Genomic DNA, 54,849 nt, shown 5'->3' on the forward strand with positions numbered 1-54,849 from the left:
TGCCCGAGGCGCCGGACCTCGCGGACCGCAACCTCTTCCTCAGCGGCATGGCGGCCGACAACTACGTCGCCTTCTATCCCAACTCGGCGGTGCTCGCGAACATGCCGAAGTGGCCCGCCGTGTTCTTCGCCAAGGGCCTGTGGGACCGCGCAGAAAGCCTCGAGGGCACGGTCGCGGCCTACGACCGCGTGCGCGGGCTCAAGGACATCGTCGTCTCGCGCGGCCCGCACTCGATGGAGACCTGGCCGAAGCAGGAGCTCGACCGCGTGCGCGGCCGCATGGTCGCCTTCGCGACGGCGGCGGTGCAGGGGCGCACGGCGCTGCCGCAAGCGCAGCAATGGACCGACCTCAAGGGCCTCGTCGCGACCACGCCGGATGTGTGGGAGATGTCGTCGAAGCCGCGCTAGCAGCGGTTCATTCGGCCCGGCGCCGCGCGCCGATGCGGCGCGAATCGGCGAGTACGTTGGCCTGGTCGACCAGCAGCGCCGACTGCTCGTAGGTCGAGCTCGCGATCGTGGCATAGAGGATGTCGGCGATCACCAGCTGCGCGATGCGGCCGGTGAGCGAGTCGGCCGAGAAGGCGGTGCGCTTGGCCGCGTAGGCGAGCACGGCATCGCAGTGTTCCGCGAGCGGCGACTGCGGCGCATGCGTGAGCCCGATGGTGCCAGCGCCGCCGAGCCGCGCGCGCCGCACCGCGGCCACCACCGGCTCGGTGCGCCCGGTGTGGCTCACGCCGATCGCCACGTCGTCCGCCGAGAGCGTGGAGGACGAGATCGCCATGATGTCGACATCCGAATGCGCGGTGATCGGAATGCCCAGGCGCAGCAGCTTGTGGCGAATGTCGAGCGCCACGGCCGCGCTGCCGCCCACGCCGTAGACATCGACGCGACGCGCCTTCGCGATCGCATTGGCCGCGCGCTGCAGCGCCCGCAGGTCGAGCGTGGTGCAGGTGTCGTTGAGGCTCGCGACCGTGCCCGCGATCACCTTGTCGCGGATCTCCTCGGAGGCATCGGTGGACTTCAGCTGCCCCACCGCGCGCTGATGGGCCACGGCCTGGTCGCGCGCGAACAGCACGCGGAATTCGGAGAAACCGAGGTAGCCGACCGCCTGACACAGGCGCGTGACCGTCGCATCGCTGACGCCGGCCGCCTGCGCGAGTTCGGTGATGGTCATGTGCAGCAGTTGCTCGGGGTGCTGCAGGATGAAGTCGCACAGCTTCTGTCCCGCGGGCGTCAGCGAACCGTAGACGCCCTCGAGCCGCAGCTGCACGTGCGAACGCGGCACGCCGCTCGATGCATTCGCCGTGTCGTCCGGCGCCGGTGCGGGATGATCGGCGGTGCCGTTCTCGTGGTCCTGCGCGGGGGCGCGCGGGGGTCTCCTTCGGTCGTTCATCGCTGCATCGTAAGACCTCGGTGCCAAGGGATTTCCCTGAGCGTTTTCGGGCACGCCGAAGCCCCCTGAAAACGCCCGCGTGCCCTCGGAAAATGGGTTTCTTCCGAAGCCGATTCCTGAAAAGAATTTACTTCTTTGTGCTTCACTTTCGCTGTGCTTTACTCCACGCCCATTCTTGGAGACAGAGACACAGACATGGAAATCGGATTCGTTGGACTCGGCAGGATGGGTGGCGCGATGGTTCATCGCCTGCATGCGGCAGGCCACCAGGTCCTGGCCCACGACGGCCAGGCCGCCGCGCAGGATGCGGCACGCTCCAAGGGGATCGCGGTCGCGGCCGACCTGCCCGCGCTGGTCGCGCAACTGAAGGCACCGCGCGTGGTGTGGCTGATGACGCCACCGGGCCAGGGCACCTGCGCGCTGATCGAGACGCTCGGCGCGATGCTCGCAGAGGGCGACACCATCGTCGACGGCGGCAACTCCGACTTCCGCGACACGCGCCGCCTCGCGGCCGCGCTGCGCGAGCGCGGCGTGACGCTGGTCGACGCGGGCGTGAGCGGCGGCACGCAGGGCGCGCGCGACGGCTGCGGATTGCTGGTCGGCGCGGAGCCCGCGCTTTTCGAGCGGCTGGTGCCCGTCTTCGAGGCGCTGGCCGCGCCGGGCGCCTATGCACGCGTCGGCGGCAGCGGCGTGGGCCACTTCGCGAAGGCGGTGCACAACGGCGTGGAGTACGCGCTGATGCAGGCCTATGGCGAAGGCTACGAGCTGCTGATGGCCTCCGACATGCAGGTCGACATCAATGCCACGCTGCACGCCTACCAGGGCGGCTGCTCGATCCGCTCGCACCTGCTCGAGAAGCTGTGCCATGCGCTCGACGCCGATCCCGCGCTGCCCGGCATCAAGGGCCACGTGGCCGACTCGGGCATGGGCCGCTGGACACTCGAGGAGGCGATCCGCCTGCGCGTGCCCACGCCGACGATCTCGGCCGCGCTGCAGGCTCGCTTCCGCTCGCAGCAGGAGGACTCGCCCACGATGAAGAGCATCGCGGCGCTGCGCCGCGAGATCGGCGGCCATGCGGTCGTGAAGGCGGCCGCATGAACGGGCTGTCGTCCGCCGCCGCGCTGCGCGCGCGCTATGCCGCGGTGATCGAGGAACACCGGCAGGTGCTCGATGCGCTCGACGATGCGCAGCTCGGCGCGCTGGCCTCGGCCGTGCTCGGCGCCAGCCGCGTCTTCTTCAGCGGCCAGGGCCGCTCGGGCAACATGGTGCGCGCGCTCGCCATCCGGCTGATGCACATCGGCGTGCAGGTGCACGTGGCCGGCGAGCCGACCGCGCCCGCGATCGGCGCGGGCGACCTGCTGGTGGCGGTGTCGGCCTCGGCCAGGACCAAGGCCACGCTCGAGCACATCGCCGTCGCGCGCAAGGCCGGTGCCACCGTGGCGCTCGTCACCACGGTGCGCCAGCCGCCAGAGGGCGCCGACACCGTACTGTGCCTGCCCGTGCGCCACGGCGTCGGCACAGTGCAGCATGCGGGCTCGCTGTTCGAGCAGGCCATCCTGCTGCTGGGCGACGCGCTGGCCTGGCACGTGCAGCAGCGGCTCGGCGTGGCCGACGCGCAGCTCGATGCGCGCCACGCCAACCTGCAGTGAACGGCGGCACGACATGGCAGGCGTGACACTGAAGAACGTCGTCAAGCGATTCGGGAACACCCAGGTCGTCGACGACCTCTCGCTGCGCATCGAGGAGAAGGAATTCGCCGTGCTGGTGGGCTCCTCGGGCTGCGGCAAGACCACGGCGCTGCGCATGATCGCGGGCCTGGAGAGCGTGACCTCGGGCGACATCTACATCGGCGACACGCGCGTGAACGACATGCCGCCGAAGGACCGCGACATCGCGATGGTGTTCCAGAGCTATGCGCTCTATCCGCACCTGAACATCCGCGACAACATCAGCTTCGGCCTGAAGATCCGGCAGATGCCGAAGAAGGAGATCGACCAGCGCGTGGAAGAGGCGGCCGACGTGCTCGGCCTGGGCGAGATGCTCGAGCGCAAGCCGAAGGAGCTCTCGGGCGGCCAACGGCAGCGCGTCGCGCTGGGCCGCGCCATCGTGCGCAAGCCCCGGCTCTTCCTGTTCGACGAGCCGCTGTCGAACCTCGACGCCAAGCTGCGCGTGGCCATGCGCGCGGAGATCAGCAAGCTGCATCGCCGCCTGGGCACCACGATCATCTACGTCACGCACGATCAGGTCGAGGCCATGACGATGGCCGACCGCATCTTCATCATGAACAAGGGCGTGCTGCAGCAGAGCGGCACGCCGATGGAGGTGTATTCGCGCCCGGCCAACCGGCTGGTGGCGGGCTTCATCGGCTCGCCGGCGATGAACTTCCTCGAGGCGAAGCTGCAGCCAACCGACGGCCGCCTGTACGTCGAGGCACCGGGCCTGCGGCTCGCGCTGCCCGATCGCCTGGCGCAGCCGCTGCAGGCGCACGCGGGGCGCGACGTCGTCTTCGGCCTGCGGCCCGAGGACATCTCGCTCGCGCGCGCCGACGCGCCCTTCGACCCGGCCACGGGCTTCGAGGCCCAGGCCGAGGTCGTGGAGACGCTGGGCTCGGAGATCTTCGCCTACCTGCGCTGCGGCGCGCACTCGATCGTCGCGCGCATGGAGACGCCCGACACGCCGCTGCGCGTGGGCGATGTGCTGCGGCTCAAGGTGAAGATGGAGAAATCGCACCTGTTCGACCCGGCCACCGCGCTCGCGATCGGCTGACGCACCCGAGCGCCCTTGCAAAGAAGGCGCCCCTTTCAACTGGAGACACCATGAACAAGACCCTCAAGACCACATTGCTCGCCGCGCTCGCGCTCGGCATCGGCGGCCCGGCCCTGGCGCAGACCAAGGAGATCCGCGTGCTGCTCGCCAACCATCCCTACGGCGAGCTGCTCAAGGCCGCGATCCCCGAGTTCGAGAAGCAGAGCGGCATCAAGGTCAATGCCGAGAGCCTGCAGGAGAGCCAGCTCTCGACCAAGCTCACGACCGAGTTCGCAACCAAGTCCTCGTCGGTCGACGTGTTCATGACGCGGCCGCTGCAGGAAGGCAAGCTGTTCGCGAAGAACAACTGGTTCGAGCCGCTCGCGGGCTACGACTTCGCCGACTACCCGGCCACCGCGATGAGCGTGTCGACCTACGGCGGCAAGCCGAGCATCGTCCCGCTGGTGACCGAATGGCAGGTGCTGTTCTATCGCAAGGACCTGCTGGCCGCCGCGGGCCTCAAGGTGCCGACCAACTTCGACGAGCTCGCCGCCGCTGCCCAGAAGCTGAACTCCGACAGCGTGGCCGGCCTCGCGGCGCGCGGGCAAGGGCGCGGCCGCCGTCACGCAGCTGTCGAGCTACGTCTACAACCACGGCGGCCAGTACCTCGACAAGGGCGTGGCGGCCTTCGATTCCAAGGGCGCGGTCGATGCGATCCGCTACTACGGCAAGGTGGTCGGCAGCTACGGTCCGAAGGGCGTGACCTCGATGTCGTGGGAGAACATCATGCCGCTGTTCCAGGCCGGCCGCGTCGCGATGTGGACCGATGCCTCGGTGTTCTACGGCCAGCTCGTCGATCCCGCGAAGACCTCCATCGGCGCCGACAAGATAGGCATCGCCGAACTTCCCGGCCGGACCGGTCACCAACTCGCCGTTCTACGTGACGGCCTGGGGCATGTCGATCGCGAGCCAGTCGAAGAAGAAGGACCTCGCGAAGACCTTCCTCGACTGGGCCACCGGCAAGGACCTGGCGACGCGCGCCATGCTCGCCAACATCACCATGGCGCGCTCCTCGGTGTGGGAGGACAAGGCGGTGCTCGCCAAGGTCAACCCGGGCCTGGTCGAGACTCGCACCTTCGCGGCGAAGAACGGCTACCCGGCCGACAAGCCCTTCATGAGCGCCGTGGGCGAGGCGCGCGACCTGATCGGCGAGGTCATCATCGAGTCGATCAACTCGAAGGGCACCTCGACCAAAATCGAGGCGATGGCCAAGGACCGCGCGGCCAAGGTGAACGACCTGCTGCGCGACACCGGCGAGTACGGCAAGTGAGCGGGGCCACCGGGGCGGCGGCGCCCCGGCATCGCCGATCGAACCCAGTCTCGATGGAGGCCGCATGATCCACTCCACCCGCGCCGAGCGCCACCTGCACTGGATCTTTCCGCTGCCGGCGGTGCTCTTCGTCGCGTTGCTGATGGTGTTCCCGGTGCTCTACACCACCTGGCTGAGCTTCACCAACTGGACGCTCACCTCGGGCATGCCGCCTTCCTTCTCGGGCGTGAACAGCTACGTGCGCGTGCTCACCGAGCCGCGCTTCCTGCATGCGCTGTGGCGCACCGTCGCCTTCACCGTGCTCGCGGTGGGCATCGAGGGCGTGCTCGGCGTGGCGGCGGCGCTGCTGCTCAACCGCGCCTTCATCGGCCGCGCGCTCGCCAAGCTGTTGCTGCTGCTGCCGCTGGTCGCCACGCCGGTCGCGGTGGGCATCGTGTTCAACCTGTTCTACGACCCGACCATCGGCCTGGCCAACTACGTGTTGCAGGCGCTCGGCCTGCCCACGGGCTCGTGGGTATCGCATGCCGACACCGTGCTCATCTCGCTGGTGCTGGTCGACGTCTGGCAATGGACGCCGATGATCACGCTGATCGTGCTCGCGGGCCTGGCCTCGCTGTCCGACGAACCGGTGGAGGCGGCGCGCATCGACGGCGCCAGCGAGTGGCAGATCATCCGGCTCGTGACCCTGCCGATGGTGATGCCGGTGATCCTCACCGCGCTGATCCTGCGGCTGATCGACGCGCTGAAGACATTCGACATCATCTTCGCGATGACCGGCGGCGGCCCCGGCTATGCCTCCGAGACACTGAACATCATGGGCTTCAAGTACAGCTTCGAATACTTCCGCATGGGCCAGGCGGCCGTGGTCCTGGTGGTGCTGTTCCTCGTGGTCTTCGCCTGCAGCCTCGCGATCACGCGGCTGCGCAAGCTGAGCGAGAACACATGAGCACACCGTCGAACCGTTCCTTGCTGCCGCGCGTGCTGTTCTACCTGGCGGTGATCGCCATGGTGCTGATCGTGCTGTTCCCCTTCGCCTGGATGCTGGCCTCCTCGTTCAAGACGCAGGTGGACATCGTGGCCTGGCCGCCCAAGCTGGTGTTCAGCCCGACCCTGCAGAACTACCGCAAGGTGTTCGGCGAGCAGGACTTCGTCAAGTACTTCATCAACTCCACCACGGTGGCGCTGCTGGCCGTCGGGTTCTCGCTGCTGCTGGGGTTGCCGGCCGCCTATTCGATCGCGCGCTTCACGCAGCGCCGGCTCGCGATGTTCATCCTGCTGGCACGTCTGATGCCGGGCATCTCGTTCCTGATGCCCTGGTACATCATCTTCTCGCGCCTGAACCTCATGGACAGCTACACCGCGCTGGTGCTGAGCCACATGCTGATCGCGCTGCCGATCGTGGTGTGGATCATGGCGAGCTACTTCGAGGCGCTGCCGCGCGACCTGGAGGAATCGGCGATGGTGGACGGCGCCTCGCGCCAGAACGCCTTCTTCAAGATCATCCTGCCGCTGTCGGGGCCGGGCGTGATCACCGCCACCACGCTGGCCTTCATCTTCTCGTGGAACAACTTCATGTTCTCGCAGGTGCTCAGCATGGAGAAGACCAAGACCCTGCCGAGCGCCGTGTTCAATTTCCTCTCGTACGCCGAGATCGACTGGGGCGGCGTGATGGCGGCCTCGGTCGCGATCATGGCGCCGGCGCTGGTTCTCACGATGATCTTCCAGCGCTATGTGGTGAAGGGGCTGACCATGGGCGCCGTGAAGGGCTGAGCTGCATCGCCCGATGAGAAGCACCTCCGCCGTCCTGTCGATCGACATCGGCACTTCCTCCACGCGCGCCGCGCTGTTCGACCTCGCGGGCATGCCCCATGGGCCGGCCTCGCAGCGTGCCAACCTGCTGCGCACCGATGCCACCGGCATGGCCGAGATCGATCCCGAGGCGCTGGCGCGCGGCGTGATCGAAGCCATCGACCAGGTGCTGAAGGCCTCGCCCGACACGCGCATCCTCGGCGTGGGCATCAGCTGCTTCTGGCACAGCCTGCTCGGCCTCGATGCGCACGGCGCGCCGACCACCGCGGTGCTGAGCTGGGCCGATCGCCGCGCGGGCGCCATCGCGGCCGGCCAGCGCGAGCCCGGCCATCGCGCCGCCGCGCTGCGCCCCGACACCGGCTGCCCCGTGCATTCGAGCTACTGGACCGCCAAGCTGCCGTGGCTGCGGCAGTCGCGCCCCGTGGCCTGGGCCGCCACCGCGCATTGGGTGTCGGCGGCCGACCACCTGCTGGCGCGCCTCTTCGGCGATCTCGGCACCTCGGTCTCGATGGCCTCGGGCACCGGCCTGTTCGACCTGTGGTCGCTCGGCTGGCATCCCGAGGCCCTCGCGGTCGCGGACGTGCCCGTGTCGATGCTGCCGCCGGTGACCGACCAGCCGCGCACCCAGCTCGTGCCCGAGTTCGCGCAGCGCTGGCCGCGGCTGCAGGGCGTGCCCTGGTTCCCCGTCACCGGCGACGGCGCCTGCTCGAACATCGGTGTCGGCGGCATCGACCGCGACACCCTGGTGCTGATGCTCGGCACCAGCGGCTCGATGCGCGTGGTGTGGGACGCGCACGAGGCGCGCCTCGACGATCCGGGCCTCTGGTGCTATCGCGTCGATGCGCGCCGGCTCGCGGGCGGCATGGCTATGTCAGAGGGCGGCGCCTCGGCCGCTTGGACACGCGGCCTGTTCGAAGGCGCCACGCCGGACCTCGATGCCCAGGTGGCCGCGATGGCCCCCGATTCGCACGGCCTTGCGGTGCTGCCCTATGTGCTGGGCGCGCGCAGCCCCGACTGGATCGACGGCCGCACCGCCTGCATCGCGGGCATCACGGCCGCCACCAGCGGAGCCCAGATCCATCGCGCCATGCTCGAGAGCGTCGGCCTGCGCTTCGCGGGCCTGAAGCAGCAGCTCGAAGCGCGCATGCGGCCCGCGCGGCGCATCGTCGTCACGGGCGGCGCACTCTCGCGCTCGGCCACCTGGCGCCAGATCGTCGCCGACTGCATCGGGCAGGACGTGCAGGTGTCGGCAATCGACGAGGCCTCGCTGCGCGGGGCCGCGCTGCTGGCGCTGGAAGGCCTTGGTGTCGGCGGGCTGGCGGATTTCGGTTTCGAATTCACCGAGCATGTGCGCTTCGATGCGGGGGCGCACCAGGCCTATCTCGGGGCGCTGGAGCGGCAGCTTCGCTTCGATGCGGCGATGAAGGGCGCGGGGTTCTAGTTCGTTCGCTCGGTGTTCGTCGTCGCCCGGGCGACGAACAGCATCGGTATCAGGCCCTGTGCGCCGGATGCCATCCCACCGCCGCGGCCAGACGACGCCCCGACTCCCCTCAGCGGCGCCAGCCACCGCTCGGGATCGAGCGGCACCTGATCGTCGCCGACCAGCCGGCCGCCGCGCTTGCGCCATCTGCCCGCGACCATCACCGAATCGATGTTGGCCAGGCTGGTCTGCATGAGCGCGGCAGCGACGGGATCGTGCAGGGGCTGCATGTCGGGGCGCCTCGCGTCGATCAACACCAGGTCGGCCTGCTTGCCGGGCGTCACGGTGCCGATGCGGTCGAGCTGGCCCAGCATGCGCGCACCCTCGACCGTCGCCCACCGCAGGGCGTCGATCGTCCGGAGGGTGGAGGTCGGCGGAATGACGGGATCGGTGCCTCGCGCCGCCTGGCGAAACGCCTGGTTGTCGAGCGAGCGCTGGTGGACCAGCGCGATGCGCGCCGCCGTGAACATCTCGCCCGACAGGCCCGACTCCAGGTCCACGCCGATGGAGGCGGCAACGCCCCGGTCGCGCAGGCGGCCGACGATCGGATGGCCGTGGCCCTGCGTCATCTCGTTCTCGGGCGTGACCGAGAACGAGACGCCGGCGCCGACGAAGCGGTCGAGCTGCGCATCGGTGAGATCGTTGCCGTGCACGATGTTGATGCGCGGGCCCAGCAGGCCCTCTTGCTCGAGCACCTCCCAGCCCCCTGGGGCGCGTGCCGGACCGCCTCCCTGGTGCATCGAGGCCGTCAGGTCCAGCTCGCGCGCCAGCCTGAAGTCCGCGCGCGCGACATCGAGCGTCGAGTAATGCGGACCGAGCACGGCCATGCCCAGGCTCAGCCGCCGGCCCGTGCCGAAGCGCGGTTGCGCCAGCAGTCGCTCCACTTCCCTGCGCGGATGGGCGACCTCCCAGAAGGCCGCCTGGCCGGGCTTCGGATCGGGCTTCGGACTGCCATGGAAGAAGGCCGCGCGGATGCCGCTGCGCTCCAGCGCGTCGACCGCGGCATCCGTGTGCTCGGGCGTCGGATTGTTGTGGCACCAGTCGACCAGCGTCGTGGTGCCGCAGTCGAGCTGGTTGAGGGCGCCGGCCAGGGTGCCGACGTGGATATCGTCGGGAGTGAACCGCGTCGCCAGGCCCGCGTGCATCCAGCGGAAGTATTCGAGCAGCGTCCAGTTGCTGGCCACGCCGCGCAGCGCCGTCTGCCAGGTGTGCATGTGCGCGTTGATGAAGCCCGGCATCACGATGAAGCCGCGCGCATCGATAACTTCGACGTCGCCCTGGCTCGGCGCTTCGCAGGCCCCGCTCGACAGCGATGCGATGCGCTCGCCGTCGATGGCGAGTCGGGCGTTGTCGACGATGCCCAGGGCATCGTCCATCGAGACCACCGTGGCGCCGGCGATCAGGATTCGGTGAGAAGCGGAAGTCATGAATCGGATGGGCCGAAGGTGGAGGCACCGATGCGCTCGGCCGCCATCTCGGCCAGCAGGATCGTGGGAAGGTTGGTATTGGCACTGGGAACGACCGGCATCGCCGAGGCATCGGCGACGAACAGGTTCTTCATGCCGTGCACGCGAAACGCCGGGTCGACCACCGCCATCGGATCGGCCGCGCGGCCCATCGCACAGGTGCCCGCCGGATGTCCCATGGGACTGATCGACGAGAGGATCTGCGCATCCGCGATCGCCCTTCCACCCGCGCGATGCACCGCGGGCGGGCCGCTGTTGAACGCTCGCCCGAAGATCCGGCGGCGAAGCATGGCCGGCGAATTGGCGGCCGCCTGCGCCGCGAGCGCCAGCGCCTTGCCGGCCACGCCGGGCCGGTTGAACTGCTTGATGGCCAGCGCGCCCGGCAGCAGGAAGGCCTCGTGGTACTCGGCGAGCACCGCCGGGTCGCGAAGCAGGCGCTCCGCCTGGCGCGCGGCCGCGACCATCCGCGGCGCGTCCGCGGGGTCCGAGAGGAAGCGGAAGTTGACGTCCGGCGCATCGCGTCCATCGGCGCTTCGCAGCCGCACCGATCCGCGGGACTTCGGCGCATACAGGGCGCTTCCCACCAGCGCGAAATCGGGACCGTAAGACCTGCCGCTCACGCGCCCGATGATGAAGTTGAACAGGTCGCTGGGCGGGCAGTCCGGCATCCGCGACGACGACCGGATACCGGCCAGCGCGAAGCGCCGCAGGTCCGTGGCCACGCGCTTGCCGCGCGGCAGCGTGAGCGCAAAGAACATGTACGGATGGTTCTGCAGATTGCGCCCCACGCCGGCGCGGTCGAGAACCGGTCGAATCCCGAGCGCGGCGAGTTCGTCCGCCGGGCCGATGCCGGAACGCAGCAGCAATGTCGGCGAATGGATGGCGCCGGCACATACGATCACGCGATCGGCGCTCAGTCGAATCGTCGTGCCGTTCTGGATCGCATCCACGCCGACGACGGTGTCCGCCTGCGTGCGCAGCCGGGTCGCGACGGTGTTCGGCAGGATCCGCAGGTTCGCTCGCGCGCGGACTTCGGGCGTGAGGACACTGCCGGCGGTCGTCACGCGCGCCTCGGCATCGATGGCATTCGGCATCGCGAAGAAGCCGTCGCTGGGTTGCTCGTTGATGTCCGGCACGAAAGGCAGCCCGTCGCGTCCGGCCGCCTGTTCCATCGCCCGGACGAAGTCCGGCCATTGCTCCTTCGGCGTGCGCGAAACGGCATGCCAGCCCGCCCGCTGGTCCTGGCGGTCGCGGTCGTTCTCGATGCCCTGGAAACGAGGCAGCACGCCATCCCACGAGAAGTCGCCGCCGCCCGCTTCGGCCCAGCGTGCGTAGTCGGAGGGCACGCCGCGCAGCGCATAGAGACCGTTGATGCTGGAGCCGCCGCCCATCACACGCGCCTGCGGATAGGGCGCCGGCGCGCCGCCGTCCGAGGCGGTTGCCGTCAGCCCGCTCCAGAAGTAGTGCGGGTTGAGCGTGGCCGCGGGAAAGGGATCGCGGATGTCCGCCGGCTCGTTGCCGGGGACGACGTCGTCGCCTGCCTCGATGAGCAGCACGCGGCAGGCGGGGTCTTCGGAGAGCCGGGCCGCGATCACGGCGCCAGCGGTGCCTCCGCCGACGATCAGGTAGTCGTTCTGCATGTCATCCATCGTTGGCTGGGAGCGGCCCGTGCTATTCGGCGACGACACCGGCGGCCCGAATCAGGTCGGTCATCCACGGGAAGTCGCTGCGCAGTTGCGCACCGAAGGCCTGCGGCGTGGAACCGACGGCCTCCATGCTGAGGTCGCGCAGGGTGCGGCGAACCTCCGGCGTGGCCAGGGCGTCGACCAGCGCCTGCTGCAGCTTGTGCACGACGGCATCGGGTGTGCGCGCGGGGGCCGCCACGCCGATCCAGGGCGACATGCGCACCAGCGCATCCGCCATGCCCTGCTCGGCGAAGGTGGGAACGTCCGGCGCCAGCGGATCGCGCCGCTCGCCCGTGACCGCCACCAGCCTGACCTGTCCCTTCTGCGCATAGCCCGCGGCCACGGCGGTGCCGAGGAAGGCGATGTCGATGCTGCCGCCCAGCAGGTCCTGCAGCGCGGGCGAGGCGCCGCGGTAGGGCACGTGCACCAGCGGCGCGCCGGCGCGCCGGGCGAGCGCCTCGCCGATCAGGTGCGGATAGGTGGCCGGTCCCCAGGATCCGTAGCTGAGCTTGCCGGGGTTCGCCTGGATCGCCCTGAGCACACCCGGCAGGCCTGGCAGGCCCGCGGCATCCCGCATGTCCGGCCGCACCATCATCGCCACGCCGTACCTCGCGAGCAGCGACACCGGCGCGAAATCGCGCAACGGGTCGTAGGGCATCTTCTTCACGATGCCCGTCACGTTGATGAAGACATCGGAATTGGAGAAGAGCAGCGTGTAGCCGTCCGCGGGTGCACGGGCGACTTCGGCACTGCCGATGATGCCGCTGGCGCCTGGCTTGTTGTCGACGACGACCGGCTGGCCGAGCGACTCGCCGAGCGTCTGCGCGATGCGGCGACCGAGGGCATCGGTCGGCCCGCCCGCCGGAAACGGAATCACGAGCCGGATCGGCTTGACGGGAAAGGCGGCCTCCTGGGCATGGGCCGAGGAAAGAAGCGAGCTCAGGGCCGCCCAGGCCGACACGCAAAGGACGATCTTCCCGATCGCCCTGGATCGAATGTTCATGGTGTCTCCGATGGCGGTTCAGGCGCGCGAGGTGTCGGCGCCCGACAGGACCAGTCCGGTCGCGGGCCGCGAGCGGCCCGGCCAGTCGTCCTCGATGAAGGTCACGCGCAACGCGATGCGCCAGCGGCCGTCGGCGCCTCGCTGCATCCGGTCGACGTACTTGCCCATGCCCCAGACATAGGACTTGTCGCTGGCGGCGGCGTCGAAGCGGAACATGTAGCTCACCACGTCCGCCGTGTCGCCTTGCAGCTTCACCGTGCTGTTGAGCACCAGGTGCTTGTGGTACTTGTCGGGCGCATGGGTGTGGGTGGTCGCGAACTCCCGCGTTCCCGCGGCGCCCTCCCATCGGTTGACGGTGCCGTCGGGGCGGCGTGTCTCGCGCACCGCGTCCTGCGTGAAGCAGTCCACCAGGCGTTCGACGTCGCCATAGTCGAGTGCCTGCCCGTACTCGTTCAGGGTTTCGAGGATCGCGCTGCGATCTTCCAGCGCTTGTACGCGGGCTGCGAGCACCGCCATTTCGTTCAGGGACATTCTTGATTCCAAGGAAAGTAATCAGGGGTTGCGCACCACGCCCTTGGCGATGACGAAGCAGCCATAGGGACGGTTGTCGGTGGTGTGCACGGTGGCGAAGGCCGTGGCGGCCAGTTCGAGGAACTCCGCGCGCGACAGCGGCTTCATGGCGACCGGGCGGCACTCGGCCGCCTCGAGAACCTGCTGCACATCGCGATGCACGGCCAGCACCTCGTCCCGCTCGCCATCCGCGACCATGTGGTGGACCGGCGCTTCCGCCAGGTCGTCGACGGGCATCAGTTGCGCGATGGCCCGGGCCGCCTCCACCAGCGACACGCCGGGCAGGGGCACGGTGCGCGCATGCCGCGCATGCCACGCATAGGCGGGGTAGTTCGCGTTCGCCAGCACCAGACGATCGCCATGACCCATCGCGGCGAGGATCCAGAGCAGGTCGGGCGTGAGTGCCGGCGGCAGGGTCTTGAGCATTCCGCAACCTCTCAGTCCGCGATCTCGATGCGAAAGCCCTGCGTCCAGCGCGCGCGAATGGGCTGCTCGGGAACGAGCGAGAACCGGCGCTGGATGTTCTCCTTCGAGCGCTGCAGAGAGGTACGAACCGCGGGCCAGTCGATCCCGACCAGCTGGCCGCGGCGCTTGGCGAAGCAGCCGTCGACCATCACGGTGTCGACCAGGCTCGCATGCCCGTAGCTCACGATCGCCGCGTAGGGATCCCACATCGGCGCCTGCCCGATGCCGTCCGTGCGCATCAGCAGCAGGTCCGCTTTCTTGCCCGGCACGAGACTGCCCGTGATCTCGCCGAGCCCGATCGCCTCGGCGGCTCGCACGGTGGCGATCTCCAGCACCTTCTTCTGATGGACCTTGCGGGTCATCCGCAGCGGATTCCTCAGCGACCGCTCCAGGCGCCAGGTGTTGAGCAGCGCGCGCATCTGGCCGAACATGTCGCCGCCGAAGTCGATGGTGGCATCGATGCCGAGGCTCGACCGGCCGCCCATCGACGTGAAGCGTTCGACCACGGGCCAGGCGCCGTAGGTCATCTCGATCTCGATGGCGGAGCTGATCGACGCGCCGCCGTCGATGACCATGCGCAGCACCTCGTCGGGCAGATGGTTGCCATGGACGAACAGCAGGTCCGGGCCGATCTCTCCGGCCTCGTGCAACGCGCGCACCACGTCGAGCGGTTCATTGGCGCTCATGCCCACGTGGATGCTGATGCGCGCCGGTGCCAGCGTGCGCGCCCAGCGCAGTTCGTCGAGCATCGAACCGGCTTCGGAGAGCGTCTCGAACTCGCGCGAGGCGATGCCGAAGCGAACCCGCGCCGAGTCGTCGGAGAAGTACTTCTGCCGCACCCGCGCCGCGTTGCGCCGGTGCCATTCGTTCAGCGGCCCGTTGACCTCGCCGAGCAGTTCGGGAAGCCGCTGCGCCGGCTCGCCGGGCCGGAAGGCCAGGTTGCGGTAGGTGCCGTAGCAGTAGATGCCGCGGATGCCCGAGCTCAGGAAGCCCTCCGCCAACGCATCGGAATGGGCCTCCGACAGCTGCAGGTGCGAATGGTCGACCAGCGTCGTGATCCCGGAATCCAGTGCCTCCAGTGCGCCGACCCGGTTTGCGAGCTCGGCATCCTCGGGGTCGTAGCTGATGCAGTACATGCCCCGGATGTAGGTCATGTAGTCCAGCAGGTTCCAGTCCGTGCGCACGCCGTGCAGCGGCGTCTGCCACGTGTGCCGGTGCGTGTCGACGAAGCCCGGGCACATCACCATGCCGCTCGCATCGACGATCTCGGCGTCATCGACCGCCAGCGACGGCCCGATCGCGGCGATGCGATCGTCTTCGACCAGAAGATCGCCAGGAGCCAGGTCCTCGATCGCGTCGTCCATCGTGAGGATGGTCGCGCCCCTGAACAGCGTTCGTTTCGCTCTCATCGCGCCCGCGCCTGCTACTTCACGGCGCGCAGATGGGCCTTCTGCACGACGTCTTTCCACTTGGCCATGTCCTTCGCCACCATGCCGCCCAGCGCTGCGGCCGTGCCGCCCACCGGGATGTAGCCATTGGCCTTCAGCACCGCCAGCAACTCGGGCGAGGAGAGCGACCTGTTGATGGCGCCGTTGAGCTTGTCGATGGCATCGGCCGGCGTGCCCGCGGGCGCGAAGATCGCGAACCAGCTGTTGCCCTCGAGGTTGTTCACGCCCTGCGACGCGAAGGTCGCGGCGTCGGGCACGAAGGCCCATCGTTCGTTGCCCGTGACGGCGATCGGCCGCAGCTTTCCCGATTCCACGAAGGGCTTGAGCCCGGCGGCATCGAAGGTCATGTCGACCTGGCCGGCAGCCACCGCCGTCGCCGCGGGCGGCGTTCCCTGGAACGGAACATGGAGCAGGTCGAGCCGGGCCTGAAGCTTGAACAGTTCGGCCATCAGGTGGTAGCCGCTGCCTTCGCCCGCGCTGGCATAGGACATCTGGCGCCCCGACCGGCGGATGTAGTCGCGCAGTTCCTTGATGTCGTGGATCGGCAGGGAGCTGCTGACGGCGAGCATCGCCGGCGAGTCGGCCACGTAGGCCACGGGAGAGAAATCCTTGATCGGGTCGTACTGCAGGGAGGGCTCCCAGGCCGCGGCCACGCTGAAGTTGGCGACGGTGCCCAGGTAGATGGTGTAGCCGTCGGCGGGCGCTTTCGCCGCGATGGCGGTGCCGATCTTCCCGGCCGCGCCCGCCCGGTTGTCGATGATGACCGGCTGCCCGAGCTGCTTGCCCAGCTCGACGCCGAGCGCACGGCCCAGCACGTCGGTGCTTCCGCCCGCGGGCCAGGGAATGACGAGGCGGATGGGCTTGCTCGGATAAGGCTGCGCGCCCGCGCTCGGCGAGAACATGCCCGATATCGCCCAGAAGGCGGCCGCGCCGAGCGCGGCGGAGAAGTGGCGTCGTGTGTCTTGTCTCATGGTTCGGCTCCTTGCCGTTGTCGTGGAGCGAATCCTAGGCAGCGGGTTTCGTTCAGTAAAATTAATTCTTTGCGTCCTGTGAGTAGATAAATTGATCAACGTCTCCACCCGCGTGCTGCGTGCGCTGATCGCGCTGGACGAGCTCCGGCACTTCTCGCAGGCAGCGGAGCGATGCAACGTGACGCAGTCCGCGTTCAGCCAGATGATTTCGAAGCTCGAAGCCGAAGTCGGCCTGCGGCTGGTGGACCGCGACAGGCGCCGGGTCAGCCTGACGGGCGACGGCGAACGACTCGTCGCCTCGGCGCGGCGGATCGTCGCGGAGCTCGACGAGATCGGTGCCGACCTGCGAGACCACGCCGGCATGAACAAGGGCCGGGTCGCGGTCGCCACCTCACCGCCCTTCGCGGCCCATTGGCTGCCGCCGCTGATCGCGCGGTTCCGCGCCCGCTATCCGGGCATCCGCGTCGACCTGTTCGACCACCTGCCGCCGAAGTGCATGGAACTGGTACGCGAGCGGCAGGCCGATTTCGCGATCCTCAGCGCACCGGGACCGCTCGCGGGCCTTCAGTACCGTGTGCTGATGCAGGAGTCCTTCGTGCTCGCCTGCCCGGCGGACCATCGGCTCGCCTCGCGAAAGCGGGTCGACCTGCGGGACCTGGAAGGTGCGTCCCTGATCCGCTACGCCCGCTCGGGCAGCATCGGACAGCATCTGGAACACGCGATGCGCGGCATCGCCGTCGAGGAGGTGATGGAAGTGGAGCACCTGCCGACCGTCGCGGGCCTCGTCGCGGCGGGTCTCGGCATCAGCGTCGTGCCCAGCATCGCCGTCCCGTTCTTCGATGCGAGCAAGGTCGCGCTGGTGCCCGTGCTTTCGCCAGGCCTCGAGCGTCCCATCCATCTCGTGTGGCAGACCTCGCGCCTTCCCGGCCCTGCCGCGAAGGCGTTCATCGATCTGCTGGAGACTTCCTTGCCGCGCAAGAAGAAGTCGGCATGACGAGCGCGACGGCGCGGTCGGGGCGATTGCCCTAGCTCGTCGCGCAGCGATAGCTGCCCGCCGCGTTCAGGTCGCCGGACCCGTTGTACTTCGGCCAGCTCGGATAGATGCAAAGCGGCCGCGTGCGTCCGGCCGTCGCGGGGTTGGCGTCGGTTGCCACCAGTTCCCCCGGCGCCTGGTCATGCTCCACCCAGCCCTCGAGCGCGTCCAGCACCGGAATGCCGCCGGTCGCATTGAAGTGCCCGGTACCGTGGCCGTATCCCGGCACCTGGTAGAAGCGCAGGAAGGCATCGACCTGGGGCCGGCCGAGCTTCAGCAGCAGCGCGTTGTAGTAGTCGACCGAGCCCTGGAAGGTGATGAGCGGATCGGAGGTGCCGTGCACCAGCAGCCACTTGCCGCCACGCGCGACGAAGGGCTCGATGTTCGTGCTCGTGGCGTCCATGACCGCGGACAGCTCCTGGATGCGCGGCAGGTAGCTTCCCGGCGACGCGCCATCGAGGCCGATCGACAGGCCCAGGGGATCCATCAGCACCGCATTGCGGATGAAGGCGTCGGGCAAGGCCCCCAGGGCGCCCAGCACCAGCGGATTCGGAGGCACCGGAAAGGTCGCGGTCGCGCCGAGCACCGAGGCGTAGTCCGTGGACGTCAGGAAGCCGGGGTTGCCGGTCGCGCCGTTCTTGAACGCATAGGAGAACTCGGTGCGCGATTGCAGCGTCTCGACCGTCTTGATCTGGGCATCGGACAGGCAATCGTCTCCCGCATCCGCGCCGCCCTTGCAACGCAGGCTCTGCGGCTTGAACGTGCATGCGGCGAGGTTGCCGACGATCCCGTCGGCGGCGCCATCGAGCGCGTCGCAGGCCGCGAGTTCGGCCGCGCGCAGCGCCTGCAGCTTCTTCGGATCGAGGAAGCCGACGCCGCCATTGCCCCACAGCGCGCGCGTTGCGACCTGGATGGTCATCATCTGCGGCATGTAGGCATAGGCCGGGAAGTAGGTGACCACGCCGTCGTAGTCGGCAGGCCACTTCTGCATCACCTGCATGCCTTCGTGGCCGCCCTTCGAACCGCCCATGAAATAGGTCTTGGCCGGCGCCTTCCCGTAGCGCAGGCCGATCAGCTTCATCGCCGCGTCTCGCGTCTTCTTCAAGGCATCGCCGGCGTAGTTGCCGAGCATTTCGCTGTTCGATGCGAAGGCGGTGTAGAAGGGATCGGTGGGAGGTGCCTGATGCCCCGAGTCGCCGGCGAAGATGGCGTACCCGCGCTGCAGCGGGCTGGCGCCCGATGTCAGCGGCGTGGTCACGAGATCCGGAACCACGCCGTCGAATCCGCCGCCACCGAAGTGCATCGCATGGCCGTTCCAGTTCGTAGGGAGCGCGAGGGCGAACACGATGTCCTGCGCCCCTTCGGAGACGGACGCGATGCGGCCCTTGACCATGCAATGCTCGCCCGTCTGCCCGCGCTCGGCACGAGGGCCGCTTCGGTGACCGTTGCGCCCTGGGTCGGCAGTCCGATCGCGGCGCCGTCCACCTTGGCACCCCGAAGTGCGGCGCATGCCGTGCCCGCCGAAGGCGGCGACGATGGCGGCTGTGTCGTGGCGACCGCCGACGGATCGATCTGGATGGCGCCACCGCCTCCTCCACCGCCGCCGCACGCTTGAAGAAGCAGGACAGCCAGTAATGGCAAGACGCGTCTTTTTCTTGAATCCCCGCATGGATCTTTGTCTCCGTTGAAGTTGTTGATGCGACCTTGGCACTAGCCGCAACCTGTGCCTTCCACTTGCAAGGCAGTTGCGAAAAGTCCGCGGATGCTACGTGGCGAGTTCGCGCGTAGCGATTGCGAAAGGCCGCATCCGGATGGCAAAAACAATCATGTGGCGCGCAGCGCAAGCCGACGAGATCGGCGCAGGGAGGTGCCGCCCTGCGCATGAGCGGCAACTTCGCCTCGCGAGGCGATGAAGAACAAGGAGCCTGCTAGGCCCCTCGCGCGGCCTTGCCCGCGGCCTTCGGCACGAACAGCATCTTCTCGACCTGCGCCAGCAGCCGCTTCGCGAAATCGGCATCGAGCTCGGCATGCTCGAAGAGCAGGCGATACCAGACCGGCCCGAACAGCAGGTCGAGCACGATGTCGTGGTCGACGTCGGCCGCGATCTCGCCGCGCTCCTGGGCTTTGCGCAGCAGGCGCAGGCCCGATTCGCGGCGCGGCAGCACCACCTTGTCGCGCAGCAAGGTGGCGGTGGCCTGGTCGTACTGCGCCTCGGCCACGAGCGAACTGAGGATCGTGCGCCATTCCCGGTCCTGCACGCGCTCGACCGTCGACACCAGGTAGCGGCGCAACTCGCTCTTGAGCGAGGCAGCGTCCTCGACGATGGCCGTGTCGGGCAGGCCCTCCATGTAGAGCTCGATCAGCAGCGCGCCCTTGCTCGGCCAGCGGCGGTAGATCGAGGTCTTCGACACGCCGGCCAGCGCCGCGACCTGCTCCATCGCGAAGCGTGCATAGCCGTGCACGCGCAGCACCTCGCGCGCGGCTTCGAGGATGGCGTCGTGCGTCTGCTGCCGGCGGCGCCGGCCGCGCGGCCCCTGCTCCACGGGCTCGGAACTCTGGTCGGGGGTGTCCTGCATGGTCATGGCGCGATTCTGACATTCCGATGCCTGTTGACATACGGTACGTACCGTTCTAAAGTTTTAGATACGGTGCGTACCGTTTACTGGAGTCAATCATGCCGCCTCGGGCCTTCCGCCGCTTCGCCGGCCTTCTCGCCCTCGTGCTCTGCTGTTCCGCGCATGCCGTTGCGTTCAAGTGGGCGTCCCAGGACGACGCCGCGACCATGGACCCGGATGCCTTCAACCACGGGCCGACCATGACCGTGCTCGGCCACATCTACGAGGGGCTGGTGCGGCGCGACCGCGAGCAGCGCATCGAGCCCGCGCTCGCGCAGTCGTGGACCCAGCCGGCGCCGACCGTCTGGCGCTTCCGCCTGCGCGAGGGCGTGCGCTTCCACGACGGCAGCCTGCTGACGGCGGATGACGTGGTGTTCTCGCTCAAGCGCGCGATGACGCCCGAATCGGACATGAAGGTGTTCGCCGCCTCGATCGCCGACGTGAAGGCGGTGGACGCCACGACCGTCGATGTCGTGACCGAATTCCCCAACGCGGCGCTGCTGCAGTCGCTGCCCGAGCTCAAGGTGATGTCCAAGGCCTGGGCCGAGAAGAACGGCGCGCTGCGCCCGGCCGACATGCGGCAAAAGAGCGAGAACTTCGCGACCCGCAACGCCAACGGCACCGGCCCCTTCAAGCTCTCGGTGCGCGAACCCGACGTGCGCACGGTGCTGGTGGCGCACACGGGCTGGTGGGACAAGCCCGCCAGCAACATCACCGAGGCGACGATGGTGAAGATCTCGTCGGCCGCCACCCGCGTGGCGGCGCTGCTGTCGGGCGAGCTCGACTTCGCCTACCCGATCCCGCTGCAGGACATCCCGCGCGTCGAGGCCTCGACCGGCTACAAGGTGCTGCAGGGTCCCGAGATCCGCAACCTGTTCCTCTCGATGGACCAGGCCAGCCCCGAACTGCGCTACGCGAGCGTCAAGGGCAGGAATCCCTTCGCCGACCGCCGCGTGCGGCTGGCGATCTACCAGGCGATCGACATCGAGGCGATCGGCAAGCGCATCCTGCGCGACTCGGCGGTGCCCACCGGCATCCTCGTGCCGCGCGGGGTGAACTCGGTCGACGCCGCCATGGTGGCGCGACCCTTCCCCTACGACCTCGCGGCCGCGAAGAAGCTGCTCGCCGAGGCCGGCTATCCGACGGGCTTCGAGGTCACGCTCGACTGCACCAACGACCGCTACGTCAACGACGAGCAGGTCTGCACCGCGATCGCCGGCATGCTCTCGCGCATCGGCGTGAAGGTGGCGGTCAACGCACTGCCGGGGGCGCGCTTCTTCACCAAGGTGGGCGCGGGTGACTCGAGCTTCAATTTCTTCGGCTACACGCCCGTCAACCTCGACGCCTACAACACCCTCAACGTGATGATGGCGACGCGCGACGGCAAGGCCGGCCAGTGGAACGTCGGGCGCTACAGCAATCCCGAGGTCGACCGGCTGATCGGCCAGGTGCTGACCGAAATGGACCCGCAGGCGCGCACGCGGCTGGTCACGCAGGCGATGACCCTGCACCGCAACGACGTGGGCCACATCCCGCTCTACCAGCAGGGCCTGGCCTGGGGCATGCGCAAGAACGTCGACGCGGCACTGCAGAGCGACAACCGCGTCAACCTGCGCTTCATCAGCGTCCGGTAGGCCCGATGCTCGCGTTCTTCATTCGCCGGCTGCTCGCGGCCATCGGGGTGCTGGCCACCGTCGCGTTCATTGCCTTCGGGCTGTTCAAGCACGTGGGCGACCCGGTCACGCAGATGCTGGGGCCCGATGCCAGCGATGCCGACCGCGCGCGCGTGCGCCAGGAGCTGCGGCTGGACGACCCCTTCGTGCTGCAGTTCGCGCGCTTCTCGGCGCGCCTCGCGCAAGGCGACCTCGGCGTGTCGCTGCGCCAGGGCCGGCCGGTGCGCGAACTGCTGGCCGAGCGCCTGCCGGCCACGCTCGAGCTCAGCCTGGTCGCCGCCTTCGTCTCGGTGGTGGCCGGCCTGTTCCTGGGCGTCGCGTGCGCGGTACGCCCGCGCAGCTGGTTCGCGCGCAGCACCATGGCGCTGTCGCTGATCGGTGCCTCGCTGCCCACCTTCCTGATCGGCATCCTGCTGATCCTGGTCTTCTCCGTCACGCTCGGCCTGCTGCCCTCCTACGGCCGCGGCGAGGTGGTGGCCATCGGCTGGTGGAAGAGCGGGCTGCTCACGCGCGACGGCTGGCTGCACCTCGCGATGCCGGCCGTCACGCTCGCGCTGTTCCAGCTCGCCCTGATCGTGCGGCTCGCGCGCGCCGAGATGATGGAGGTGCTGCGCGCCGACTACATCCGCTTCGCCCGCGCGCGCGGCATCCGCGAGCGCGCGATCCTCTACCGCCATGCGCTGCGCAATGCGCTGGTGCCGGTCGTGACGATCGTGGGGCTGCAGCTCGGCGCGGTCATCGCCTTCGCCGTGGTCACCGAAACCGTCTTCCAGTGGCCCGGCCTCGGCGCCCTGTTTCGTCGATGCGATCGGCTTCGCCGACACGCCCGTCATCGCCGCGTACCTGTGCTTCGTCGCGGCCATGTACGTGTGCATCAACCTGGTCGTGGACATCCTCTATGTCGCGATCGATCCCCGTCTAGAGACAGCCTGAAAGCGGCCCGCATGAATCCCACGCCTCCCCTGGCGCGCACCGTCGAAGCGGTGCGCGCGTTCCACGACGACCTGACGCGGCTGCGGCAGGACCTCCACGCGCATCCCGAACTCGGCTTCGAGGAGGAACGCACGGCCGCGCGCATCGCCACCTTCCTCCAGGCGCTCGGCATCGAGGTGCACCGCCACGTGGGCCGCACCGGCGTGGTCGGCGTGCTGCACGGCCGTTCCACGGCCAGCGGGCGCAGCATCGGCCTGCGGGCCGACATGGACGCACTGCCGATCCAGGAACTCGGCGATCCGGCCTATCGCTCGTGCATCCCGGGCCGCATGCACGGCTGCGGGCACGACGGGCACTGCGCGATCCTGCTGGGCGCCGCGAAGTACCTGGCGCAGACCCGCGACTTCGACGGCACCGTCTACTTCTTCTTCCAGCCGGGCGAGGAAGGCCATGCCGGCGCGCGCGAGATGATCCGCGACGGCCTGTTCGAGCGCTTCCCCGCGCAGCAGGTGTTCGCGCTGCACAACTGGCCCTCACTGCCCGCGGGCACCATCGCGCTGAACCCCGGGCCGATGATGGCGGCGATCGACCGCTTCTCGATCCGCGTGCAGGGCCGCGGCGGGCACGGCGCCCATCCGCAGCAGGCCATCGATCCGATCCTCGTGGCCTCCGGGATCGTCTCGGCGGTGCACACCATCGTGAGCCGCAACGTCAATCCGGTCGATGCGGCGGTCATCAGCTTCCAGTCCTTCCAGTCGGGCGCGCCCGAGGCCCTGTCGGTCATTCCGGACCACGCGCAGCTGCACGGCATGGTCAAGTGGTTCAAGCCCCAGGTGCAGGCCGTGCTGCGCGAACGCCTGATCGAGACCGCGCAGCGCGTGGGACTGGCCTTCGGCGCCCAGGCCGAGGTGCACTACGAGGAGCTCTACCCACCGACCGTCAACCACCCCGAGGCCGCCGAAGCGCTCGCGCGCGTCGCCTGCCGGGTGGTCGGCGAGGCCCACGTGGTCCGCGACATGGAGCCCAGCATGGGATCGGAGGATTTCGCCTTCATGCTGCAGCAACGGCCGGGCGCCTACTTCCGGCTCGGCCAGGGCATGACCGACGGCCGCTTCCTGCATCACCCGCGCTACGACTTCAACGACGCCACCATCCCGGTCGGCAGCGGCGTGTTCGCGGCACTCGCCGAGGACCTGCTCGCGCCATGAGACAGCTCTGGACCCGATGGCTCGACAGCGATGTCGGCCACAGCTTTCGCAGCTCGCCGGTCGCCATGGCGGCGGCGCTGGTCGCACTCGCCTGCCTGCTGGCGGCCGTCTTCGCGGGCTGGGTGTCGCCGCACGATCCCTTCGACCTGACCCGGCTCGAGCTGCTCGATGCGCGGCTGCCGCCGGCATGGGCACCGGAAGGCAGTGCCAACTACCCGCTGGGCACCGACGACCAGGGACGCGACATGCTCTCGGCCGTGATCCATGGCCTGCGCATCTCGCTGGTCGTGGGCCTGGCCTCGGTCGCGGTCTCCGCCGTGGTCGGCGTCGCGCTCGGCTTGCTGGCCGGCTTCGCGGGCGGCTGGGTCGACGCGCTGCTCATGCGCGTGTGCGACGTCATGCTGTCGTTCCCGCCGATCCTCACCGCGCTGCTGATCGCCGGGGTGGCGCGCTCGCTGCTGCCGAACGCGCACGCCTCGGTGGCCTTCGCCGTGCTGGTGCTCGCGATCTCGCTGAGCGGCTGGGTGCAGTACGCGCGCACCGTGCGCGGCGCGACGCTGTCCGAGCGCCACAAGGAATACGTGCAGGCCGCGCAGGTCACGGGCGTCGCGCCCTTTCGCATCATGCGGCGCCATGTGCTGCCCAACGTGCTCGGGCCGGTGCTGGTGCTCGCGACCATCCAGGTCTCGACCGCCATCGTGACCGAGGCGACCCTGTCCTTCCTCGGCGTCGGCGCGCCGCCCACCTCGCCCTCGCTCGGCACCTTGATCCGCGTGGGCAACAACTACCTGTTCTCGGGCGAATGGTGGATCGCGCTCTTCCCCGGCCTGATGCTGATCGCGGTCGCGCTCAGCGTGAACCTGCTGGGCGACTGGCTGCGCGACGCGCTCAACCCGAGGCTGCGATGAGCACGCCAGGAACGGATTCCATGAACATCCTCGACGTCGAAGACCTGGTGGTCGAATTTCCCGGGCGCCGCGGCACCCTGCGCGCGCTCGACGCGGTCAGCTTCTCCATCGCACCGGGCGAGATCCTCGGCGTGGTCGGCGAATCGGGCGCCGGCAAGTCGCTGACGGGCGCCTCGATCATCGGCCTGCTCGAGCCGCCCGGGCGCATCGCGGGCGGCCGCATCCGGCTGCAGGGCGAGCGCATCGACCAGCTCGATCACGAGGCCATGCGCCACATTCGCGGCCGGCGCATCGGCTCGATCTTCCAGGACCCGCTGACCTCGCTCAATCCGCTGTTCACCGTCGGCCAGCAACTGACCGAGGCCATCCGCACCCATCTGCGGCTCGATCCCCGAAAGGCCCGCGCCCGCGCGATCGCGCTGCTCGACGAGACCGGCATCCCGGCCGCGGCGCAGCGCATCGATCACTTCCCGCACCAGTTCTCGGGCGGCATGCGCCAGCGCGTGGTGATCGCGCTCGCGCTGGCGGCCGAGCCGGTGCTGATCGTGGCCGACGAACCGACCACCGCGCTCGACGTGTCGGTGCAGGCGCAGATCGTCGCGCTGCTGCAGGCGCATCTGCCGCGAGCGCGGCGCCGCCGTGATGCTGATCACCCACGACATGGGCGTGATCGCCGAGGCCTGCGACCGCGTGGCCGTGCTCTATGCGGGCCGCGTGGCCGAGATCGGGCCGGTGCACGACGTGGTGCGGCACGCCGCCCATCCTTACGCAGCCGGGCTGATGGCCTCGATTCCCGACATGGACTCGTCGCCCGACCGGCTCGCGCAGATCGACGGCGCGATGCCGCGCCTGAACCGCATTCCTCCCGGCTGCGCCTTCCATCCGCGCTGCGGCCAGGCCTTCGCGCGCTGCACGCAGGAACGGCCCGAGCTGATCGCCGCGGGCGCGACGCGTGCGGCCTGCTGGCTGCATGCGCGCACCACGGCAAGCCCGCTTTCCTCTCATCCTTCCCTCGCCCGCCCATGACAGCCCTCGTCCAAGCCCACGACCTCGCACGCACCTTCGACGTCTCGCCGCCCTGGCTCAACCGCGTGCTCGAGCGCAAGCCGCGCGTGCTGCTGCATGCAGTGGACGGCGTGAGCTTCTCGATCGAGCGCGGCAAGACGCTCGCGCTGGTCGGCGAATCGGGCTGCGGCAAGAGCACGGTCGCGCGCCTGCTCGTGGGCCTGTACGCGCCCACGCGCGGCGGCTTGCAGTTCGACGGCCAGGACGCGCACGCGGCCTTCAAGACCGCCGAGGGCCGCAAGCTGCGCCGGCGCATCCAGATGATCTTCCAGGACCCCTACGCGAGCCTCAACCCGCGCTGGATCGTCGAGGACATCATCGGCGAGCCGCTGCGCGAGCACGGCATCCTCAGCGACAAGGCCCAGCTGCGCGAGCGCGTGGGCCAGCTGCTGCAGTCGGTGGGCCTGTCGCCGCTGGACATGAGCAAGTACCCGCACCAGTTCTCGGGCGGCCAGCGCCAGCGCATCTCGATCGCGCGCGCGCTGGCCACGCAGCCCGAGTTCCTGGTCTGCGACGAGCCCACCTCGGCGCTCGACGTGAGCGTGCAGGCGCAGGTGCTCAACATCATGAAGGACCTGCAGCGCGAGCAGGGCCTGACCTACCTGTTCATCTCGCACAACCTCGCGGTGGTGCGCCACGTGGCCGACCAGGTGGGCGTGATGTACCTGGGCCGGCTGGTGGAGGTGGCGGACAAGCAGAAGCTGTTCGCGACGCCGCAGCACCCGTACACGCGCATGCTGCTCGACGCGATCCCGCAGATGAAGCACACGGGGCGCGCGCGCACGCCGGTGCAGGGCGAGGTGCCGAACCCGCTCAATCCGCCCGCGGGCTGCGCTTTTCATCCGCGCTGCCCGCATGCCAATGCGCGCTGCTCGGCCGAGCGGCCGAAGCTCCAGAGCATCCGCGGCGTGCAGGTGGCCTGCCATGCGGTGGAAGAGGGCCGTGCCTGAACGGCCCCCGCCCTCAGGCCGTGTCGGCGAGTCGCCGGATCGCCTCGACCGCGCCGGGATTCTCGAGCGCCGAGAGATCGCCCGGCGGCTGTCCCGCGAGCACGCGGCGGATGACCCGGCGCATCGCCTTGCCATTGCGCGTGCGCGGCAGATCGTCGACGCAATGCACGACCGCGGGCCGGAAGGGCTTGCCGAGCGCAGCTTCGATGGCGGCCGCCGCGCGCGCCGCCAGGTCGTCGCCGTCCGGGGATCCATCCCCCGCCGACTGCGGTACCAGCACCAGCACCAGCTTCTGTCCCTTCACCGGATCGGGCAGGCCGACCGCGGCGGCGTCCTTCAGCGGCAGCGCGGCCAGCAGCACGGCCTCGACCTCGGCCGGCCCGAGCCGCTTGCCCGCGATCTTGAGCGTGTCGTCCGAGCGGCCGAGCACGAAGAAGTGGCCTTCGCCATCCTCGTAGACCAGGTCGCCATGCACCCAGCGACCCGGCACCGCCTGCCAGTAGGCCTCGAGGTAGCGTGCGTCGTCGCGCCAGAAGCCCTGCGTCATGCCCACGAAGGGCTGCGCGATCGTCAGTTCGCCGGGCACCCCGACCACGCGCGCGCCCGTGTCGTCGGCCGCGAAGGCCTGCACGCCCGGCGAGGCGCTGTTGAAGCCCGAGGCCTTGATCGGCCGCACCGGCACGTTGGCGAGGATGGCGCCCGACGCCTCGGTCCCGCCCGTGTAGTTGATGAGCGGCAGCGCGCCGCGACCGAAGCGACGAAAGAACCATTCGAAATGCTCGGGGTCGAGCACCTCGCCGGCCGCCATCAGCATGCGCAGGCTGCGCAGGTCACCCCGCGTGGCCGCGTCCGCATGCGCCGCCAGGCTGCGGATCAAGGTGGGCGAGGCGCCGAAATGCGTCACGCCGTGCCGCTCGATCATCGACGCGAAGCGCGACCAGTCGGGGAAATCGGGCGCCCCGTCGTAGCACAGCAGCGTGGCGCCGGCGATCAGCGCGCCGATGACCGTGATCGGCCCGACGATCCAGCCCATGTCCGAAGGCCAGCACCAGGTGTCGCCGGCCCGCAGTTCGAAGTGGAAGGCGCTGTCGTGCGCGATCTTGAGCGGGAAGCCGCCGTGCACATGCACCGTGCCCTTGGGTGCGCCCGTGGTGCCGAGGTGAACACGATCATGAAGGGATCGTTCGGGTCCATCGAGACGAAGTCCGCGATCGGCTCGGCGCCGGCGAGCTCTTCCCATGGGCGGCACTCGCGGGCGCCTTCGATGGCATCGCGCTCGCCGAGCACCACCACCTGCGCGAGCAGGGGCAGTCGCGTCAGCGCCTCGTTGACGGCCGCGGCCGCCGACACTTTGCGGCCGCGCCGCAGGAAGCCTTCGGCCGCGATCAGCATGCGCGCCTGCGCGAGCTCGAGCCGCGAGACGATGGCCTCGGCGCCGAAGCCCGTGAACAGCGGCACGCACACGGCCCCGAGCGCGGCGATGGCGAGAAAGGCGATGGCCGCTTCCGCACCCATCGGCAGCATCAGCCCGATGCGGTCGCCGGGTGCGATGCTCATCGCGCGCAGGCCGCCGGCGAAGCGGCGCACGCGCAGCGCGAGTTCCGCGTGGCTGATCCTTTCGACGCGACCGTCCTCGGCCTCCGCGATCAGCGCGGGCTGCGTCGCGCGCCCGGGATCGCAGGACCAGCGCAATGCGCTGCGCACCCAGTTCAGCCGGCCGCCGTCGAACCAGCGCGGATGCGCGGCATCGGGTGCATCGGTGCGAAAGCGTTGCCAGGGCGCATCCCAGACGATGTCGAGCTGCGCCAGCACGTGTCGCCAGTAGCTCGCCGGATCGTCCACCGAGACCCGGTGCAGTTCGTCATAACCCGCCAGGCCCATGCGATGGGCGAGCGCGGTGAGTGGCGCCGAGGCGATGCGTTCGGCATCGGGCCGCCAGAGCGTGAGATCGGGGAATTCCATGTCGCGTCCTCCGTTCCTGCCGGCTCAGCCGCCGCGCCGGCGCGCGGCACGGAAATCGGGCGCGCGCTTCGCGAGAAAGGCGTCCACGCCCTCGCGCGATTCCGCCGTGCCGTAGTAGAGCGCCAGCGCCTCGAAGCCCAGCGCGCCGATGGCGCGGATGTTCTCGGAGTCCGCATTGAACGAGCGCTTCGCGATCGCGATGGCGGTCGGGCTCTTCGCGAGGATCTCGGCACACCAGCGCTCCACCTCCGCATCGAGTTCGTCGGGCGGAACGACGCGGTTGACCAGGCCCATCGCCAGCGCCTCGTCGGCACCGTAGCGGCGGCACAGGAACCACATCTCGCGCGCCCGCTTCTCGCCGGCCACGCGCGCGAGCAGCGCGGTGCCGAAGCCCGGATCGACCGAGCCCACCTTCGGTCCGACCTGGCCGAAGACCGCGTCGGTGCTCGCGATGGCGAGGTCGCACACCGTGACCAGCACGTTGCCGCCGCCGATCGCATAGCCCTGCACGCGCGCGATCACCGGCTTGGGGATGTCGCGGATCAGGCTCTGCAGCTCGTCCATCGGCAGGCCGATGGTGCCGCGCCCGCCGTAGCCGCCTTGCCCTTCGCCATGGTCGGACTGGTCGCCGCCCGTGCAGAAGGCCTTGTCGCCGGCACCCGCGAGCACGACCGCGCCGATGTCGCGGTTCCAGCCGGCGCGACCGATCGCGTGCAGCAGCTCTTCCACCGTGCGGCCGCGCAGCGCGTTGTAGCGCGCGGGGCGATCGATGGTGATGCGCGCGACTCCGTCGGTCTCCTCGTAGCGGATGTCCTGGTAGTCGAAGGCGTCGTTCACAGCGCGGCCCCCACCACCGACAGCGCGGCATCGAAGGCTTCCAGGCCCTGCGACAGTTCGTCGCGCGTGATCACGAACGGCGGCGACACCATCGCCACGTTGTACCGGCCATAGGCATGGACACCGCGCTTCATCAGCTCGCCGTAGAACAGCTTCATCGGCGCCGAGCCCCCGGGATGGTGCCATTCCACCAGCGGCTCGCGCGTCTCGCGGTCCTTGACCAGCTCGAGGCCGAAATGCGCGCCGAGCCCGCGCACGTCGCCCACCACCGGGTGCCTGCGCTGCAGCTCGCCGAGCCCCTCGCGCAGCCAGCTCTCGATCTCGAGGGCACGCTCGAACAGTCCCTCCTCGAGGTAGACCCGCAGCGCGGCGACGCCGCCCGCGACGGCCAGCACATGGCCCGCATGGGTGTGGCCCACGTCGAACAGCTCGGTGTCGAAGTGGCTCGCCACGCCTTCGCGCACCAGCACCCCGCCCAGCGGCGTGTACGAGGAGCTCGCGCCCTCGGCGAAGGACATGAGGTCGGGCAGCACGCCGAGCCGCGTCGCGGCGAAGGCGGCGCCGGTCCGGCCGAAGCCGGTCATCACCTCGTCGTACACCAGCAGGATGCCGTGGCGATCGCACAGCGCGCGCACGCCCCGCAGGTAGCCCTCGGGATAGATCACCATGCCGCTCGAGCCCGTCATCGGCTCGAGCACGATGGCCGCGACGTTGTGCGCGCCCTCGTGCGACAGCACCTGCTCCAGATGCTGCAGCGCGCGCCGCGATTCCTCGGCCGGCTCGCGCGTGTGGAACGGACTGCGGTAAGGATAGGGAGTGAAGAACTTCACCATGCCCGGCAGGTTCGGCAGCGGGTCGCGCCAGCGGTCCACGCCCGTCAGCGCGCTGCCGCCGATCGTGCTGCCATGGTAGGAGCGGTAGGCCGTCAGCACCTTGGGGCGGCGCGTGACGAGGCGCGCGATCTTCACCGCATCGTCGTTGGCCTCGCCGCCGCCGCTCGCGAAGTGCACGCGCAGCCCTTCGTTCCACGGCGAGATGCGGTTCAGCAACTCGGCGTATTCGGCGCGCACGTCGTTGAAGTAGCTCGAGGCCACCCAGCACAGCCGTTCGGCCTGCTGCTGGATCGCGCGCACCACCTTCGGATGCCCGTGGCCCAGCGGCACCGCCACGTAGCCGCTCGTCATGTCGAGATAGGCCTTGCCGTTCGTGTCGTGGAAATGGCAGCCCTTGGCATGCGTGATCACGGGCGGGTTGAGCCCGCCCTGTACCGACCACGACACCAGCACCTGCCGGTAGGCGGCGGGCAGGCTCGCGTTGGCCTGGCCATGGATCTGAAGGTCCATCGTCTGTCCTCTGTGTTGTTGCGTGAAGAAAAGTTGAAGCGGATCGCTGCGATGAAGCATAGGAATGCGGGTCCACGCGGACAAACCAAAGCTTTGGGGCCTGAGCCGCAAAGCAATTCGCGCTCGGCATGTCCCGCCGAGCGCCCTTCCCCTCCCCTGGACCTGGAGCGATAGCCATGGCACGCCAGCTTCCCCCATGCTGTCGGTGCGCGTGTTCGAGGCCGCCGCGCGCCATGGCAGCTTCGCCAAGGCCGCGTCGGAACTCTTCGTCTCGGCCGGCGCGGTGGCCCATCAGGTGCGGCAGCTCGAGGACTGGCTCGGCCTGCCGCTGTTCCTGCGCACGCCGCGCTCGGTCGAACTCACCGACGCCGGGCAGGCCTACCTGCGCGGCGTCGCGCCGCTGCTCGAGGAACTCGAACGCGTATCGATGCGCTGGCGCCAGCATGCGGAGGGCGCCAGCGAGGTGACGGTCAGCGCCATGCCCTCGTTCGTGACGCGCTGGCTGATGCCGCGGCTCGGCGAGTTCCGCGCCGCGCATCCCGCGGTCGAGGTGCGCGTGCTCGCCGCGGTGGCCCCGGTGGACTTCGCGCGCGATCGCGTCGACGTGGCGATCCGGCTCGGCTCCGGCCCCCTATCCCGGCATGGAGGCGCAGCCGCTGCTACACGAGGCCTTCTATCCCGTCGCGAGCCCGCGCTGGCTGGAACGGCATGGCATGCCCGCGTCGCCGCGCGATCTGCTCGACACGGTGCTGCTGCACGACGAGTTCGAGCCCCGCATTCCCGAGCAGATCAGCTGGGAGGCGTGGTTCGCGGCCCAGGGCGTCGCATCCGGCGCATCGCTGCGACCGGCGGCCGCCTTGCGCTTCTCGCACAGCTATCTCGCGCTCGATGCCGCGGCCGCGGGACAAGGCGTGGCGCTCGCGTCCGACGTGCTGGCGCGCGATGCGCTGCAGCGCGGCGAACTGGCACGGGCCTGGCCCGTCGATCTGCCCGGCCCGTACCGCTACCACCTGCTGTGCCAGCGCGGCACGCAGGACCGGCCCGCGGTCGCGGCGTTCACGCAATGGCTTCGCGCGGCGGCCGATGCTTTCGCGGGCATCGCGCCGTTGGTCAGGCCCTGAGCCAGGGCCTGTCGCTGACCTTGTCAACGCAGCCAGCTCGCCGGCACGGTGATGAGCTGCGGGAACAGCACGAACAGGAACATCAGCGCGGTGAGCGACAGCAGGAAGGGCCACACGCCCCGGATCACCTGGTCGAGGCTCACGCGCGAGGTGCCGGCCACCACGTTGAGCACGGTGCCCACGGGCGGCGTGAGCAGGCCGATGGCGTTGTTCATGATGAACATCACGCCGAAGTACACGGGGTCGATACCGGCCTTGTGGATCACGGGCATCAGGATCGGCGTCATGATCAGCACGGTGGGCATCAGGTCGAGCGCGGTGCCCACGATGATCACCAGCACCATGATCACGAACATCAGCAGGATCTTGTTGTCGACGAAGGGCTCGAGCAGCTCGCCCACCTGCGCCGGGATGTTGGCGATGGTGATGAGCCAGGCCGACACCAGCGCCGAGGCCACGAGGAACAGCACGGTGCTCGAGGTCTTGGCGGCGCTGAGCACCAGCTCGGGCAGGCGCGGCATCTCGAGTTCGCGGTAGACGAAGCGGCCCACCACGAAGGCATAGACCACCGCCACCACGGCGGCCTCGGTGGGCGTGAACACGCCGAACTTCATGCCGCCGATGATCACCAGCGGCAGCACCAGCGCCCACACGCCGTCGAGCAGCGCGCGGCCCAGGCCGCCCGCGCTGAAGCTGCGCACCGCGACGTTCTTCTCCTTCTTCGCGCACAGCCACCAGGTGGCGGTGAGCGTGAGCGCCATCATGATCCCGGGGAACAGGCCGGCGAGGAACAGCTTGGTGATCGAGATCTGCGCCACCACGCCGAACACCACGATGGCGATCGAGGGCGGGATCACCGGCGCGATGATGCCGCCGGCCGCGATCAGGCCGGCCGCGCGCGGCACGTCGTAGCCGGCCTTGCGCATCATCGGGATCAGCAGCGCCGCGACGGCGGCGGTGTCGGCCACGGCCGAACCCGAGATGCTCGCGACCACGGTGGCCGCGATGATGGCCACGTAGCCCAGGCCGCCGCGCACGTGGCCGACCAGCGCGTCGGCCACCTTGACGATGCGCGCCGAAAGGCCGCCCGCGTTCATCAGCTCGCCCGCGAGCATGAAGAAGGGCACTGCCATCAGCGGATAGTTGTTGACGCCCTCGAGCATGTTCTGCGCGAGGATCTGGGTGTCGAAGTTGCCGAGGTGCACCATCAGCGCGACGCCGCAGACGAGCAGCGCGAACGCGATGGGCATGCCGAAGGCCATGGCCCCGAGCAGCGAGGCGATGAATACGAAGATGGTCATGGATGTCCCGTGTTCTTTTAGTTCGCGCTCATTCGCCCGCACTGCCGGTGTCGTTGACCAGTTCCTCGCGCGCCATGCGGCCCGTGAAGAGGCGCCACAGCGAGCCGACCAGCATCAGCGCCATGCCCACGCTGCTGACCAGCAGGCAGGCATAGACCAGGCCGATCGGCACGCCGGTGACCGGTGCGCGGTCGTCCATGCCGATCACCACCAGCTTCCAGCTGCCATGCGCGAGCAGCAGGCAGCAGGCCAGCGCGCCGAGATCGGCCACGCCGCGGCAGAAACGCTGGCCGCGCTCGCCGAGCCGCGCCACCACGGTCGACATGCCCAGGTGCGCGTTGTCCTTCATCACCAGCAGCGCGCCGACCAGCGTGAGCCACATGAAGACGAAGCGCGAGGCTTCCTCCGAGAACACGATGCCGGAGTTGAAGGCGTAGCGCAGAACGACGTTGCCGAACACGAGCGCGACCATCACGGCCATCATCGCGATCATCAACACGTTGGCGCCGCGCTCGAAGAGGCGGGAAAGCATGGGGAGTCTCCTGTTGTAGTCGGTTCTTGCACCCGGCCGCTTCAGCGACCCGGGCCGGCCGGGTCGATACGGTAGAAGCGCAGGGCGTTGCCGCGCCAGACCGCGTCGCGCGCCGCGTCGTCGAGGCCGTCCAGCCCCTCGGCCACCGCGCGCACCACCTCGGCCATGGGCGCGCGCAGGCCCGACACCGGCAGGTTGCTCGCGAACATGCAGCGCCCGGCGCCGAAGATCTCGACCGTCTCGCGCACCACGCGTGCGTTGCTGTCGGCGCTCCAGGGCGCATCGGGCAGGCCGAACTCCGAGAGCTTGACCATCACCTCGGGCAGCGCCGCGAGCGCCTGCATGCCGCGCCGCCAGTGCGCGAGGCCGGCCTCGCTGCGGTCCCAGGGCAGGCCCGCATGCTCGATCGCCACGCGCAGCCCCGGAAAGCGTGCGACCGCCTCCGCCGCTTCCTCCAGGTGCCAGTAGGGCACGCGCACGTCCCACAGCAGGCCGTTGTCGCGCAAGAGGCCCAGGCCCGCGCACCAGCGTTCGTCCTGCAGGGTGCCGGGCTCGCCGCGCACGCTGTGGTCGGGGCCGCGCGAGATGCGCGGCTTGCAGCGCACGCCGCGCACCAGCGGCCATTCGGCCTGCGCGCGCATCTGCGCTTCGGCATCGCTCGCGAGGAATTCGACGTTGGCCACCACGGCATTCGGAAAGCCGTGTTTCGCATGGACCGCATGCAGCCAGCGCGTCTCGGCCAGCGACTCGGCGCGCGAGCGCTCGGCCTCCACATGCACCGTGGCCACCACCGGCAGGCCCTCGGTGGCGGCGCGGTAGTCGGCCACGCCGAAGTCGCGCCGCAGCACCGCGTAGTCGCCGAGGAAGAAGGCCGCGGCGTCGTAGCCGTCCTGCAGCCAGGGGAAGTGCCCCTCGCCCAGGTGCCACAGGTGGTGGTGCGCGTCGACGATGGCGGCGGGAAGCACGGCGCTCACGGCTGCGCGTCCATCGCCTTGAGCACCGCGTCGCCGTTCTTCTCGACGTATATCCTGCGGGTCTCCTCGCGCACCACCTGGCGGATGCTCGCGACGTCGGGCGTCTCGTTGATCTGCATGCCCTTGGCGCGCAGCTGGGCGATCGCATCCTTCTCGCCGTCGTTGTTGAGCTTGCGCTGGAAGTTCGCGGCCGCCGCGGCCTCCTCGAGCATCGCCTTCTGGAACTCGGGCTTGAGCGCATCGAAGCGCGCCTTGTTCATGATCACCACCAGCGGCGTGTAGGCATGGCGCGTGAGCGAGAGGTACTTCTGCACCTCGTACATCTTCGACGACAGCATCAGCGTGGGCGGGTTTTCCTGCCCGTCGACCGCGCCCGACTCGAGCGCGCCGAACACCTCGGCGAAGGGCATCGGCTGCGGGTTCGCTCCCAGCAGCTGGAAGGCCTTGAGGTGCGAGGGATTGGGCGTGGTACGGATCTTCAGGCCCTTGATGTCGGCCGCGCCGTTGATCGGCCGCTTGTTGTTGCCCAGGCTTCGAAAGCCGATCTCCCAGAAGGCCAGGCCCTTGATCTGGTGCGTGCCGAGTTCGTCGAGCAGCGAGCGGCCGACCGGGCCGTCGAGCGTGCGGTAGGCCTGCTGCGCATCGGCGAACTGGTAGGGCAGGTCGAGCGCGTTGAGCTTGGGCGCGAGGCCGGTCACGAAGGGGTTGCCGGTGGCGCCGATGTCGATGGTGCCGCTGCGCACGCCGGTCACCAGCGTCACGTCGTTGCCGAGCTGGCTGTTGGCGAAGACCTGGATCTCCACCGCGCCGCCGGTGCGCTCCTTCACGCGCTTCGCGAACTCGAGCGCGGCCTTGTGCTGCGAATCGCTCTCGGGCACGGTGTGGCTGAAGCGCAGCTTGACCGGCCCCTGCGCGGCGGCGCCGCCGGCACCGAAGCTGAGCAGCGCGGCCAGCAGCGCGCCGGCCAGGGACCTGAAATTCCTGTGCATGTTGTCGTCTCCTGTCGTTGAAATTCGGGGAAGGCGCGCGCCTTCCGGGGCCGCCGCTCAGACCGTGACCTTGGCTTCCTTGACCACCTTGGCCCACTTGTCCTTCTCGGTGCCGATGAACTCGGCGAACTTCGCGGCGCTGCCGCCGCCGTCCTCGGCGCCGTAGCTCGCGAGCTTCTCCGCCACGTCGGGCAGGGCGAGCACGCGGTTGAAGTCCTCGTTCATGCGCTGCACCATCGCGGCGTTCATCTGCGCCGGCCCGACCAGGCCGTACCAGGTGCTGGCGTCGAAGCCCGGGTAGCCGAGCTCGGCCACGGTGGGCACTTCGGGATGCGCCTTCGAGCGCCGCGGCCGCGTCTGCGCGATCGCCACCAGCTTGCCGCTGGCCACGTGCGGCGTGGCCGAGGTCATGGTCTCGAAGCTGTAGTCGATCTGGCCACCGATCAGGTCGGTGAGCATCGGGCCCGAGCCGCGGTAGGGCACGTGCAGCGCATCGACGCCCGCGCGCAGCTTGAAGAGCTCGATCGCCAGGTGCTGCGAGGCGCCCGCGCCCGAGGAGCCGAAGGTCACGGTGCCCGGCTTGTCGCGGCACAGCGCCACCAGGTCCTTGACCGTGCGCGCGGGCTTCGAGGGGTTGCAGATCAGCAGGTTCGGCGTGACGCCCACCAGCACCAGCGGCGTGAAGTCGCGCTCCACCACGTAGCCGAGCGTGGGGTAGAGCGCGGGCGCGATCGCATGGTTGCTGATGTTGGTCATCAAGAGCGTGGTGCCGTTGTTCGGCTGCTTGGCGACGTACTCGGCGGCGATCACGCCGCCCGCGCCGGCCTTGTTCTCGACCGTGACCGGCACGCCCCACAGCGTGGCGAGCTTCTGCGCCATCACGCGCGCCATCACGTCGGTGCCGCCGCCCGGCGGAAAGCCCACGACGATGCGCACGGGCGTGGTGGGCAGCGGCCCGGTCTGCGCACGCACGGTGGCGAAGGGCAGGACCGCGCTGGCGGCCAGTGTCGATGCGATGAAGCGGCGGCGTTGCATGGCGTTGTCTCCTTCAGTTCTTTTCGAGGCTTACATCGACTCGGCCAGCAGGGCCTGGTAGTCGGCCACGCTGGCTTCGCGCGGATTGGTCTTGTGGCAGTGGTCCTTGAGGGCGCCCTCGATCACGCGCGGGAACAGGTCGGGCGCGACGTCGAGCGCGGCCAGGCCCGTGGGCAGTCCGAGGCGCGCGCTCATGGCCGCGACGGCCGGCGCCACCTCGTCGCCGCTGCCCAGCCCCATGGCCTGCGCCATGCGCGCGAGGCGCTCGTCCTTGCGCATCGACTCGGCCTGCGCGTTGAAGCGGATCACGGCCGGCAGCAGGATCGCGTTGAGCGTGCCGTGGTGCAGGCGCGGCGCGATGCCGCCGAGCGAATGGCTCAGGCTGTGCACGCAGCCCAGACCCTTCTGGAACGCGAGCGCGCCCTGCATCGAGGCGCTCATCATGTTCAGGCGCGCCGCGCGGTCGCCGGGCGTGGCGGTGGCGCGTTCGATGTGGCGCCAGGCGCGCCGCAGGCCGTCGAGCGCGATGCCGTCGGCCGGCGGGTTGAAGGCCGGCGCCATGAAGGTCTCCATGCAGTGCGCGATCGCATCCATGCCGGTGGCGGCGGTCAGCACCGGCGGCAGGCCCAGCGTGAGTTCGGGATCGCACAGCGCGACGCGCGGCACCAGGTGCGGCGAGAGCACGCCGACCTTGCGGCCGTCGTCGAGGATCAGCACCGCGCCGCGGCCGACCTCGCTGCCGGTGCCGGCCGTGGTGGGCACGGCGATCACCGGCGCGGTGGCCGCGGTGATGCGGGCCACGCCGCCCTCGATGGCCGCGAAGGACTTCAGCGGCCCCTCGTGCGTGGCGCACACGGCCACGCCCTTGGCGAGGTCGATCGGCGAGCCGCCGCCGACCGCGACGATGCCGTCGCAGCGGTGCTCGGCATAGAGCGCCACGGCCGCGCGCATCGCGCGCTCGGTGGGGTTGGAGGGCGTGCCGTCGAACACGACGAATTCGCGGCCCGCGCCGAGCTGCGCCGTCACGCGCTCGAGCACGCCCGCGGCGCGCACGCCGGCGTCGGTCACGACCAGCGGACGGCGGATGCCGAGGCGGTCGCACTCCTGCGCCAGCAGCTGCACGGCGCCGAAGTCGATCTGGATCTGGGTGATGTAGTGGATGAGCGCCATGCGCGGGTTCCTTGTCTCGGCGGTGGTCCGGGTGCCGGTGTCTCGCTCGAAGCGGCACCGGTCGTCGTGGGCCGCGAGTCTAGGAACGCGTGCCGGGAGCGGCAACGTGGATTTACTTGAAGTCCGGGCGAGAAAAATTCACAAGCCGCGGGCCCTGCGGGGCGCGAGTTTTTCTTGAAGACCGCCCCAGTTTTTTTCGTTTGGCCGCGCGCGGACCGCTCCCTAGACTTCGGCCCGTTCGCAACCCGCCCCCTACGAAAGAGACAAGCCGACATGACCTCGCTCATCCTGGTCGAGCGCGACGACCGCATCGCGACCGTGACCCTCAACAAGCCCGACAAGATGAACGCCATGGACCAGGTCATGTGGCAGGGCCTGGCCGATGCCTTCGCCGAGCTCTCGGCCGACGACGAGCTGCGCTGCGTGGTGCTGCGGGGCGCCGGCGGCAAGGCCTTCTCGGCCGGCGCCGACATCGAGGAGTTCCAGCGCAGCCGCGCCAACGCGGCGCAGGCCGCGGCCTATGCCGAGGTCACGCACCGCGCCATGCATGCGATCGCCACCAGCAAGCACCCCACGCTCGCGGTGATCGAGGGTGCCTGCGTGGGCGGCGGGCTCGAGATCGCCACCGTCTGCGACATGCGCATCTGCGGCAGCTCGAGCCGCTTCGGCGTGCCGGTCAACAAGCTCGGCCTGGTGATGTCGTACGGCGAGCTCGGCGGGCTGGTCGACCTGGTCGGCGGCGCGACCGCGCTCGAGATCGTGCTCGAGGGCCGCGTGTTCGATGCCAAGGAGGCCTTCGAGAAGCGCCTGGTGAACCGCGTGGTCGACGACGCCGCGGTGCTCGAACAGGGCTACGCGACCGCGCGGCGCATCGCCAATGGCGCGCCGCTGGTGGCGCGCTGGCACAAGAAGTTCGTGCGCCGGCTCGCGCAGCCCGCGCCGCTGTCGGCCGAGGAGAACGCCGAGGCCTACGCCTGCTTCGACACCGAGGACTTCCGCATCGGCTTCCAGGCCTTCCTGGCCAAGAGCAAGCCGGTCTTCACGGGCCGCTGAGCCCGCCACCCTCTTTTCAGATCCGGAGCCCCCGCGTGACCCTTCCCCTTTCCCGCATCAAGGTCCTCGACGTCAGCCAGATCATGGCCGGCCCCTTCTGCTGCATGCTGCTCGGCGACATGGGCGCGGACGTCATCAAGGTCGAGACGCCCGGCATCGGCGACCAGACCCGCCGCTCGATGGGCTTTCGCCTCAAGGGCGCCGACAGCGGCGGCTTCCTCGCGCTCAACCGCAACAAGCGCAGCATCGAGATCGACCTCAAGAACCCGGCCGGCCTCGAGGCCTTCTACGCCCTCGTGAAGGAGGCCGACGTGCTGGTCGAGAACAACCGCCCCGGCGTGGCCGCGCGGCTGAAGATCGACTACGAGACGCTGCGCCAGCTCAACCCGCGGCTGGTGTACGCGAGCATCTCGGGCTTCGGCCAGACCGGTCCCTGGGCCAAGCGTCCGGGCCTGGACCTGATCGCGCAGGCCATGACCGGCGTGATGAGCGTGATGGGCCACCCGGGCGAGCCGCCGGTGAAGTCGGCGATACCGCTGGCCGACCTGGGCGCGGGCCTGTTCGCGGCCTACGGCATCCTCAGCGCGGTGATCGGCCGCGGCCTCACGGGCGAGGGCCAGTTCGTCGATGCCTCGCTGTTCGAGACCGCGCTGGGCCTGTCGGTGTGGGAATCGGCCGAATACTGGGGCACGGGCCAGGTGCCCACGCCGATCGGCAGCGCCAACCGCATGAGCGCGCCCTACCAGGCGGTGCGCGCCTCCGACCGCCCCTTCGTCATCGGCGCGGCCAACCCCAAGCTCTGGACCGCGCTGTGCGGCGTGATCGGGCGCGAGGACCTGGTGCGCGACGCGCGCTTCACCGACAACGTGCTGCGCATCCGCAACCGCGTGGTGCTGATCGAGGAGCTGGAGCGCGAGTTCGCGCGCCGCACCGCCACCGAGTGGGTCGATGCGCTGCTGGCCGCGGGCGTGCCGGCCGCGCCGATCTACGACTACGCCGAAGCACTTGCGAGCGAACAGGCGGTGGCGCGCAACATGGTGCTGAAGATCCAGCACCCGGTGGAGGGCGAGACACGCGCTTTGGGCTTTCCGGTCAAACTCGGCGGCACGCCCCAGCAGGTGCGGCATCCGGCGCCGCTGCTGGGCCAGCACACCGAGCAGGTGCTCGGCGAGATCGGCATGACGGCCGAGGACATCGCGGCGCTGCGACGCAGCGGCGCTTTCGGCGTGGCGCATGCCGCGGCCGACGCGACGGCGGACTGAGACACACACAGAAAACAACGAGACGGAGACAAGACCATGCAGGAAAGCACCATCGACCTCTCGCGCCGCCGCTGGCTCGGCGCCATCCCCGCGCTCTCGGGGGCGCTGCTGCTCGCGCCCGGCTTCGCACGGGCGCAGGGCGGCGCCTATCCGCACAAGCCGATCGAACTGGTCGTGCCCTGGCAGGCCGGCGGCGGCGCCGACGTGGTGGGCCGGGCCTTCGGCGCGGCGGTCGCCAGGTACCTGCCGCAGCCGGTGGTCGTGATCAACAAGCCCGGCGCGAGCGGCGTGCTCGGGCTGGGCGACGTGGTCAACGCCAGGCCCGACGGCTACCGCATCGTGCTGTCGTCGACCGAGCTGACCTTTCTCAACCACCTGGGCCTGGCGAAGTTCTCGTACAAGGACCTGCGCCCGATCGCGCGGCTCAATGCCGACCCGGCCGCGGTGGTGGTGCGCGCCGACGCGCCCTACGCCACGCTCGAGCAGTTCCTCGAGGCCGCGCGCAAGGGCGACGCGAACATCCGCGTGGGCAATGCGGGCCATGGCTCGACCTGGCACATGGCGGCCGCCGCGCTGGCCGAGAAGACCGGCGCGAAGTTCAACCACATCCCCTATGCCGGCGGCGCGCCCGCGGTGCTGGCGCTGCTCGGCGGCCACATCGACGCGGTGACCGTGAGCACGGCCGAGGTGTCGAGCTACGTGGCCGCGGGCAAGCTCAAGGCGCTGGCCGTGATGGCCGACCGGCGCGTGGCCGACGGCTTCGAGAAGATCCCGACGCTCAAGGAACGCAACATCGACCTGTCGATCGGCATCTGGCGCGGCCTGTCGGCGCCGCGCGGCACGCCCGACGACGTGATCGCGGTGCTCAAGGGCGCGGTCGCGAAGGCCGTGAAGGAACCTGCCTGGCTCGACGCGCTGGCCAAGCTGCACTTCAGCACCGACACCTATGCCGACGACGCCGCGCTCGAGGCGGTGATGGCCAGGGAGAGCGAGTTCTTCAAGGCGCTGGCGGGCAAGATCAACCTGTCGAGCTGAGGCCGGGCACTCGGCCGAGAATCGCGCGATGGCTTTCGAATTCAGCGAACCCTTCGTCGACGCGCACCAGCACTTCTGGAAGCTCGATGCGCATCCCTACCCCTGGCTGCAGGGCGAGACGGTGCCGAACTTCCGCTACGGCGACTACTCGGCGCTCAAGCGCAACTACCTGCCGGCCGATCTCGCGCGCGACACGCGCGGCTTCGCGCCGGCGCGCACGGTGCACATCGAGGCCGAATGGGAGCGCGCCGACCCGGTGGCCGAGACCCGCTGGCTCACCGGCCTCGCGGCCACCGAAGGCCGGCCCTCGGCGATCGTCGCGCATGCGGCGCTCGATCGTGGCGACGTGGCCGAGGTGCTCGCGGCGCAGGCCGCGTTCGCGCTGGTGCGCGGCATCCGCCACAAGCCGGTGACCGCCCCGACGGCCGCCGAGGCCGCGCGCGGCATGGCGGGCTCGATGGACGATGCGCGCTGGCGCGCAGGCTATGCGCTGCTCGAAACGCATGGGCTCTCGTTCGACCTGCAGGCCCCCTGGTGGAACCTCGACCAGGCCGCGCAGCTCGCGCGCGACTTTCCGCGCACGCTGCTGATCCTCAACCACAGCGGCCTGCCCGCGGACCGCGGCGCCGAGGGCCTCGCGGGCTGGCGCCGCGCGCTCGAGCGTCTGGCCGATGCGCCCAACACAGCGATCAAGATCTCGGGCCTGGGCCAGCGCGGCCTGCCATGGACCGAGGAGGCCAACGTGCCGCTGATGCGCGACGCGATCGCGATCTTCGGCGCGTCGCGCTGCATGTTCGCGAGCAACTTCCCGGTCGACAGCCTGGTGGCCAGCTACGAGACCCTCCTGCGCGGCTTCCTCGCGGCCATCGCCGGGCACTCCGACACGGAACGCCGGCAGCTGCTGCACGACAACGCCGTGCGGCTCTACAGGCTCTGAGCCGCGGCCTCGTCCTTCGCGCGCTCTTCGTGCACCCATGACACGAAGGCCGCGATGCGCGCATCGGCGGCGCGGTCCTGTGGATAGACCATGAAGTAGGAGAACTCCACCGGCAGCGTGACGTCGAAGGGCCGCACCAGCAGGCCGTCGGCCAGGTCCTTCATCACCCAGTTCTTCTTCACCAGCGCCACGCCGAGCCCGTCGACCGCCGCGGCGATCACCAGGTGGCTGGGCCAGAACGAGGGGCCGCGCGTCACGTCCACGTCGCTCACGCCCGCATGCTCGAGCCACATGCCCCAGTCGGGATTGCTCACGTCGCTGTAGGTGCTGTTGTCGTGCAGCAGCACGTGGTGCTTGAGGTCGGCCGGCGTGCGCAGTGGATGCTCGCCCTGCATCAGCGCGGGGCTGCAGACCGGGAACACCTCGACCGGCAGGCACAGCTCGGAGTGCAGGCCCGGATAGATGCCGCGGCCGTAGCGCACCGCCATGTCGAAGTCCTCGCGCGTGAAGTCGACCATGTGCTTGGAGGTCGAGATCTCGAGGTCGATGTCCGGGTAGGCCTGCATGAAGCGGCGCATGCGCGGGATCAGCCACTTGACCGCGAAGGTCGGCGGCAGGTTGATCTTGAGCGAGGGCGTGCCCTGCGACTGGCGCAGCTGCTGCGTCGCGTACATCACCTGCTTGAAGGCTTCCTGGATGCCCGGCAGGTAGGCCTTGCCGGCGGCGGTGAGCGCGAGCGACTTGGTGTCGCGCACGAACAGCGCGATGCCGAGGTTCTCCTCGAGCGTCTTGATCTGGTGACTCACGGCCGAGGGCGTGACGAAGAGCTCGTCGGCCGCGCGCGTGAAGCTCAGGTGCCGCGCCGCGACCTCGAAGGCACGCAGCGGATTGAGCGGGGGAATGGGGCGCGACATGGTGAACGGATTCCTTCGGGAGCGGGCACGGGGCGGGGGCGCGGGGCCTTCAATATTTTCTACGCAATGCTTCGAGAAAAACTCGTTTGCCGCGCCGCGCCGCGATTCCTAGACTGCCCTTCGCGCCGACGCACAGCCAGTCGGGACAACGTCAATTGACGCTCAACGCTTTCGGACCAACCCCCATGAACCCAGAACTGCGCGCTGGCGCCCTCACCCGCCGCGAACTCGTGATCGACCGCCCGCGCACCGTCGACTTCCTCGGCGAGGACCTGCGCATCTATGCCACGCCCGAGCTGGTGCGCGACGTCGAGCAGACCTGCCTCGACTTCCTGCTCGATCACGTGGGCGCGGGCGAATCCTCGGTCGGCACCGCGATCGCGCTGAAGCACGTGGGCGCCACGCTGCTGGGCCAGCCGGTGCGCATCGAGGCGCGCGTACGCGCGGTCGACGGCCGCGGCGTGGACTTCGAGTTCACGGTGCACGAAGGCGACAAGGAGGTCGCGAGCGGCACCCACAGCCGCTTCGTCGTCGATGTCGCGCGGCTGCGCGCCAAGGTGCACGCGGCCGTCGCCCAGGGCGCGAACGCCTCGTGAACGCCTGATCTTCCGCGGGCAATTGCCCGCGCCCCGTGCCGGACAGCGGCGCGCCAGCACTTTCGGTGCGGGCGTGCGGCCGTTCCTCACCCGTGCGGCGAACAAAGCCGAATCCGCAACCTGGTTGCATCTTCAAAAAGAAACGAGACAGACCGATGTTCAAGACCCTCGCCTCCGCCCTCCTCGCACTCGCCACCGCCTGTGCCTCGCTCGCCTTCAGCGCTTCGGCCGGCGCGCAGGACCTGACCGGCAAGGTCACGCGCACGCCCACCGGCTACCTGATGGTGCTGCGCAACGGTGACGACGTGCTCGCGCACCTCGAGCGCCTCGCCGTGGTCGAGCAGATACCGAGCGCCAGCATCGTGGGCATCGGCTTCATGCGCGAGGCCACCTTCGGCTTCTACGACTTCGCGAAGAAGGTCTTCAACCCGAAGACCTTCAAGGACGTGGAGCTCGCCAACCTCACGGGCTCGATCGCCTGGAAGGAGGGCAAGCCCTCGATCCATGCGCACGGCATCGTGACCGACGGCACATTCATCGGCGCGGGCGGCCACCTGCTGGGCCTGACGGTGGGGACGGGCTCGTGCGAGATCACGGTGATCCTGCATCCGCAGCGGCTCGAGCGCTTCGTCGATCCTGCCATCGGGGCGAATGTGCTGGGGTTGCATCCGGGCGCAAAGTAAACGCGAAACAGGCGCGCGATGGCAGGGGCTGGCGGGAGCCGAGGACGCGGCGCCGTCACACGGCCTCCCGGTGCCCACACGAAGCCGCCAACGGAACGTGGAGGCGAGGCGTGCAACGCTGGAAACCAGGTTTCCACGCGCATGTGAGCGCCCGACCTCGCCAGCGGCGAATCCCTCGCCCCCTCTTCGACAGGTGTTCGGCATGCCGAACACCCGCGATCAGGTCGATCGGGGGTACGGCGCCAGTAGGCGACGCGCACCCGCCCTGTCCGAGCGTTCGCTCAAGCGAACTTCCCTTTCTCGGGCAAGCGGCGATGCGCGGCGAGGCAAGCCAGCACGCTCGAGATCACGAAGACGAGCGCGAGCGTCTCGAACACGCTCGGCAGCCTGCGCTCCCATGCGAGGCCATAGACGAGCGCGAAAACGGTCTCAAAAAGAATCATCTGCCCGACCACCGTGAGGGGAGCAGGCGACTCATCCGGTTCCACAGGGCATTGCCTGCGATGGAAGCAACCAGGGCCAGAGTCAGCGACACCAAGGCGAATCGCACCCACTGATGCGCGTCGTGGTGCGTCGTCGCCAGGAGCAGGGCCAGTGGCAGTAGAACCAGACTCTGCGCGCCTGTGACGATCCCCGTCAACAGGCTCCAGTCGTGTCCAGAGACACCGTGCACCCGCTTCAGGGCGCGCGCATTGCCCACCGCAAACGCTGTCCAGGACGCCAGCGCCCCCACGGCACACACAAGCCCGAGCCCGCCTGACCCGGACGCCGCCGCGTTCGAAGTAGCCAAAGCCTCCCAACCGATACAAAGCGTGCCGGCGCCACTCAGCAGGAGCGAAGGCACGAGCGCCTTGAAAGGCGCCGCGCCGGTGTCGCGACTACCGATGACGGTCACGGCCACCGGAAGGAACCCGATCACCAGCGAGGTCATGGCGATGCCTCCCATCTGCACCGCGCCCGACAACAAGATGTAGTAAACGATGTTCCCAGTCAGGGCGAGCCAGGACAAGGTGAACCAGTGCGATCGCGACAAGTTCGTCGTCACCTGCCGCCAGCGCGGCGCAAGCATCAGCGCGGCGAGGACGCCATAGCACAAGTATCGACCGATGCTCAATTGCAGCGGATCGAAGTCCTTGACCAAGGCCGGTGCCAGAAAAACCAGACCCCACAGTGCGCCGGCACCCGCGCCGCAGGCCACCCCCAGGAGGGGGTGGGAGGGGGCCGCGCCGACAGGCCGTGCGTTGGAGATGGAGGTCATCCGCGCACTTTATATTCGCCGCCCTGATTAAATCACCCGAAAATCACCACCCGGACGCACTTTTCACTCGACATGGCACCCAAGCCCTCGGCCACCGAATTCGCGCTCGACCGCCAGGACCGCGAGATCCTGCGCATCCTGCAACGTGACAACAAGACACCGCAGCGGGTGATCGCCGAGGAGGTCCATCTGTCCGCGGCAGCCGTGCAGCGGCGCATCGCGGCGATGGAAGCGGCGGGCGTGATCATGAAAAACGTGGCGATCGTCGATCCGGAGGCGGTGTCGGCCACCATCACGTCCATCGTCGAGGTACAACTCGTCGACGAGCGAGCGTCGACGGTGGATCGCGCCAAAGCGCTTTTTCGGGACACGCCCGAAGTGCAACAATGCTTCTACGTGACGGGTGGCGTCAGCTGTGTGCTCATCATCGTCGCACCCAACATGCGCAGTTACGAAGGTCTCACGCGGCGCTTGTTTGCGCAGAACGAGGCCGTCAAGAGTTTTCGCTCGCTCGTGGCGCTCGATCGCGTGAAGACCGACACATCGATCGTGATTCCCTGAGCAAAGAGAGACCGCATGCGATCGCATTGGCCCGCGGCCGCCAGCGAATCACGAGGGCGGCCGCACCGGCCGGACAGCTAGCCCAGCTCCGCCAGAAGGGCGCGGGCACGGGCCAAGCACCCATCTTGCCCGCGGGACGCGGGCACGTCGGCGCCACCAGCTGCAACGATCTCCTGCAGCAGCGTGCGCATGCGCGGCGCCGCACACATCAGACGCACGACTTGCTCGAAGGTGAGGAGCCGGCCATCAGGCCCCGCGGCCAGGGCGGGACGGTGAACTTCCCCAAGATTGCGCCCCTGCGCATCGAAAACCAGGGCCCAGTGACGATCGACGCTGAGCGCGTAGCGCCACACGATCGAAGCCTGTGGTTCGCGCGGACCGCCGGCACCAGACGCGCCGCCTGCGGCGGCGGGCACGAATGGTGTACGAGGATCGGAGCTGTCCATGGTGAGTCGGCCTTTCTGTGAGGTGACGGGCCGGCTCCCGCGGAGCCGCCTCGACGCCATGACGGCGAGGACCGCGCGGGCGCCAGGGCCCGCCCGCAAGCCGCAGCCCGCAGCAAAGCGCAGGGACCGGGTGAGGACGGGGGCGCAGCCGCACCCTGGCGCCCGCAAGGCCCGCAGCCAGGCGTCGGAAAGAGGCGGTCCCGGGAACGGCCTGACACCCGGCAGCGACCCGAGGGCGGCGCCGGACACCTCTGTGAGCACACCCCAGACCGTCCTTCCAAAGACGCAAGAGGCAGCGCCCCTCGCACGAAAGAAGGAAAGAATGAATGAACAAGAGAAGGGAAGAAGCACAAACAAATGCCGGCAGCCCAGCTGCCGGCACAGACCGACCGCTCAGGCCTCGATCCGGCCCGCCAGGCGCGCCGCGACTGCATAGGCACTGAGCGGGCGCGTCGCCTGGAATCCCACGTCCTGCTCGATCGGCAGGCGCAACGGCCCCCTCAGGCAAGCCAGCGTGTCAAGACTCACGCATCCCAACTCGGGATAGCCCTGACCCAAATCGCACAAGCCGAAGGCGATCGTCGGATCGTCGGGATCGATCTCGCTCAGCAACCACGTCGCGCCGGCATCCGGCGTGAAGAGCTTGACCACCGGTGACGGATCGAAGAGTTCGTCGCGCGCCTCAAATTCGCGCGATGCGCGGCCATTCGCGACAAGTCGCCGAACCTGTTCGTCGCTCAAAAAGAAGTACGAGAAAGTCATGTGACGCTCCAAGAAAAGGGCGGGATTGCCCAGGACCGTCACGGTCACGCCGAAGCGCAGCGGTCAAGGCTCGAAGACGGCCGCAGGCCGCCAGCGCGCAGAGCGCGCGCAGGCCTTGACAGCGAGAACGGCGTGGCACGCTCACGGTCATGCGAGCCAGCCCCGCCACATCACCACGCCTCTCAAGCACGAGGCGAAGCGAGTCGTGCGCTCCACACAACAAGACCCGCGGGCCCAAAGCCCGCGCTGACCAGTAACCCGCGCACAGCGCGCTGGCCACCGCCCAAAAAAAAAGCGCCACCGCGATACGCCCCCCCACGCCATGTCGTGCCCTGCCAGCACGAGGCGAAGCGAGTCGTGCGCTCCACACAACAACACCCGCGGGCCCAGAGCCCGCGCTGACCAGTAACCCGCGCACAGCGCGCTGGCCACCGCCCAAAAAAAACGCGCCACCGCGACACGCCCTCCCCCACGCCATGTCGTGCCCTGCCAGCACGAGGCGAAGCGAGTCGTGCGCTCCACACAACAACACCCGCGGGCCCAAGCCCGCGCTGACCAGCGACCCGCGCACAGCGCGCTGGCCACCCCCTTAAAAAAACCAGCCACCGCCGCTGCGCACGACGCTGGTGGAAGCGGATTGCTGCAGCGACATGCCATCGCTCGTTGTTCGCGAGGTCATGCATCCGCGCGGTCCGTCATGCGTCAGAACACGAGCTCAGGCAAAAAAGCCTGCCGCCCGCACATTCACGGGCGGCAGGCTCAGGCGCGCTCTGCGCGGGCTGGATGCTCGGTATCAATCCAGCCGGCTAGGCCTCATGGTCCGGTTGGTCACGACCAGCGTCCGAGACCGGATCGCCATCCGGCCCAGCCCGGTTCAGGGCTTCTTCTCCCCCATCGTTCTTCTCTTGCTCGGCTTGCGCGTCCTCGCAGGCGCGCGACGTACCGGCAACCAGCGGCCGCAACGGAACAGGCAGCCAACGCGTGCCTTCGAGCTTGGCTGCGCAATAGTCCGCGGCCTCGGACTTCTTCATGGCGGCGACTTCCTTGGTGCAGTCGATGCCACTGGCTTCCCTGACCGCCTCTACCGCCTTGGCCTTGCTCACGTTGTGCAGGTAGTTCGCAGCACTTGGCGTCCACCAGTCGGCCATGTCCAGGCCGAGCGCCTCGGCGATTGCATCGCTCTGGTTGCGCCGGCGTTCACGGCCCTGGATCGCATCGATGCTGCGCGCCGTGCAATAGGCCAGCAGCTGCAGCAAGGTCTGACGCTCCTGCGAAAGCAGCCAACGGAAGGTCGCGGCCGGATCACGAGGCAGGCGCTCGCCCCAATCGCTCGCGGCGCGCTCCAGCAGCGCGGCGGCGGGTGTATGGACGTAGTCGCTCGCATGCTCGGCGAGCGCGAGGTCTCCTGTTGGCCGCACCGTCACCCTCACGATGTCATTGCCCCGGTCATAGAGATCGAACACCGTCTCGACCATGCGGTGCACCAGCGTCGCGAGTGCCACGTCGACGTCCTGCGTGAGCGCGGCCTGCAAGGCGGCGGTGCGATGGGCCGTGAGGTCGCGCATCAGCTTCTCGCTGAAGACGGCGCGTCGTTTGCCGGCCTCGGCCGCCTCACCGCTCTCGCTGCCCCGCTCTGCCTTGCTGACCAACCCGTCGCCGTCTTCGGTGCCAGCGCCGCAGGCTCCATCATGGGCGGGCTCGCGCCGAAGCAGCCCACGATGCACGACGAGCGTTCCGTCGCTGTCGATGCGCAGCATCGCACCACACCGTCCCATCTGCTCGGGCGTCCAGACCCGCAGCGAGGCGCGCGCCGCATCGATCCGGTCGTCGAGGTCACTCAACAGACCCGACAGCCGCACTTCCTCGGCCTCGTAGGCGTCATCGCCATCGCCATCGAACTGCAGTGACTTCGCCTCGTTCTGATCGTAGGCCGCGTCGAGCCGCTCGCGCTCGGTCTCCAGCGCGGCCAACATGCCAGCCTCCGCGTCGCTGGGTGCACGTTCGGACGGCGCCTGCTGCCCATAGGCGCGCAAAGCCAGCCGATCTGCATCGATCAAGCCTTCGACCCACGCCCAGCCCTCGGCGCGCACCTCTTCGGCCGCCGCTTGCAGCTTCTCCGTGGCGAGCTGGCGCAGCAGCCCCGGTGCCTCCAGATAGATGCCCGAGCGGCCGCTATCGTCATTGGCGAACAGGTCGCGCCGGACCTTGCCACCTCGTGCCTCGTAGGTCTCGACGCCCACGAAGCGCGCGAGTTGGCTTTCCGCGGTGGCTGCGCCTTCGGTCAGGAGGCGTCGGATGGTCCAGGCGTCCCGTCGATAAGTGGGCAGGCCGTCCCACACGGCCTCCTGGGCCTTGTGGTTGTCGGTCAGTGCCAGCGCGTGCAGCATGTCCGACGCGATGCTCCCTTCCCGGTACATTGCGAGGAAGCGTGGCGCAAGCCGGGCGAGCTTGAGACGGCGCTCGACGGTCAGCGGTGCCACGCCGAAGCGCACAGCGATCTGGGCCACGCTCTGGCCCGCTTCGACCCGCGCCAGAAAGGCCTCGGCCTCGTCGGCTGGGTGCATCGCTTCGCGCCCCGAGTTCTCCGCCAGCGAAATCTCCACCGCTTGCGCGTTGTCGTACAGCCGGCACTCCACGGGCCTGGCAGCCGACCATCGCCCGTAGCTGGCGAGCTTGTGCAATGCCAGCAGACGTCGCCCCCCGGCGATGACGCCGAACCGACCATCGGCCAGGGCGACCACGGCAAGGCGATGCAACAGGCCCTGCGCATCGATGAGCGCGGCGAGTTCCTCCACGCCACCCGCGCTGCGGACCTTGCGGACATTGGCGTCGTCGAGCACCAGTTGATGCAGCGGCACGTCGATGTCGCGCGCCGGCGCGGCGGCAATGGCACCGGACTCGTTCGCAACCGGTTTCTCGTGGGTGGGATTTTGCGGCGGGGCAGCCTTCGAAGGCTGCGCCTGGGTCGTGTCGCCGGCGTGCTTGGGCCTTTCAACCCGCGGCGTCTTCGTGGCGGCACCATCGCTGGCAGCGGCGGGCGCCACCTTGGCCCGGACGGTGGCGGTGCTCGCAGTGGTGTCCGCAGGGGTCCGTGCAGTCGCTCTGGCAGTCATGTGCGTTTCCTTTCGATCGCTTCAGTGCGTGAATCAGTGAATGAATGGATGGATGGATGCATGGACGAAGCCCTGCCGGATTCCTAGATTCAGAGCCCCTCGTGAAAGGGTTCCGGATCGCATCGGCCGAGCTGCCGAGCCTGGCCGCCGTCTTCCTGAGTTCTTCGCCCGGTGACACAGCGCGCACGCTCGGACGGGAGAGCAAGGGGGAAGCATTCGTAACGCGCAGCGTTATGAACACCCCCTTGCAGGCGCAGCCGGTCGCCCGGCCGCGCGGGTGCACGGTCGCCGAGAAGGTGAAGCACTCAGGAAGACGGCAGCCCCCAGACGCCGGGCCGGGGCGCACCGGAACCGCCGCGCGGCGAGCGCCCCCACCTGCCGCAGACAGGTCTGATCGAGGATCTGGGGCCGCAGGCCCCGCGCCAGGGATGCGCAAGGCGGCTGCAAGCCGTCCCCGCAGGGGATGAGCGCAAAGGCGCGAACCTGGAGCAGCCCGACAGCAGCGAAGCCGCTGGGGCGCCCTGCATGACTTCACCCATGGCGCTGGCGTTCTCGCTGCAACACCGATCGCATCCGGCGCCAGCAACCCGCGAGCGCTTTGTCCACCGAACGCCGGCACAACACGGTACACACGACAACGCGACACACACGCCCAGCGCAGGCGCAAACTAGCCAACCCACATGTCGGCACCTCAAAAGGGAGAAGCAAGAACCCGCCTGCTGTTGGCAGTTGCAGTTGCTGAGCTCGAGCTATTTAAAGATCGACAGCCTGCGCGGTACCTTTTATCGGCTAGGACACCGTCGAACGCAAGGTGCCTGAGCCCGGTCTACCCGCGGAGCGAACTACATGAGTTCTTCCAACGAGGCCGCGACCGAGGACTGTCGGAGCATGTACCGGCTGTACCCTTGAAGCCATCGCGGTCCGGGGCTCTGGACGGTCGGGCAAGGCTTCGCTGACGTTTTGACGTTCAGGCATCTTGCACTTGTCAAAGGCCAGCTGATCCGCGCTATTCGCTATTCGCGAATAGGGAATGCCATACAAAATGGATCTCAAACCGCAAGGCTTTATTGTATTGCTCAAGGGGGGTGGCATTTCGATGCCGAGGTTTGTACTTTCCGGGGGTGAATGCGTGATCCGAGAAACAGTGACGACGACTCGATTTTCGACTTCTTCGACGGCTGTGATGATGACGCAAGGTCGATTCTTAACTCCCTCCGTCTGCCCTTTTTTTTTCGTGATTCCACAAGTAGGCAAACGAGACGACGAGACCTACCTCGGGTTTCGGAAAAGTCATGCACTTAGTCGCGCAGCAGTGCGTTCAAGGCATCGTGACTTGAATCCATAGCGCTGCTTGACAGCGCCTGAATCGCTTCAGCTGGCAGGTCTTGGACCTCATATGACTTTGTCGCGCGGGCCTTCAGGCGTTCGAACTCGTCGAACTCCTTTCTCGAAATAAAGTACCCAGTCACGCGGTTATGGCTAGTGACTGCCACAGATTCAGCTTGAACCATCTCGCGGTAGTGGCCGAAATTCTTCGCGAACTCGCTTGCGGAAACAGTAATCATGAGGAAATCTCCGTAGAAGCACCATTTTCGTGAATTACGTAAAACGTCAAGTTCCCTCCAAGGGGTAGTCGCTTGGTGATAGCAAGCTCCCGCAGACAGCGCGCTTTTTGAACGAAGTCAGAGCGCGCCGCCCGCGGCGGGGCAGGTAGCCAGTCGGCCATGCAAAACCCTGCCACCCCGCATGAGCACTGGGTTTCTGCGGCTGCAGTTTGGTGTGAGATCCCCTGAAAATCAACGCACCTCGATATGATTTCTTCCGGCAGCCGATGGCCGAGATGATCGATGCACGCCACCGCTGGTGATGCTGGCCAGCCAGTTGCCCTGGGCGCAGATGGAGACCGCGCTGGTACCGGAGTTTGCCCGCCAGGTATGCGAAGGCCGGACCGTTGCGCAGGGCGATTTGTCAGGCCCCAGCGTGCGGGTCGCCAGCGCAGTTGCTGCCGCCGCCGGGCGCCCGCAACTTCCCCTGCGTCGGTGGGCCAGCCTGATGCACTTCAAGCATGCCTACCACCTCAGCGACGAGGAATTGGTGCAGCGCTGGCCCGAGAACATCGTCGGGCAGCACTTCAGCGGCATGCGGTTCTACGAGTGCGTCTGCCGTGCGATGCCACGCAGCGCGGGTCCTTCCGATTGGCCATCGGCGAGGCTGGCGTGGAGGAATTGCTCTAGGCCACCATCGACCCGGCTGTCACCAGCAACGCCATCGAGCCGGCCAAGTTCTAGCGGCCGATCGTTGACACCACGGCGCAGAAGAAAACGATAGCTCACCGGTGACTCGCGTCTGCTGGAGATCGCCCGCCACAAGGCGGTAGCTTTGGCCGAGCACGCGGGTATTGCCTTGAAGCAGGTGCGCATCTTCCCGCGCCCAGTGATCGCGCGCCCGGAGCGCTCCCGCCTTCTTCTCCGCGCGGCTGCTTGCGATTCTCTCGAGCGCGGCCTCCCAAGGCCCGAAGTCCTTCGGCAATTGGCCGGCGCCGGACACCTTGTGAAGGTGCTCGCCGTCGGCCCCGCCTTCCAGACGTGGTCGAAGTAGAGCGCGCCCAGGGTGGTTTCTGCGTTCCGGTGCTCCGTGAAGGCCTTCTGCGCTTGGGAGATCCGGGCGGTCAGCCGCCTCGCACTCCGGGTATGCCGTCAATCAGCTCGTGCAAAGACGCGCTGCGCGATGTCGTCAACAGTGTCGAAGCTCGGGCTCAGCCTGCCCTGTGGGGATGCATGAGCGCGGCGGCCATGATCGGCTTGGCCCATCGCGGCACCTGGTCCAGCGCAACGTGGCCAACGACCTGCCCGTTTTCCATATGCAACAGCAACCGGGGTTGCGGTTTGCGTCCTGCCTTGGGATCGCCTTCGGCGCTGTTGTCGTAGACCCGCAAGCTCGCCAGCAGCGGCAACAACCGGATCAGGTTGGAGCGGCTTGTCTCATAGCGTTCTCGGATCTTTGCTTCCGGGATGTCATGGCCACCGGCAGCGACCCGACCCTGCACGCGCGCAACATGAAGTTCGGGCGAGGAAAGTCCGGCGTACCAAAGATGCACCTGGGCGCCCTGGCGCGCCCCGTCGGCGAGCATCTGAGGGATTGTCCTCGCGCCCAGGGTTGTCTCGAAGGCAAAGTTGAATCCCTGCGCCAGGGCTCGCTCCAGACCCTTGCGTCCGAACTCCCAGGCCCGGGCGTTGGCCTCCTCGGCCGTCAGGCCCGGATTGGCATCCAGCACCACGCGGGCTGCCAAGTCGGGGTTGAAGTAGTCGACCTTTTTCTGGAGCAACGCGGCGCCGCCCACACTGCTCTTGCCGGCGCCGTTGACGCCCGCCAGCACAAAGATCCTTGCCGGCATCAGCCGCGCGAAGCAGGCGCGGCCGGGGCAGCCGGGGCAGCCGCAGCGACCGCCGCCTCACCCAGCGCCGAAGAATTCATGGCAAATGCATCGTCCATCGCGCGTGCAGCCGCCTCGCCCTGCATGCGCGCAAACATGTCGTCGAAGCGGTGCGTGAGGGCCTCGAGGTCCGGCTCCGACGCCTGCTCCATCTGCAGGTAGCGCTCCACCGACATCAGCACCATGGCGGGCTTCTCGTGGCGCGTGATCACCACCGCGCCGCGCGCCATCACCGTGCTGGCGACCGCCTGCATGCCCGAGGCCAGCTTCGTCGCAGAAAACGACGGCAGATCGCGCGCCAAGCGCTCGATGTCGGAGGAGCCGACGGTCGCGGAAACGGCAGCCATGGAAGATCCTTCAAAACCAGAGTTTCTATATTTTACCCATTTTATGGGTTTTGGGTAAAACACCTCCTACCATACCTCACCGGTGGATCAGGAGCGAGCGAGCACCACGCACCATCGCACCATCCAAACTGCCGCAGGCGCTTCGGCCCAAGCTGGCATCGGGGAGCCACAATCCCCCGATGACCATGCGCACCCAGCCGCCCTCGCCTATCACCTCGCAGTTCGCCAACCACCCGTGGGCGCCTGCGCTGGCAGCGGACGGCTACACGGACATCTGCGAGCGCGAAGGCCAGTTATGCGGCATTCGCCGATTCAACTTCACCACCGCCGTGGTCGTCGGCGTAGACCCGGTCGGCTATCACCGCCGCTACTGCTACGAACATGCACACGAGGCGCGCCAAGCACTGGCCGCCTGGGATGGCAAGGGGCATCCTG

At 68.8% G+C, this 54,849-nt stretch carries 50 protein-coding genes and 6 pseudogenes (2 of these 56 only partly in view); 27 read left to right on the top strand and 29 right to left on the bottom strand.

Annotated features, from left to right (window positions below):
* Positions 1–407: the final stretch of a hypothetical protein gene (locus ACHMXE_RS04815; protein WP_209542234.1), read on the top strand. 1,225 nt of this gene lie to the left of the window's left edge; the window shows 407 of its 1,632 coding nt (coding positions 1,226–1,632); the start codon falls outside the window, past its left edge; it ends in the stop codon at positions 405–407.
* A 7-nt stretch (positions 408–414) separates the two neighbouring features.
* On the opposite strand, the gene ACHMXE_RS04820 is transcribed toward ACHMXE_RS04815, so the two are convergent.
* Positions 415–1,392 carry a MurR/RpiR family transcriptional regulator gene (locus ACHMXE_RS04820; RefSeq protein ID WP_203206505.1) on the bottom strand — a complete coding sequence of 326 codons (978 nt, stop codon included), beginning with the start codon at positions 1,390–1,392 and terminating at the stop codon, positions 415–417.
* A 237-nt stretch (positions 1,393–1,629) separates the two neighbouring features.
* Between ACHMXE_RS04820 and ACHMXE_RS04825 the strand changes: the two genes are divergently transcribed.
* From ACHMXE_RS04825 to ACHMXE_RS04860, 8 genes and pseudogenes are all read left to right on the top strand, one after another.
* Complete coding sequence (locus tag ACHMXE_RS04825) at positions 1,630–2,490, top strand: NADP-dependent phosphogluconate dehydrogenase (RefSeq protein ID WP_395347056.1); 861 nt, start codon at positions 1,630–1,632, stop codon at positions 2,488–2,490.
* Positions 2,487–3,041, top strand: a complete 555-nt coding sequence (locus ACHMXE_RS04830; protein WP_203206503.1) for an SIS domain-containing protein — start codon at positions 2,487–2,489, stop codon at positions 3,039–3,041. The genes ACHMXE_RS04825 and ACHMXE_RS04830 overlap by 4 nt, the downstream gene beginning before the upstream one ends.
* Positions 3,042–3,054: 13 nt before the next feature.
* Complete coding sequence (locus ACHMXE_RS04835; RefSeq protein WP_203206502.1) at positions 3,055–4,158, top strand: ABC transporter ATP-binding protein; 1,104 nt, start codon at positions 3,055–3,057, stop codon at positions 4,156–4,158.
* Between the two features lie 50 nt (positions 4,159–4,208).
* Positions 4,209–4,989: pseudogene (locus ACHMXE_RS04840) on the top strand (ABC transporter substrate-binding protein); the annotation flags it as partial.
* 88 nt (positions 4,990–5,077) lie between these two features.
* Positions 5,078–5,467, top strand: a complete 390-nt coding sequence (locus ACHMXE_RS04845; protein WP_395347475.1) for a hypothetical protein — start codon at positions 5,078–5,080, stop codon at positions 5,465–5,467.
* Between the two features lie 64 nt (positions 5,468–5,531).
* A complete protein-coding gene (locus ACHMXE_RS04850) occupies positions 5,532–6,413 on the top strand; it encodes a carbohydrate ABC transporter permease (protein WP_209542236.1) in 882 nt (293 codons plus the stop codon).
* Positions 6,410–7,237: a carbohydrate ABC transporter permease gene (locus ACHMXE_RS04855; RefSeq protein ID WP_395347057.1), complete on the top strand. Its 828-nt coding sequence runs from the start codon at positions 6,410–6,412 to the stop codon at positions 7,235–7,237. The genes ACHMXE_RS04850 and ACHMXE_RS04855 overlap by 4 nt, the downstream gene beginning before the upstream one ends.
* Positions 7,238–7,250: 13 nt before the next feature.
* On the top strand, positions 7,251–8,717 hold the full coding sequence (locus ACHMXE_RS04860) for a gluconokinase (RefSeq protein WP_395347059.1): 1,467 nt from the start codon (positions 7,251–7,253) through the stop codon (positions 8,715–8,717).
* Here ACHMXE_RS04860 and ACHMXE_RS04865 read toward each other — a convergent pair.
* From ACHMXE_RS04865 to ACHMXE_RS04895, 7 genes are read right to left on the bottom strand one after another with little or no spacing between them, the layout of a single operon-like run.
* Positions 8,714–10,183 carry an amidohydrolase family protein gene (locus tag ACHMXE_RS04865; RefSeq protein WP_395347060.1) on the bottom strand — a complete coding sequence of 490 codons (1,470 nt, stop codon included), beginning with the start codon at positions 10,181–10,183 and terminating at the stop codon, positions 8,714–8,716. The genes ACHMXE_RS04860 and ACHMXE_RS04865 overlap by 4 nt on opposite strands.
* Positions 10,180–11,862 (bottom strand): GMC family oxidoreductase, encoded by a 1,683-nt coding sequence (locus tag ACHMXE_RS04870; RefSeq protein WP_395347061.1) that lies wholly within the window; start codon positions 11,860–11,862, stop codon positions 10,180–10,182. Before ACHMXE_RS04870 ends, ACHMXE_RS04865 begins: the two co-directional genes overlap by 4 nt.
* 31 nt (positions 11,863–11,893) lie before the next feature.
* The gene (locus ACHMXE_RS04875; RefSeq protein ID WP_209542240.1) at positions 11,894–12,910 is read right to left on the bottom strand and encodes a tripartite tricarboxylate transporter substrate binding protein; all 1,017 of its coding nucleotides are present in this window, start codon (positions 12,908–12,910) and stop codon (positions 11,894–11,896) included.
* Positions 12,911–12,928: 18 nt separating this feature from the next.
* The gene (locus tag ACHMXE_RS04880; RefSeq protein ID WP_209542241.1) at positions 12,929–13,441 is read right to left on the bottom strand and encodes a nuclear transport factor 2 family protein; all 513 of its coding nucleotides are present in this window, start codon (positions 13,439–13,441) and stop codon (positions 12,929–12,931) included.
* Between the two features lie 21 nt (positions 13,442–13,462).
* Positions 13,463–13,906 carry an RbsD/FucU domain-containing protein gene (locus ACHMXE_RS04885; protein ID WP_209542242.1) on the bottom strand — a complete coding sequence of 148 codons (444 nt, stop codon included), beginning with the start codon at positions 13,904–13,906 and terminating at the stop codon, positions 13,463–13,465.
* 11 nt (positions 13,907–13,917) lie between these two features.
* Complete coding sequence (locus ACHMXE_RS04890) at positions 13,918–15,354, bottom strand: amidohydrolase family protein (protein ID WP_209542243.1); 1,437 nt, start codon at positions 15,352–15,354, stop codon at positions 13,918–13,920.
* A gap of 14 nt (positions 15,355–15,368) precedes the next feature.
* Positions 15,369–16,364 carry a tripartite tricarboxylate transporter substrate-binding protein gene (locus tag ACHMXE_RS04895; protein ID WP_209542244.1) on the bottom strand — a complete coding sequence of 332 codons (996 nt, stop codon included), beginning with the start codon at positions 16,362–16,364 and terminating at the stop codon, positions 15,369–15,371.
* 91 nt (positions 16,365–16,455) lie between these two features.
* Here ACHMXE_RS04895 and ACHMXE_RS04900 point away from each other — a divergent pair, with 91 nt between their 5' ends.
* On the top strand, positions 16,456–17,358 hold the full coding sequence (locus ACHMXE_RS04900; RefSeq protein WP_209542245.1) for a LysR substrate-binding domain-containing protein: 903 nt from the start codon (positions 16,456–16,458) through the stop codon (positions 17,356–17,358).
* A 31-nt stretch (positions 17,359–17,389) separates the two neighbouring features.
* Here the strand turns inward: ACHMXE_RS04900 and ACHMXE_RS04905 are convergent, their stop codons facing one another.
* Entirely contained in the window at positions 17,390–19,066 is a 1,677-nt protein-coding gene (locus ACHMXE_RS04905; protein WP_395347062.1) for a tannase/feruloyl esterase family alpha/beta hydrolase, read from the bottom strand.
* 259 nt (positions 19,067–19,325) lie between these two features.
* On the bottom strand, positions 19,326–19,973 hold the full coding sequence (locus ACHMXE_RS04910; protein WP_395347064.1) for a TetR/AcrR family transcriptional regulator: 648 nt from the start codon (positions 19,971–19,973) through the stop codon (positions 19,326–19,328).
* 98 nt (positions 19,974–20,071) lie between these two features.
* On the opposite strand from ACHMXE_RS04910, the gene ACHMXE_RS04915 reads away from it, so the two are divergent.
* The 6 genes and pseudogenes from ACHMXE_RS04915 (at position 20,072) to ACHMXE_RS04940 (ending at position 26,749) form a co-directional block, all read left to right on the top strand.
* Positions 20,072–21,646, top strand: coding sequence for an ABC transporter substrate-binding protein (locus ACHMXE_RS04915; RefSeq protein ID WP_209542248.1), 1,575 nt, complete (start codon positions 20,072–20,074; stop codon positions 21,644–21,646).
* Positions 21,647–21,651: 5 nt separating this feature from the next.
* Positions 21,652–22,618, top strand: a pseudogene (locus ACHMXE_RS04920) (ABC transporter permease).
* 11 nt (positions 22,619–22,629) lie between these two features.
* Complete coding sequence (locus ACHMXE_RS04925) at positions 22,630–23,826, top strand: M20 aminoacylase family protein (RefSeq protein ID WP_209542250.1); 1,197 nt, start codon at positions 22,630–22,632, stop codon at positions 23,824–23,826.
* A complete protein-coding gene (locus tag ACHMXE_RS04930) occupies positions 23,823–24,734 on the top strand; it encodes an ABC transporter permease (RefSeq protein ID WP_209542251.1) in 912 nt (303 codons plus the stop codon). Before ACHMXE_RS04925 ends, ACHMXE_RS04930 begins: the two co-directional genes overlap by 4 nt.
* Positions 24,735–24,754: 20 nt before the next feature.
* Positions 24,755–25,760: pseudogene (locus ACHMXE_RS04935) on the top strand (ABC transporter ATP-binding protein).
* The gene (locus ACHMXE_RS04940; protein WP_395347067.1) at positions 25,757–26,749 is read left to right on the top strand and encodes an ABC transporter ATP-binding protein; all 993 of its coding nucleotides are present in this window, start codon (positions 25,757–25,759) and stop codon (positions 26,747–26,749) included. Before ACHMXE_RS04935 ends, ACHMXE_RS04940 begins: the two are co-directional and overlap by 4 nt.
* A 13-nt stretch (positions 26,750–26,762) precedes the next feature.
* Here the strand turns inward: ACHMXE_RS04940 and ACHMXE_RS04945 are convergent, their stop codons facing one another.
* The 4 genes and pseudogenes from ACHMXE_RS04945 to ACHMXE_RS04960 all read right to left on the bottom strand — a co-directional run bounded on the left by ACHMXE_RS04945 (position 26,763) and on the right by ACHMXE_RS04960 (position 30,891).
* Entirely contained in the window at positions 26,763–27,296 is a 534-nt protein-coding gene (locus ACHMXE_RS04945; protein ID WP_395347437.1) for a hypothetical protein, read from the bottom strand.
* A 42-nt stretch (positions 27,297–27,338) separates the two neighbouring features.
* Positions 27,339–28,711: pseudogene (locus tag ACHMXE_RS04950) on the bottom strand (AMP-binding protein); the annotation flags it as partial.
* Positions 28,712–28,735: 24 nt separating this feature from the next.
* Complete coding sequence (locus ACHMXE_RS04955) at positions 28,736–29,548, bottom strand: enoyl-CoA hydratase-related protein (RefSeq protein ID WP_395347068.1); 813 nt, start codon at positions 29,546–29,548, stop codon at positions 28,736–28,738.
* On the bottom strand, positions 29,545–30,891 hold the full coding sequence (locus ACHMXE_RS04960; protein ID WP_395347069.1) for an aminotransferase class III-fold pyridoxal phosphate-dependent enzyme: 1,347 nt from the start codon (positions 30,889–30,891) through the stop codon (positions 29,545–29,547). Before ACHMXE_RS04960 ends, ACHMXE_RS04955 begins: the two co-directional genes overlap by 4 nt.
* A gap of 196 nt (positions 30,892–31,087) precedes the next feature.
* Between ACHMXE_RS04960 and ACHMXE_RS04965 the strand changes: the two are divergent.
* Positions 31,088–31,207, top strand: a pseudogene (locus ACHMXE_RS04965) (LysR family transcriptional regulator); the annotation flags it as partial.
* A gap of 325 nt (positions 31,208–31,532) precedes the next feature.
* A complete protein-coding gene (locus ACHMXE_RS04970; RefSeq protein ID WP_395347070.1) occupies positions 31,533–32,012 on the top strand; it encodes a LysR substrate-binding domain-containing protein in 480 nt (159 codons plus the stop codon).
* Between the two features lie 23 nt (positions 32,013–32,035).
* On the opposite strand, the gene ACHMXE_RS04975 is transcribed toward ACHMXE_RS04970, so the two are convergent.
* The 6 genes from ACHMXE_RS04975 to ACHMXE_RS05000 are packed head-to-tail and all read right to left on the bottom strand — an operon-like array spanning position 32,036 to position 38,013.
* Positions 32,036–33,313 carry a TRAP transporter large permease subunit gene (locus tag ACHMXE_RS04975; protein WP_395347072.1) on the bottom strand — a complete coding sequence of 426 codons (1,278 nt, stop codon included), beginning with the start codon at positions 33,311–33,313 and terminating at the stop codon, positions 32,036–32,038.
* A gap of 28 nt (positions 33,314–33,341) precedes the next feature.
* Complete coding sequence (locus ACHMXE_RS04980) at positions 33,342–33,845, bottom strand: TRAP transporter small permease (RefSeq protein ID WP_395347075.1); 504 nt, start codon at positions 33,843–33,845, stop codon at positions 33,342–33,344.
* 41 nt (positions 33,846–33,886) lie between these two features.
* Positions 33,887–34,819, bottom strand: a complete 933-nt coding sequence (locus tag ACHMXE_RS04985; protein ID WP_209542258.1) for an amidohydrolase family protein — start codon at positions 34,817–34,819, stop codon at positions 33,887–33,889.
* Positions 34,816–35,808, bottom strand: coding sequence for a TRAP transporter substrate-binding protein (locus tag ACHMXE_RS04990; protein ID WP_395347077.1), 993 nt, complete (start codon positions 35,806–35,808; stop codon positions 34,816–34,818). The genes ACHMXE_RS04985 and ACHMXE_RS04990 overlap by 4 nt, the downstream gene beginning before the upstream one ends.
* Before the next feature lie 57 nt (positions 35,809–35,865).
* Entirely contained in the window at positions 35,866–36,843 is a 978-nt protein-coding gene (locus tag ACHMXE_RS04995) for a Bug family tripartite tricarboxylate transporter substrate binding protein (RefSeq protein ID WP_395347078.1), read from the bottom strand.
* A gap of 30 nt (positions 36,844–36,873) precedes the next feature.
* Positions 36,874–38,013: an iron-containing alcohol dehydrogenase gene (locus tag ACHMXE_RS05000; protein ID WP_209542261.1), complete on the bottom strand. Its 1,140-nt coding sequence runs from the start codon at positions 38,011–38,013 to the stop codon at positions 36,874–36,876.
* Between the two features lie 273 nt (positions 38,014–38,286).
* Between ACHMXE_RS05000 and ACHMXE_RS05005 the strand changes: the two genes are divergently transcribed.
* The 4 genes from ACHMXE_RS05005 to ACHMXE_RS05020 are packed head-to-tail and all read left to right on the top strand — an operon-like array spanning position 38,287 to position 42,300.
* On the top strand, positions 38,287–39,066 hold the full coding sequence (locus tag ACHMXE_RS05005; RefSeq protein WP_093352737.1) for an enoyl-CoA hydratase/isomerase family protein: 780 nt from the start codon (positions 38,287–38,289) through the stop codon (positions 39,064–39,066).
* Between the two features lie 35 nt (positions 39,067–39,101).
* The gene (locus ACHMXE_RS05010) at positions 39,102–40,328 is read left to right on the top strand and encodes a CaiB/BaiF CoA transferase family protein (RefSeq protein ID WP_395347079.1); all 1,227 of its coding nucleotides are present in this window, start codon (positions 39,102–39,104) and stop codon (positions 40,326–40,328) included.
* Between the two features lie 36 nt (positions 40,329–40,364).
* The gene (locus ACHMXE_RS05015; protein ID WP_395347080.1) at positions 40,365–41,363 is read left to right on the top strand and encodes a Bug family tripartite tricarboxylate transporter substrate binding protein; all 999 of its coding nucleotides are present in this window, start codon (positions 40,365–40,367) and stop codon (positions 41,361–41,363) included.
* A gap of 28 nt (positions 41,364–41,391) precedes the next feature.
* On the top strand, positions 41,392–42,300 hold the full coding sequence (locus tag ACHMXE_RS05020; protein WP_395347081.1) for an amidohydrolase family protein: 909 nt from the start codon (positions 41,392–41,394) through the stop codon (positions 42,298–42,300).
* Here the strand turns inward: ACHMXE_RS05020 and ACHMXE_RS05025 are convergent.
* Entirely contained in the window at positions 42,288–43,214 is a 927-nt protein-coding gene (locus ACHMXE_RS05025) for a transcriptional regulator GcvA (protein WP_093352749.1), read from the bottom strand. The two genes, ACHMXE_RS05020 and ACHMXE_RS05025, sit on opposite strands and share 13 nt — an antisense overlap.
* Positions 43,215–43,399: 185 nt before the next feature.
* Between ACHMXE_RS05025 and ACHMXE_RS05030 the strand changes: the two genes are divergently transcribed.
* Together ACHMXE_RS05030 and ACHMXE_RS05035 are read left to right on the top strand one after the other, a co-directional pair.
* The gene (locus ACHMXE_RS05030; RefSeq protein WP_395347084.1) at positions 43,400–43,810 is read left to right on the top strand and encodes a thioesterase family protein; all 411 of its coding nucleotides are present in this window, start codon (positions 43,400–43,402) and stop codon (positions 43,808–43,810) included.
* 155 nt (positions 43,811–43,965) lie between these two features.
* A complete protein-coding gene (locus tag ACHMXE_RS05035) occupies positions 43,966–44,493 on the top strand; it encodes a PPC domain-containing DNA-binding protein (RefSeq protein ID WP_209542264.1) in 528 nt (175 codons plus the stop codon).
* 281 nt (positions 44,494–44,774) lie between these two features.
* On the opposite strand, the gene ACHMXE_RS05040 is transcribed toward ACHMXE_RS05035, so the two are convergent.
* The gene (locus tag ACHMXE_RS05040; protein WP_395347086.1) at positions 44,775–44,948 is read right to left on the bottom strand and encodes a hypothetical protein; all 174 of its coding nucleotides are present in this window, start codon (positions 44,946–44,948) and stop codon (positions 44,775–44,777) included.
* Positions 44,933–45,751: an EamA family transporter gene (locus tag ACHMXE_RS05045; protein ID WP_395347088.1), complete on the bottom strand. Its 819-nt coding sequence runs from the start codon at positions 45,749–45,751 to the stop codon at positions 44,933–44,935. Before ACHMXE_RS05045 ends, ACHMXE_RS05040 begins: the two co-directional genes overlap by 16 nt.
* Positions 45,752–45,823: 72 nt before the next feature.
* On the opposite strand from ACHMXE_RS05045, the gene ACHMXE_RS05050 reads away from it, so the two are divergent.
* A complete protein-coding gene (locus tag ACHMXE_RS05050; protein WP_209542266.1) occupies positions 45,824–46,312 on the top strand; it encodes an Lrp/AsnC family transcriptional regulator in 489 nt (162 codons plus the stop codon).
* A 77-nt stretch (positions 46,313–46,389) separates the two neighbouring features.
* Here the strand turns inward: ACHMXE_RS05050 and ACHMXE_RS05055 are convergent, their stop codons facing one another.
* The 4 genes from ACHMXE_RS05055 to ACHMXE_RS05070 form a co-directional block, all read right to left on the bottom strand.
* On the bottom strand, positions 46,390–46,758 hold the full coding sequence (locus tag ACHMXE_RS05055) for a hypothetical protein (RefSeq protein ID WP_395347090.1): 369 nt from the start codon (positions 46,756–46,758) through the stop codon (positions 46,390–46,392).
* Positions 46,759–47,151: 393 nt separating this feature from the next.
* Positions 47,152–47,520: a DUF2958 domain-containing protein gene (locus ACHMXE_RS05060; protein ID WP_203206467.1), complete on the bottom strand. Its 369-nt coding sequence runs from the start codon at positions 47,518–47,520 to the stop codon at positions 47,152–47,154.
* Positions 47,521–48,326: 806 nt separating this feature from the next.
* Complete coding sequence (locus ACHMXE_RS05065) at positions 48,327–50,633, bottom strand: ParB/RepB/Spo0J family partition protein (RefSeq protein ID WP_395347092.1); 2,307 nt, start codon at positions 50,631–50,633, stop codon at positions 48,327–48,329.
* A gap of 1,299 nt (positions 50,634–51,932) precedes the next feature.
* Positions 51,933–52,199 (bottom strand): type II toxin-antitoxin system Phd/YefM family antitoxin, encoded by a 267-nt coding sequence (locus tag ACHMXE_RS05070; protein WP_203206465.1) that lies wholly within the window; start codon positions 52,197–52,199, stop codon positions 51,933–51,935.
* Positions 52,200–52,465: 266 nt separating this feature from the next.
* On the opposite strand from ACHMXE_RS05070, the pseudogene ACHMXE_RS05075 reads away from it, so the two are divergent.
* Positions 52,466–53,046: pseudogene (locus ACHMXE_RS05075) on the top strand (transposase); the annotation flags it as partial.
* 343 nt (positions 53,047–53,389) lie between these two features.
* On the opposite strand, the gene ACHMXE_RS05080 reads toward ACHMXE_RS05075, so the two are convergent.
* Complete coding sequence (locus tag ACHMXE_RS05080; RefSeq protein ID WP_203206464.1) at positions 53,390–54,028, bottom strand: zeta toxin family protein; 639 nt, start codon at positions 54,026–54,028, stop codon at positions 53,390–53,392.
* On the bottom strand, positions 54,028–54,414 hold the full coding sequence (locus tag ACHMXE_RS05085; protein ID WP_203206463.1) for a hypothetical protein: 387 nt from the start codon (positions 54,412–54,414) through the stop codon (positions 54,028–54,030). The genes ACHMXE_RS05080 and ACHMXE_RS05085 overlap by 1 nt, the downstream gene beginning before the upstream one ends.
* 179 nt (positions 54,415–54,593) lie before the next feature.
* Here ACHMXE_RS05085 and ACHMXE_RS05090 point away from each other — a divergent pair, with 179 nt between their 5' ends.
* Positions 54,594–54,849, top strand: partial view of a hypothetical protein gene (locus ACHMXE_RS05090; protein WP_395347095.1) — the 5' portion only. It continues 65 nt past the right edge of the window; only the first 256 of its 321 coding nucleotides appear in the window; it begins with the start codon at positions 54,594–54,596; its stop codon lies off the right edge, out of view.

Source organism: Variovorax sp. UC122_21, from assembly GCF_044056785.1.
GTDB lineage: Bacteria > Pseudomonadota > Gammaproteobacteria > Burkholderiales > Burkholderiaceae_C > Variovorax.

What these genes read in the sequence shown, in the direction of transcription:
- ACHMXE_RS05080 (WP_203206464.1), bottom strand. Translation starts at nt 54,028, where the DNA reads ATGCCGGCAAGGATCTTTGTGCTGGCGGGCGTCAACGGCGCCGGCAAG.
- ACHMXE_RS04915 (WP_209542248.1), top strand. Translation starts at nt 20,072, where the DNA reads ATGCCGCCTCGGGCCTTCCGCCGCTTCGCCGGCCTTCTCGCCCTCGTG.
- ACHMXE_RS04945 (WP_395347437.1), bottom strand. Translation starts at nt 27,296, where the DNA reads ATGACGCAGGGCTTCTGGCGCGACGACGCACGCTACCTCGAGGCCTAC.
- ACHMXE_RS04860 (WP_395347059.1), top strand. Translation starts at nt 7,251, where the DNA reads ATGAGAAGCACCTCCGCCGTCCTGTCGATCGACATCGGCACTTCCTCC.
- ACHMXE_RS04855 (WP_395347057.1), top strand. Translation starts at nt 6,410, where the DNA reads ATGAGCACACCGTCGAACCGTTCCTTGCTGCCGCGCGTGCTGTTCTAC.
- ACHMXE_RS04930 (WP_209542251.1), top strand. Translation starts at nt 23,823, where the DNA reads ATGAGACAGCTCTGGACCCGATGGCTCGACAGCGATGTCGGCCACAGC.
- ACHMXE_RS05085 (WP_203206463.1), bottom strand. Translation starts at nt 54,414, where the DNA reads ATGGCTGCCGTTTCCGCGACCGTCGGCTCCTCCGACATCGAGCGCTTG.
- ACHMXE_RS04905 (WP_395347062.1), bottom strand. Translation starts at nt 19,066, where the DNA reads ATGCGGGGATTCAAGAAAAAGACGCGTCTTGCCATTACTGGCTGTCCT.
- ACHMXE_RS04885 (WP_209542242.1), bottom strand. Translation starts at nt 13,906, where the DNA reads ATGCTCAAGACCCTGCCGCCGGCACTCACGCCCGACCTGCTCTGGATC.
- ACHMXE_RS05060 (WP_203206467.1), bottom strand. Translation starts at nt 47,520, where the DNA reads ATGACTTTCTCGTACTTCTTTTTGAGCGACGAACAGGTTCGGCGACTT.
- ACHMXE_RS04970 (WP_395347070.1), top strand. Translation starts at nt 31,533, where the DNA reads ATGGAGGCGCAGCCGCTGCTACACGAGGCCTTCTATCCCGTCGCGAGC.
- ACHMXE_RS05045 (WP_395347088.1), bottom strand. Translation starts at nt 45,751, where the DNA reads ATGACCTCCATCTCCAACGCACGGCCTGTCGGCGCGGCCCCCTCCCAC.
- ACHMXE_RS04980 (WP_395347075.1), bottom strand. Translation starts at nt 33,845, where the DNA reads ATGCTTTCCCGCCTCTTCGAGCGCGGCGCCAACGTGTTGATGATCGCG.
- ACHMXE_RS04835 (WP_203206502.1), top strand. Translation starts at nt 3,055, where the DNA reads ATGGCAGGCGTGACACTGAAGAACGTCGTCAAGCGATTCGGGAACACC.
- ACHMXE_RS05020 (WP_395347081.1), top strand. Translation starts at nt 41,392, where the DNA reads ATGGCTTTCGAATTCAGCGAACCCTTCGTCGACGCGCACCAGCACTTC.
- ACHMXE_RS05050 (WP_209542266.1), top strand. Translation starts at nt 45,824, where the DNA reads ATGGCACCCAAGCCCTCGGCCACCGAATTCGCGCTCGACCGCCAGGAC.
- ACHMXE_RS05015 (WP_395347080.1), top strand. Translation starts at nt 40,365, where the DNA reads ATGCAGGAAAGCACCATCGACCTCTCGCGCCGCCGCTGGCTCGGCGCC.
- ACHMXE_RS04865 (WP_395347060.1), bottom strand. Translation starts at nt 10,183, where the DNA reads ATGACTTCCGCTTCTCACCGAATCCTGATCGCCGGCGCCACGGTGGTC.
- ACHMXE_RS04890 (WP_209542243.1), bottom strand. Translation starts at nt 15,354, where the DNA reads ATGAGAGCGAAACGAACGCTGTTCAGGGGCGCGACCATCCTCACGATG.
- ACHMXE_RS04940 (WP_395347067.1), top strand. Translation starts at nt 25,757, where the DNA reads ATGACAGCCCTCGTCCAAGCCCACGACCTCGCACGCACCTTCGACGTC.
- ACHMXE_RS04825 (WP_395347056.1), top strand. Translation starts at nt 1,630, where the DNA reads ATGGTTCATCGCCTGCATGCGGCAGGCCACCAGGTCCTGGCCCACGAC.
- ACHMXE_RS04995 (WP_395347078.1), bottom strand. Translation starts at nt 36,843, where the DNA reads ATGCAACGCCGCCGCTTCATCGCATCGACACTGGCCGCCAGCGCGGTC.
- ACHMXE_RS04820 (WP_203206505.1), bottom strand. Translation starts at nt 1,392, where the DNA reads ATGAACGACCGAAGGAGACCCCCGCGCGCCCCCGCGCAGGACCACGAG.
- ACHMXE_RS04875 (WP_209542240.1), bottom strand. Translation starts at nt 12,910, where the DNA reads ATGAACATTCGATCCAGGGCGATCGGGAAGATCGTCCTTTGCGTGTCG.
- ACHMXE_RS05000 (WP_209542261.1), bottom strand. Translation starts at nt 38,013, where the DNA reads ATGGCGCTCATCCACTACATCACCCAGATCCAGATCGACTTCGGCGCC.
- ACHMXE_RS05005 (WP_093352737.1), top strand. Translation starts at nt 38,287, where the DNA reads ATGACCTCGCTCATCCTGGTCGAGCGCGACGACCGCATCGCGACCGTG.
- ACHMXE_RS04850 (WP_209542236.1), top strand. Translation starts at nt 5,532, where the DNA reads ATGATCCACTCCACCCGCGCCGAGCGCCACCTGCACTGGATCTTTCCG.
- ACHMXE_RS04975 (WP_395347072.1), bottom strand. Translation starts at nt 33,313, where the DNA reads ATGACCATCTTCGTATTCATCGCCTCGCTGCTCGGGGCCATGGCCTTC.
- ACHMXE_RS04895 (WP_209542244.1), bottom strand. Translation starts at nt 16,364, where the DNA reads ATGAGACAAGACACACGACGCCACTTCTCCGCCGCGCTCGGCGCGGCC.
- ACHMXE_RS04910 (WP_395347064.1), bottom strand. Translation starts at nt 19,973, where the DNA reads ATGCAGGACACCCCCGACCAGAGTTCCGAGCCCGTGGAGCAGGGGCCG.
- ACHMXE_RS04870 (WP_395347061.1), bottom strand. Translation starts at nt 11,862, where the DNA reads ATGCAGAACGACTACCTGATCGTCGGCGGAGGCACCGCTGGCGCCGTG.
- ACHMXE_RS04830 (WP_203206503.1), top strand. Translation starts at nt 2,487, where the DNA reads ATGAACGGGCTGTCGTCCGCCGCCGCGCTGCGCGCGCGCTATGCCGCG.
- ACHMXE_RS05030 (WP_395347084.1), top strand. Translation starts at nt 43,400, where the DNA reads ATGAACCCAGAACTGCGCGCTGGCGCCCTCACCCGCCGCGAACTCGTG.
- ACHMXE_RS05025 (WP_093352749.1), bottom strand. Translation starts at nt 43,214, where the DNA reads ATGTCGCGCCCCATTCCCCCGCTCAATCCGCTGCGTGCCTTCGAGGTC.
- ACHMXE_RS04990 (WP_395347077.1), bottom strand. Translation starts at nt 35,808, where the DNA reads ATGCACAGGAATTTCAGGTCCCTGGCCGGCGCGCTGCTGGCCGCGCTG.
- ACHMXE_RS04925 (WP_209542250.1), top strand. Translation starts at nt 22,630, where the DNA reads ATGAATCCCACGCCTCCCCTGGCGCGCACCGTCGAAGCGGTGCGCGCG.
- ACHMXE_RS05035 (WP_209542264.1), top strand. Translation starts at nt 43,966, where the DNA reads ATGTTCAAGACCCTCGCCTCCGCCCTCCTCGCACTCGCCACCGCCTGT.
- ACHMXE_RS04880 (WP_209542241.1), bottom strand. Translation starts at nt 13,441, where the DNA reads ATGTCCCTGAACGAAATGGCGGTGCTCGCAGCCCGCGTACAAGCGCTG.
- ACHMXE_RS04960 (WP_395347069.1), bottom strand. Translation starts at nt 30,891, where the DNA reads ATGGACCTTCAGATCCATGGCCAGGCCAACGCGAGCCTGCCCGCCGCC.
- ACHMXE_RS05065 (WP_395347092.1), bottom strand. Translation starts at nt 50,633, where the DNA reads ATGACTGCCAGAGCGACTGCACGGACCCCTGCGGACACCACTGCGAGC.
- ACHMXE_RS05055 (WP_395347090.1), bottom strand. Translation starts at nt 46,758, where the DNA reads ATGGACAGCTCCGATCCTCGTACACCATTCGTGCCCGCCGCCGCAGGC.
- ACHMXE_RS05070 (WP_203206465.1), bottom strand. Translation starts at nt 52,199, where the DNA reads ATGATTACTGTTTCCGCAAGCGAGTTCGCGAAGAATTTCGGCCACTAC.